This window comes from Mycobacterium sp. (genome assembly GCF_029961025.1).
Lineage (GTDB): Bacteria > Actinomycetota > Actinomycetes > Mycobacteriales > Mycobacteriaceae > Mycobacterium.
Window position 1 is genome coordinate 1 of the sequence record NZ_JASBVP010000013.1, and the last position, 57,671, is coordinate 57,671.

Sequence of the window (57,671 nt, forward strand, 5' to 3'; positions counted from 1 at the left end):
GGTTCAGCCGCAGCGGCATTCCAGCCAGCCCGCGGCGCTGTTCGGACAGAACGTCGGCGATGCTGAGGAGGGCCTTTCCGGCAGCAGAGTCGGGTGCACTCAGCACCATAGGCACGCCGGCATCGCCAGCAGCCACCAGGGCGGGATCCAGCGGAATCTGGCCCAGCAGCGGGACATCGGCACCGACTGCCCGGGAGAGCCGCTCGGCGACCTGTTTACCGCCTCCCTCGCCGAACACCTGCATTTTTGAGCCGTCCGGCAGCACCAGCCATGACATGTTCTCCACGACGCCGACGATGCGTTGACGAGTCTGCAATGCGATACTGCCCGCTCGTTCGGCCACCTCGGCCGCGGCGATCTGCGGTGTGGTTACCACCAGGATTACCGCGTTCGGAATCAGCTGTGCCACCGAGATTGCTACGTCGCCGGTACCTGGCGGTAGATCGAGCAGCAGCACGTCCAGGTCCCCCCAGTAAACGTCGGCGAGGAACTGCTGTAGCGCGCGATGCAGCATTGGTCCTCGCCAGATCACCGGGGTATTGCCCCGGGTGAACTGGGCTATCGAGATGACCTTCACCTCGTGGGCGATAGGCGGCAGGATCATCGATTCGACCTGGGTGGGCCGGTCGGCGGTACCCATCATTCGGGGAATGGAGTGTCCGTGGATATCGGCATCGAGCACCCCGACCGACAGACCGCGCGCCGCCATCGCCGCGGCCAGGTTGACGGTCACAGTGGATTTACCCACGCCGCCCTTTCCGGAGGCGACCGCGTACACCCGAGTCAGCGAGCCGGGCTGCGCAAAGGGGATGACCGGCTCGCGGGTATCGCCGCGTAGTCTTTTGCGCAGCTCGGTGCGTTGCTCTTCGCTCATCACGTCCAGACTGACTTTCACCGCGCGGGCGCCGGGAATATCGGCAACCACGTTGGTGACGCGTTCGCTGATCTCCGTCTTCTTCGGGCAGCCGGCAATGGTGAGGTAAACCTCGACGTGTACATCGCCGCCGGGGCTAACCGTCACACTTTTGACCATGCCGAGTTCGGTGATCGGTCGGCGCAGCTCGGGGTCGATCACCTTGGCCAGGGCGGCATGCACAGCAGCACCCAGGTCCTCAGCGACGGAGGGGATCTCGGGCATCACCACCGAGTGTAGGCGCCCGTGCCGGCGAGCTACTCAGTTGGCCGCCCGGCGTCCCCGTTTCAGGTTGGCTTGCGGGCGACGCGATGGTCACCATGGTCGACGGCGGCCCGTCGCCTCGGCCGTGCCTTAGCCGGGAGTCTGCGAGCCGGGTGATTGCCCGGCGGGCGGGGCGGATGTTGGGGCACGCGGCGCTGTTCCACCGGGCGACATCGACGCCGGCCCGGCGGGAGCCGGCGGCGGTGCGTCTGGCGGAGGGCCGACCGCCGGCGGTGGCCCCTCAGGCGCCGGCGTGGTCGGCGGTTCTTGGGACTCGATGCAGATCAGCGTGCACGACGGTGCCGGAGTGGGCCGCGGTAGCCACGGCCACATCGGTGACTGACTAACGGTCGGGGACGAGCCCAGGTCGATCAGCGGCATCTGTGCTATCGGGTCGGTGGCCGGCAGGCCGTGAACGTTGAGCGGCAAAGCCGGGCCGAGGCCTTCAGGATTTTCCAGGTGCAGGTCGCCGAGCGGCGGTACCGGCCCGACCAGCGGGGGTAGGTTGACGGGAACCACGCCGGTCGCGTACGCAGCGGCCCAGCCCAAAACGTTTTGGGCGTAGGGCATCGAGTTGTTGTAGCGCAAGATCGCGGCCATCACCTGCGACGGGTCCCGCAGGTTCAGCCCGCCGCTGCATAGGTAGCGCGCGGCGGACAGCGTGGAGTCGAACAGGTTTTGCGGGTCGGCGATTCCGTCGCCGTCTCCGTCGGAGGCGTACCGCGCCCAAGTGCCGGGCAGGAACTGCATGGGGCCCATCGCGCGCGCGTAGACCAGTCGACCGCCGATGTTGCCCTGCACGACGATCGCGTTTCCAGGCAGCGTGCCATCCAAGGCGGGTCCGTAGATGGGCCGGATCGCGGTACCGCGGGCGTCGGTGGCGCCGCCGTTAGCGTGCATCGACTCGATTCGCCCTATGCCGGCGAGCAGACTCCAGCCGATTCCGCAAGCGGGATCGGAGGCGGCCATTATCCGCTCAGCATTGCGGTACGCGGCCAGCGCCATCGCCGGAATGCCGAGCGCCCCTGGCGAGTTCACCGCCACCGGCGGGGGAGGAGTGGCGAAGGTGGGCACCGCGGTGTGAAAGCGGCTCAGCGGACGGCTCATGGTAATTACGGCTGGGCCCGATGGGTCACCGGGGGTGAGGGCGATCGCGGCTACCGGAGTGATCGTCGCGCCGCGAACGCCGGGGCCTCTCGGATGGAATCGAGGGGCCGCGGCGCTGACAGCTCCGGCGAACACCAGGGGGATGATCACTGCCACACCGAACATGGGCGTCTGCGTCGCACGCGCCACCCGTCGCCATAACGGGGAAATCACCCGCATAGCGCCAACCGGCATCTGCCGTGCGTGGCATACTCGCTGCCAGATATTGGTCAGGGCCGGGTGTGCACCCCAGCATCCCCCTATGCGCACTCGCCCATCCTTAAGCATCCGACCTGTCGGGAAACCCCCATTTGGGTTTCGTGAACTAGGTCACCATACATAACTCCGGCGGCTGCAGTGGCAACAACGGCGCATCTGCCCGGCGACGATGCCCGCTGCGAAGTGGCGGGTGGCAGCGCCGGGCCATTAAGGCCAGGTTGTTAGGCCGGGTGTTATGCGCCCGCGGCAACCTCTACAGACACCGCCAACAGGTCGGCGACGCGATAAGCGGCGGGCCAGTCAGAAGTTATCACGGCGCCCGCGAGATCCTCCACCAGCGGGCTGTGCACCCCAAGCTCGGCCAGCCATGAAGACACCGTGGCGGCGATTTGATCTCCCGGAACGCAGGCCGTTCGGCCCTCATGCAGGCGATCGGTGATCCGGTAAAGGGTCTGCCCCCGTCGGCGCGCGGCTTTGTCACGGCGTGTGGCGGCCACAACACCTAAATGCTTGCGCCACCGCCCGCGGGCCGAGGTGGCGCCCGCAACGGTGCCCTGCATCGAGGGCCTGACCGCCCTGCGCGCAGGCCGGATCAAGAACACGGCGCCGCCGTCAGCACCGGCGACCGGGTGGGCCTCGACGCTGACCGGTTCACCGCCGGAGAGTTCGAGGTCGAGTCGCCGAACCTGCCCGGGCCGCAGGCCGGACGCGATAGCTCGCAGCTTGGCGTGATCGCTGGAGTCGAGCAGATCGAGTGCGAGTTGGTTACTGAGCTGCATGTCCGGGCCTACGGCCGCAACGGCGACGTCGGGCTCAGGCGGGATGCTCTGAAACGCCTCCATCAGCCGCCGCTGGGAATCCCGGGCACCGGCGATCAGCCGATGCTCGATATCATGGACGGCCCGATTGATGAACGGGACGACCAGCGGGTTCATCTCGGGGGCCTCGACGGTGAGGTCGAGTATTCCTTCGAATCGCCGCGTCACCGGGTGGATGACCGGATGACCGTAACAGCTCAAGCTCTTCAGCTGCTCGGCGTAGTGCTCGGCTCCGTTGACGGTGACGGCATGCCGCACCTCGGCGGGTGTGCCTAATGCGCTGGTGCCTACGGTGCCTTCGCTGAAAAGTGACCCTTGGAGGATGCCGAACCGCTCCATTCGCCGCTGAACTTGCGAGCTGTCAAAGACCCGATGCACCAACCGGCAGTCACGATCGGTGAGGAGCAGGCACACGCCGGTACCGGCGATCTGGTCTCCCATTTCCTCGAGGACCGGGCGGGCGGATCGCAGTAGCCGGGAGTCGCTTTCGACGTCGGCCAGCTGCGGATTCAGCGGCGCGTCCGGTTTAACGCCGCTAAGCATGGAGCGCCGCCACGACATCGCAATCTCGGGACGCAGCTCATCGGCGTTTGAAAGCTCGACCATCGCGAATCGCCACCTTCCCGGCCGCAGGTCGAAGCATTTGCAATTAAATTTTACGCCGAAATCCGCTCCTCGGATTTAGCCGAAAGGGGTGTGGCGCCCGTTAGTTCAACCCTTGACCGTCCGTCGCACCGGTGATCCCGGGCCAGCGACCGGGTGACCCGTGGCCGAGCGGCGGTCGCGGACTGGTCGCTGGTCGGCAAACCCGCTCGTTCCAGCGAGCGGAGCTCCCACGGTAGCGGCGCCGGCGGGCTGTCGTTAAGCGGTCCCAAGGTGATGACGCGCGTAGATTATGTAGACCACAAAGATCACCAGGCTGGCGATGCCCAACACGATGGCGGCCACCGCCAACCCGGAGCCCTCCTGACGGGTCTGCTTGATGTGGTTGAGCGCGACCGCGCCCAGCACGATGCCGGCAACCGAGCCGAGCCCGCAGAACAGGCCGAGGCACGAGGCTACCAACGCGGCGATGGCCAGCTTGTTCGTACCGGTCGCCGACGGCTGCCCGTAGCCGTCTGGATGATCCGGCGCCGGGTAGGGCCGCTCGTAACCGGAGGGATAGGGCGCGCCGTAGCCCGGTGACCCGGGTGGATATGGTGATCCCCGGTAGCCTGGGTAACCTGGCGGCTCCTGATATCCCGGCGGCGGGTAGCCGGTGGGCGGCGGATAGGCCGGGGGGTAAGGCGGCGGATACGATGGCGAATAGCCGCTGGGCGGAGGTTGCATCCCTGAGGGTGCGGAAGAAGCTGAAGCGGTGTCGGGGCCGTCCTGCGTTTGGGTTGGTTCGGCTAGAGGGGCGTTCGCTTCGTTGTGGGTTTCCTCGCCGGAGTCACCGCCGGGAATAGTCATGGGTTCAACCTAGACCGTAGTGTGGTGGGCGCCGTGCGGGGCACCTCGGTGACGACCTGAAGATGAATCGTTGATCGGTGCAGAGCAGAATGGGGAGCTATGACCAGCCCATTTCAGCCCGGACAGGTTCCCGGCGTACGACCCGGCCCCGCAGCCGGGGGTCGGCGCGCCACCCCTGCGTTACCGACCCCACCGCGGGGCTGGCCCGTTGGGTCCTATCCCACTTATGCGGAGGCGCAACGCGCCGTAGATTACCTGTCCGAGCAGCAGTTCCCGGTACAGCAGGTGACCATCGTCGGCGTCGATCTGATGCAGGTTGAACGAGTTACTGGCCGGCTGACCTGGCCCAAAGTGCTTGGCGGCGGTGTGCTCAGCGGAGCCTGGCTGGGTCTTTTCATCGGATTGGTGCTTGGTTTCTTTAGCCCCAACCCGTGGGCCGCGTTGGCGACGGGTCTTATCGCGGGCGTGTTCTTCGGGTTGATTACCTCCGCTGTCCCCTATGCAATGGCCCGTGGCACAAGGGATTTCAGTTCGACAATGCAGTTGGTCGCTGGCCGCTATGACGTGCTTTGCGATCCGCAGACCGCCGAACGGGCCCGGGATTTGCTGGCGCGCCTGGCGATCTAGCCGAGCCGACTTACTGCGCATTTTTCGACTGCGCGGCGCTATCCGGGAGCCGGCAGGAGCGCTCTCATATCGGTGACCGGCGAAGCGAAGGTGTTGCGAATCGCATGGACCTGGCTCTACGGTTCTGGCGCGGGGCAATCGCCGACGGACGAGAGGCGGGTGTTGTGGCGAGTTGTCGCGGGCGCGCACGGCGGCTGGGCGTGGTCGCCCTGGCGGTAATGGCCGCCGCGTCGGCGTCCGCCTGCGAGTCCGCCCGCGGCAGCCGGATCATCAGCTTCTACACCCCGGCGGACGACAGTGGAACCTACGCCGCGATCGCCAAGAGCTGCACCGACCAGTTCGGCGGTCGTTTTGGTATTCAGCAGGTCAGCCTGCCCCGATCGGCCGATGATCAGCGGGTGCAGTTGGCCCGTCGGCTCACCGGTAACGACCGCACCCTCGACGTGATGGGTCTGGACGTGGTGTGGACTGCGGAGTTCGCCGATGCCGGTTGGGCACTGCCACTGTCTGAGGATCCGGCCAAGCTGGCCGAAGCCGACGCTGTTGCCGACACGTTGCCCGGCCCCCTTGCTACCGCTACCTGGCGACACAAGCTTTTCGCCGCACCGATCACCACAAACACCCAATTGCTATGGTACCGACCAGATTTGATCGGAAAGCCGCCGTCAACCTGGGACGCGATGGTGGCCGACGCGACCCGGCTGCATGCCAGCGGCGAACCCAGCTGGATCGCCGTCGAAGCCAAGCGGTACGAAGGTCTGGTGGTGTGGTTCAACACTTTGCTGGTCAGCGCCGGCGGTCAGGTGCTTTCCGAGGACGGCAAGACGGTCACGCTGACGGATACCCCGCAGCATCGAGCGGCGACGGTCAAGGCGCTGCAAATCATGAAGTCGGTGGCGACCGCACCCGGCCACGACCCGTCGATCACCCAGACCGACGAGAGCACGGCACGGTTGGCTTTGGAGGAGGGTAAGGCCGCGCTGGAGGTCAATTGGCCGTTTGTGTTGACGTCCCTGCTGGAGAACGCGGTGAAAGGCGGAGTGCCTTTCCTGCCGCTTGACAAGCGGCCTGACTTGTCCGGCAGCATCGACAGCTTCGGGGGGTTCGCGCCGACCGTGCAGCAATTCCGCGCCGCCTACGAGGCCGGCAAGAAGGTATTCGGTTTTGCCCCGTATCCCGGCGTGCAACCGGGTCGGCCGGCCAAGGTAACGATCGGCGGGCTAAACCTGGCGGTGGCCAAAACTACTCGGCACAAGGCGGAGGCGTTCGAAGCGGTGCGTTGTCTGCGTAATCTGCAAAACCAGAAGTACCTCTCCATCGAGGGTGGTCTGCCCGCGGTCCGCGCTTCACTGTATTCCGACCCGGAATTTCAGGCCAGATATCCGCAATATGAAATCATTCGCCAACAACTCACCGACGCTGCGGTACGCCCGGTAACGCCGGCCTATCAGGCGGTGTCCACCCGGATCTCGGCGACGCTGGCCCCGATCAACCGGATCGACCCCGAGACGACGGCCAGCGAACTCGCCGTGCAAGTGCGGAAGGCTATCGACGGCCGGGGGCTGATTCCGTGACCGGGCCAGCAGCATCGGCGGCGGTGACCGCGCCGGCGACGGCCGGCAGGTCCGATCGGCGATTGGCGCTGCTGCTGATCGCTCCCGCGGTGGCTTTAATGCTGCTGGTGACGGCATACCCGATCGGTTACGCGCTATGGCTGAGCCTGCAGCGCTACAACTTCGCCACCCCTGGTGACACTGCGTTCGTCGGTTTGGGCAATTACCAAACCGTGTTGACCGACCGGTACTGGTGGATGGCGTTCACGGTGACGCTGGTGATCACGGTGATTTCGGTGGCGATCGAGTTCGTACTGGGCTTGGCGTTGGCGTTAGTGATGCACCGCACCCTGTTCGGTAAAGGTCTGGTGCGTACGGCGGTGCTGATCCCCTACGGCGTCGTCACGGTGGCCGCCTCCTACAGCTGGTATTACGCCTGGACACCGGGAACCGGCTATCTTGCCAACCTGCTGCCACCCGGCAGCGCGCCGTTGACCGAGCAGATCCCGTCGCTGGGTGTCATCATCATGGCCGAGGTGTGGAAAACCACGCCCTTCATGGCGCTGCTGCTATTGGCCGGGCTGGTGTTGGTGCCCGAGGACCTGCTAAGGGCAGCGCAAGTCGATGGAGCTGGGCCCTGGCGGCGTCTGACCAAAGTCATCCTGCCGCTCATCAAACCGGCGATCGTGGTCGCGCTGCTCTTTCGAACGCTGGATGCATTTCGGATCTTTGACAACATTTACGTGCTCACCGGAGGCTCCAACAACACCGAATCGGTGTCAATTCTCGGCTATGACAACCTGTTCAAGGGCTTTAACGTGGGCCTCGGCTCGGCCATTTCCGTACTGATCTTCGGCTGTGTCGCCATCATCGCGGTCGTTTTCATCACAGTGTTCGGCGCCTCGGCACCGGGCGGCGAAGGCATCGGGCGTTGAGCTTTTGACAATGAGAGGCCAGGCCATGAGTGAGCGGGTCGGTACCCGGCGTGCGCTCGGTTGGATGGTCATCGACGCCCTGGTGTTGCTCTATGCCGCGGTCCCGGTGTTGTGGATTCTGTCGCTTTCGCTGAAGCCGACTTCAACCGTTAAGGACGGCAAGCTGATTCCCTCGTCGATAACCTTCGATAACTACCGTGCGATATTCCGGGGAAACGTTTTCACCTCAGCGCTGATCAACTCGATCGGAATCGGCGTGATCACCACGGCGATCGCGGTGATTATCGGAGCAATGGCCGGATACGCAGTAGCTCGGCTGAGCTTTCCCGGCAAGAGGTTGCTGATCGGCACCACCCTTTTAATCGCCATGTTTCCCCAAATCTCCCTTGTCACACCGTTGTTCAACATTGAACGGGAGGTCGGCCTGTTCAATACCTGGGCCGGGCTGATCATCCCATACATCACTTTTGCGTTGCCGCTCGCGATCTACACGTTGTCGACATTCTTTCGGGAGATCCCGTGGGATCTGGAGAAGGCGGCGAAGATGGACGGAGCCACGGCGGGCCAGGCCTTCCGCAAGGTGATCGTTCCGCTGGCCGCACCCGGGATTGTGACCGCCGCCGTTTTGGTGTTCATCTCTGCCTGGAACGACTTGCTGCTCGCACTGTCGTTAACCGCCACTAAAGCCTCGATCACCGCTCCGGTGGCGATTGTCAACTTCCCGGGGAGTTCACAATTTGAGGAGCCAACCGGATCGATTGCCGCCGGTGCGATGGTGATCACCGTTCCTATCATTATTTTTGTTTTGATTTTCCATCGGCGGATTGTTGCCGGGTTGACCTCCGGCGCTGTGAAGGGATAGCGCGATGGCTGAAATCGTGTTGGATAGGGTAACGAAGAGATACCCCGACGGCGCGACGGCGGTGAAGGACCTAAGCATCACCATCGCAGACGGCGAGTTCGTCATCCTGGTTGGGCCTTCCGGCTGCGGAAAGACCACGACACTGAATATGATTGCCGGACTTGAGGATATCTCCTCGGGGGAATTGCGCATCGGCGGCGAGCGGATGAACGAAAAGGCACCCAAGGATCGTGATATCGCGATGGTGTTCCAATCATATGCCCTATACCCGCATATGACGGTGCGGCAGAACATCGCGTTTCCGCTGACCCTGGCGAAAATGAAGAAGGCCCAGATTGCGGAGAAGGTCGAAGAGACCGCCCGAATTCTTGACCTGACGGACCTGTTAGATCGCAAGCCGTCACAGTTGTCGGGTGGGCAGCGTCAGCGAGTGGCGATGGGCCGGGCAATCGTGCGCCATCCCAAGGCATTCCTGATGGATGAACCACTGTCAAACCTGGACGCCCAACTGCGCGTGCAGATGCGCAGCGAGATCGCGCGGCTGCAGCGAAGACTGGGCACCACCACCGTCTATGTGACCCATGACCAGACCGAGGCCATGACACTCGGTGACCGGGTGGTTGTGATGCATGCCGGCGTCGCGCAGCAAATCGGCACTCCCGAGGAGCTTTATGAGCGGCCCGCGAACCTTTTTGTCGCCGGCTTCATCGGCTCGCCGGCGATGAATTTCTTTCCGGCCGCGTTGACGCCGACCGGGCTGATCCTGCCATTCGGCGAGGTAACGCTCACCCAACCGGTCCACGACGTGATCGCACAGCATCCGGCGCCGGAGCATGTCATCGTCGGGGTGCGCCCCGAGCACCTTTGTGACGCCGCGCTGATCGACGCCTACCAACGGCTGAAGGCGCTGACGTTCAAGGTGAAAGTCGACATGGTCGAATCGGTTGGCTCCGACAAATACCTGTATTTCACCGTGGCCGGCTGTAATGTGCATGCGGCACAGTTGGACGAGTTGGCCGCTGAATCCGGCTGGGAAGAATGCCAGTTCGTCGCGCGGGTGCCTCCCGAGTCGAAAGCCGCCAGCCACCAGTCGATTGAATTAGCCTGTGACACGCTAAAGCTGGCCGTCTTTGACGCTGATTCGGGTATCAACCTCACCATTCCGCCATCGGCCACGTGAGTGCGGCCCGACCGATCCACGAAGCTCGAATTAGAGCCAATTTCTGTGGCGGAAGTTCCGGTACAAGACCAGACACATGCCGGCCATCACTGCGATGACTGCGGGATACCCCCACCTCCAGCTCAGCTCGGGCATGTAGTCAAAGTTCATGCCGTAGATGGCGGCGATCATGGTGGGCACCGCCAGGATCCCCGCCCAGGCCGCCATCTTGCGCATATCGTTGTTCTGCTGCATGCCGACCCGTGCGAGCGCTGCCTGCACCAGCGAACTGAGCATTTCGTCGTAGCTGGCGATCTGTTCGGCGACCTCCGAGTGGTGGTCGGCGACGTCACGCAGATAACGCCGCACCTCCTTGGAGATCAGGTCCTTGTGCTCGGACTGCATCCGCTGAAACGGCACCGACAGCGGGTTGACGCATCGGCGTAACTCCACTACTTCACGCTTAAGCAGGTAAATCGGTTCGACATCGGTCCGGTGACCGGGAGCAAAGGCCACTTCCTCGATGGCGTCGATGTCGGTCGCCATCAGGTTGGCCACCTCGAGGTAGTGATCCACCACGTGATCGGCGATGGCGTGCATCACGACGTAGGGGCCAAGACGCATATGCTCGGGGTCGGCGTCCATCCGCTTGCGCACCTCGGAGAGCCCCCCATGTTCACCGTGTCGGACGGTGATCACGAATTCTTTGCCGACGAAGATCATGATCTCGCCGGTCTCGACGATCTCCCGGGCCAGTACCACCGAGTCGTGCGGCACATAGTTGACGGTTTTAAGGACCAGGAACAGGGTTTCGTCGTAGCGTTCCAGCTTGGGTCGCTGGTGGGCGTGCACCGCGTCCTCGACGCTCAGCGGATGCAGTCCGAACACCGCGGCCACTTCTTGCATCTGATGCTCGTCGGGCTCGTGCAGGCCGATCCAGACGAACGCGTCCTGGCCGGCCTGGGTAATCTCACGTACTTTGGCCAACGCGTCGGCATGGGTGAACGCGCCGGGAAGCCGGGTGCCGTCGACGTAGACACCGCAATCGACCAGGGCGTGCGTGACGGGGACCCGAACGGCGGGTTTGGGGCTCGGCTGCACCAACTTTGTTCGCACCACCGGCCGAAGCGAAGGGGACAACGCGCGAAACGATGGCATCAGACGATCTCCCGTCGCGTCATAGGTCTGAAACGGGCCGCGCTCAATGCTACGCGTCACACCCTCGCACCGGCGCCGCCCGCCGGGTAGGCCGATTGGCTGCTCAGCGTCCGGACCGGGCGGAGTCGGCCCGGCGCCGGTGCGCTACTTTCGACCCAAACCAACTCTGTGTAAGGAGTAGCTGACGTGAGCACACCTGCCCTCAAGGTCGCTGTCACCGGCGCGGCCGGCCAGATCGGCTACAGCTTGCTGTTCCGTCTCGCCAGCGGTTCGCTGCTCGGCGCCGACCGCCCGATCCAGCTGCGGCTGCTGGAAATAGAACCCGCCCTGAAGGCGCTCGAGGGAACCGTGATGGAACTCGAAGACTGCGCGTTCCCGCTGCTGGCCGGGGTGGAGATCGGAGCGGATCCGGCCAAGATCTTCGACGGGGCGAACCTGGCCCTGCTCGTCGGTGCTCGGCCGCGGGGCCCGGGCATGGAGCGCAGCGATCTGCTCGAGGCCAACGGCGCCATCTTCACCGCCCAGGGCAAGGCACTGAACGAGGTCGCCGCCGCCGACGTGCGCGTCCTGATCACCGGCAACCCTGCCAACACCAACGCGCTGATCGCAATGGCCAACGCCCCCGATATCCCGCGTGAGAGGTTCTCCGCGCTGAGCCGTCTCGACCACAACCGGGCGATCGCTCAGCTGGCCAAAAAGGCCGGCGTCGCGGTGACCGACATCAAAAAAATGACGATCTGGGGCAACCACTCGTCCACCCAATATCCCGATGTGTTTCACGCCGAGATCGGCGGCAAGAATGCCGCCGAAGTGGTCAACGACCAGGCCTGGATCGAGAATTACTTCATCCCGACGGTGGCCAAGCGCGGCGCGGCGATCATCGACGCGCGTGGCGCGTCTTCGGCGGCTTCGGCCGCATCGGCGACCCTTGATGCCGCCCGGGACTGGCTGTTGGGAACCCCTGACGGCGACTGGGTCTCGATGTCGGTCGTCTCTGACGGCTGCTACGGCGTTCCCGAGGGCCTGATCTGTTCGTTTCCAGTGACCACCAAGAACGGCAATTGGTCAATTGTTCAGGGTCTGCAGATCGACGGGTTCTCCCGCGGCCGCATCGACAAGTCGACCGCGGAACTCGCCGACGAGCGCGACGCTGTCAAGAAACTCGGGCTGATCTGAGCCGTGCAGCCGTCCCGGGGCGCCTGACGTACAGCCATTGGGAACGGAAAGCCATTAGGACGGACGCGAGCCGACTTGCCACGACGCCGCCGCTAGCTGCCAGCGACCGTTAGGCACGCGGGGCGCATCGGCAGGTAGGAGCGCGCACCCGCCGAAGCCGTTCAGTACCCTGGGGCGGTGTCCAAGATCGTGCCGCAGCCGAGGGAAGGCTCCGGGCTTGTCATCGAAAATGAGGAGATCTTCGAGGCCCACGTAGGGGGGAAGCTCTCCGTGGAGCTGAAGGCTCCGCTTGATTCCCAGCGCGCCCTCTCGATCGTGTATACCCCTGGCGTGGCGCAAGTCAGCCGGGCAATCGCCGTCGACCAAACCCTGGCCACGCGTTACACGTGGGCGGGCCGGTTGGTGGCTGTCGTCAGCGACGGCAGCGCGGTCCTCGGCCTCGGTGACATCGGCGCGGCGGCAGCGTTGCCGGTGATGGAAGGCAAAAGCGCGTTGTTCAAGGCCTTCGGCGGTTTGGACTCGATCCCCATCGTGCTGGACACCAAGGACCCCGACGAGATCGTAGACACCCTGGTGAGGCTGCGCCCGACGTTCGGTGCGGTCAGCCTGGAGGACATCTCCGCGCCGCGCTGCTTCGAGATTGAACGCCGCGTCGCCGAAGCGCTGGACTGCCCGGTGATGCACGACGACCAGCACGGCACCGCGATAGTGGTGCTCGCGGCGCTGCTGGGTGCCAGCACGCTGCTCGACCGCGACATGGCCTCACTGCGGGTGGTGATCTCCGGCGCCGGGGCCGCGGGTGTCGCATGCGCGAACATTCTTCTCGCAAAAGGTGTTTCAGACATCACTGTGCTTGACTCACGCGGGATACTGCATCCGGGTCGAGGCGACATGAACGCGGTCAAGGCGGAACTCGCCGAACGCACCAACCCGAACGGCCGCACCGGGGGCATGGTGGAGGCGCTCGACGGGGCGGATGTCTTCATCGGGGTGTCGGCGGGGGTAGTGCCCGAGGATCTGATCGCCACGATGGCGCCCGGGGGAATCGTTTTCGCGTTGTCCAACCCCGACCCCGAGATCCACCCCGAGGTAGCGGCCAAATACGCGGCGGTGGTGGCCACCGGGCGCAGCGATTTTCCGAACCAGATCAACAACGTGCTCGCCTTTCCCGGGGTTTTCCGCGGCGCTTTGGACGCGGGTGCACGCAGCATCACCCAGCAGATGAAGCTGGCGGCGGCCCAGGCGATCTTCTCGGTTGTCCGCGACGACCTGACCCCTGACCGGATCGTTCCGAGTCCGCTGGATCCCCGGGTGGGGACGGCGGTCGCCGCCGCGGTGGCGGCCGCATCAGACAACGCGGGGTGACCAGGAGCCGGTTGAGTGCGCTGGTGCTGGCGGCGGCACTGGCGGTGGCCGGCTGTGGCACGGATCATCGCGCCCCTCGCCAGCTGGTCGTTGCATCCCGTTCCGATTACGAGTCGGTGCTGTTGGCTGATATCTATGCGGGAGCGTTGCGCTCCTACGGGTTCCCGGCTCGCGTCGTATCGGCACCGGATCCGTTGTCCGAGCTGGATTCCGGGGCGGCGGACGTGGTGCCCGGTTTGACCGGCCGACTGTTGCAAAGGTTTCAACCTGGTGCCTCGGTGTTATCGGATGCGCAGGTGTACCGCGCGATGGTCGCTGCGCTGCCCGAAGGGATCGCCGCCGGTGACTACGCGACCGCAGCAGAAGACAAACCCGCACTGGCAGTGAGCCAATCCACCGCCAGGGCCTGGGGTGGCAGCGAACTGAGCGAGTTACCACGGCACTGTGACGGGCTGGTCATCGGGTCGATCGCCGGCGTCGAGACACCGGCGGCGGTGAGCGGGTGCCGGCTACCTGTGGCGCACGAATTCCCGAACAGCACAATCATGTTCGCTGCGGTAAAGGCTGGTCAGATTACCGGTGGATGGACCACTACGACCGCTCCCGACGTGCCGGCCGACCTGGTGGTGCTGACGGACGGCAAACCGGCGCTGGTGCAGGCTGAAAACGTGGTGCCGCTGTACCGGCGCAACGAGCTGACCGCGCGACAGGTGCAGGCGGTCAACGAGGTGGCCGGCGTTCTTGACACCGCGGCACTCGTCGAGATGCGTCGCCTAGTGCTCGGCGGTGCGGAACCGCAGGCGGTGGCCGACGGATGGCTGGCCGAACACCCCCTCGGGCGCTAGCCGGTGGCGAGCATCCGATCTCCGGTTGCCTCCTCGGGATGCATCGTGTTCACCGCACTGCTTCGGGCGGCGGACCGGCCGCGGGCAAGTCGGCATCCCCCGACACCTCGGTGGACTGTGTGGCGACATGGCGTGCTTTACCCGGCAGCAGGAACACAGTCAGCACCACCATCAAATAGGCCAGCCACACCGCGAATCGCAGCACGGTCGGCGTCGGCGTGATGCTGAACACACCCCGTACGATCGAGCCGTACCACGACGACCAGTCCAAGGCCGAACTGATGTCGAACGCCGTGTTCGCCGAGCCGGGCAGCCAGCCGATCGACTGCAGGGCACTCACACCGTGGCCCAGGATCCCGGCGGCCACCGCGATCAGGAAAATGCCGGTATAGGTGAAGAACCGGTGCAAATCGATGCGCATGGCGCCGGCGTACATGCCGTAGGCGATACCAGCCGCCGCCAGCACACCGATCGCCAGCCCGGCAAGCGGCCAGGCGGTCTCCGCTTGGGCATAGCCGGCCATGAACAACGCCGTTTCCAGGCCTTCACGACCGACGGCCAGAAAAGCCAACGACAGCACGGCCGGCGCGCCGGTCTGCAGTGCATGGGCCATTTTGGTACGCAGTTCACCGGACAACCCGCCGGCGGCCTTCTTCATCCACAGCACCATCGTTGTGACAATCGCCACCGCGACCAGCGAGGCCACGCCACCGATGGCCTCGGCGTCGCGCTTGGTGACCGTATACGCGCTCAGCTGAATTGCCAGAAAGACCAACAGCGTCACGCCGACAGCTCCGGCCACACCCAGCCACACCCATTTAAGCGCGTCGCGCCGGTCGGACTTCACCAGGAAAGCGACCAAGATCATGACCACGATGCCGGCTTCCAAACCTTCTCGCAGGCCGATCAGCGCGCTCCCGAGCAGTTGGGACGAGGGACTCGAGCCGGCTGCTGAGAAGACCCCCGAGGCGATGGCCGCCGCCGTCAACGAACTGCCCTCGTCACCGGCTGGGGTGGATGGCGCCGCCTTCTCAGCGGCCCGCGGTGGGCGGTCCGCATCGTCACCGGCTGGGGTGGCTGGCGCCGCCTCCTCAGCGGCCCGCGGTGGGCGGTCCGCATCGTCACCGGCGCGGGATCATCCGGCTTAGCACCGGGGTGAACAGCCGTTGATATCCGGAACCCGTCAGCCGAACGACCAGGTCCAGCACTTTGGCATCCGGGCCAACCAGCACTCGTGCCTTGTTCTTGCGCACCGCGCTCAAGATGATCCGGGCGGCTCGCTGGGGGCTGGTGGTGGCCAGCCGCTTGTCGAACAGTTCGGCCAACTTGTCCGCGTCGAGTCCTTCGGCGGCGGTGGCGTTACGCGCGATCGCTGTTTTGACGCCGCCGGGGTGCACGCTGGTCACCTTCACCGGGTGCCCGGCCAGCACCATTTCCTGCCGCAGCGCCTCGGTGAAACCACGAACCGCGAACTTGGCCGAGTTGTAGGCTGCCTGCCCGGGCACTGAAAACAGCCCGAACACGCTGGAGATATTGATGACATGGCCGTCGCCGGAAGCGATCAGATGCGGCAGAAAGGCTTTGGTGCCGTTGACAACGCCCCAGAAATCGACGTCCATTACCCGCTCGAAGTCCTTGAAGTCACTGACCTCGATGTCTCCCGTGAAAGCGATACCGGCGTTGTTGTAGATCTGGTTCACCGTGCCGAAATGCTCGTTGACCGCGTCAGCGTAGGCCAGGAAGGCTTCACGTTCGGTGACGTCGAGCCGGTCCGCTTTGACCGTCGCCCCCATGACCGCCAGCCGTTCCTCGGTCTGCGCCAATCCTTTGGTGTCGACGTCGCTGATCGCCAACCGAGCCCCTGAGCGGGCCAGTTCGACAGCCAGCGCCTGGCCGATGCCTGAGCCGGCACCGGTGATCACGGCGACTTTCCCGGCAAATCCCTCCATCGGAACTCCTTGCTCGTGGGTTCTTCTGAGGCTAGTCGGTACCGATACCGTCCGTTCACACCGGGCGCCGGCACCGGCGTCAACTTGATCCAGCCCTCAGCGGAATGCCCCGTCGATGACTTCCTGCTGCTCGACGGCGTGCACTCTGGTGGAACCCGATGACGGTGCTGACATCGCGCGCCGTGACACGCGTTTGATCCCGGTCAACTTATCAGGCAACAGCTCTGGCAGCTCCAGTCCGAACCGGGGCCACGCGCCCTGATTGGCTGGCTCCTCTTGCACCCAGAAGTACTCGCTAACGTTCGGGTAGCGGTCCAGGGTTTCACCGAGTCGGCGCCGCGGCAGCGGGGCGAGCTGTTCGATGCGCACGATGGCAACGTCGTCGCGCCTGTCTTTGGCCTTGCGGGCGGCCAGCTCGTAATACAGCTTGCCGCTGGTCAGCAGGATCCGGGTGACTTTGGTGCGGTCACCGATACCGTCTTCGTAGATGGGTTCCTCCAAGACCGAACGGAACTTGATTTCGGTGAAATCCCTGATCTCGCTGACCGCGGCCCTGTTGCGGAGCATCGATTTCGGTGTGAACACAATCAATGGCCGCTGGATGCCGTCGAGAGCGTGGCGGCGCAACAAGTGGAAGTAGTTCGACGGTGTCGATGGCATCGCGATCGTCATCGAACCTTCGGCCCACAGCTGCAGGAAACGTTCAATGCGCGCGGACGTGTGATCGGGGCCCTGCCCCTCGTGGCCGTGCGGCAGCAGCAGCACCACATTAGACAGCTGTCCCCACTTGGCCTCACCGGAGCTGATGAACTCGTCGATGATTGGCTGGGCACCGTTGGCGAAATCGCCGAACTGCGCTTCCCACACCACAAATGCGTCTGGGTTACCTACGGTATAGCCGTATTCGAAGCCGAGGGCGGCGAATTCGGACAGCGGCGAGTCATAGACGAGGAACTTGCCCCCGGTGGGGCTGCCGTCGGGATTGGTGGCCAGCAGTTGCAGCGGGGTGAACTCCTCGCCGGTGTTACGGTCGATGATCACCGCATGTCGCTGGGAGAAGGTGCCGCGGCGGGTGTCCTGTCCCGACAGCCGTACCAGTTTGCCCTCGGCCACCAGGGAACCCAGTGCCAGCAGTTCCGCGAACGCCCAGTCAATCTTGCCTTCGTAAGCCATCTCCCGGCGTTTCTCCAGCACCGGCTTGACTCGCGGGTGCACGCTGAACCCCTCCGGCAGGGCCAAATGTGCGTCTCCGATGCGGGCTATCAGCGCCTTATCGATACCGGTGAACAGCCCTCGCGGAACCTGCTGGTAGGACTCGACGGATTCACTCGGCTGCGCGGCGTGCTTCTCCAGCTCGCGAACCTCATTGAACACCCGCTCCAGCTGGCCCTGGTAGTCGCGCAGCGCGTCCTCGGCTTCCTTCATCGAGATGTCGCCCCGGCCGATTAGAGCTTCGGTGTAGCTTTTGCGGACCCCACGCTTAGTTTCGATAGCGTCGTACATCGCCGGATTCGTCATCGACGGGTCGTCGCCCTCGTTGTGCCCGCGGCGGCGATAGCACAACATGTCGATGACGACGTCTTTTTGGAACTGCTGCCGGAAGTCGACGGCCAGCCGAGCCACCCATACGCACGCTTCCGGGTCGTCGCCGTTGACGTGGAAGATCGGCGCCCCGATCATCTTGGCGACATCGGTGCAGTACTCGCTGGACTTCGAATGCTCAGGCGAGGTGGTAAAGCCGATCTGATTGTTGACGACGATGTGGATGGTGCCGCCAACGCGGTAACCGGGCAACAGAGCCAGGTTCAGCGTCTCAGCGACAACCCCCTGGCCGGCGAAAGCGGCATCGCCGTGCACCATCAGCGGCACTACCGAGTAGGCGCGCTCTGTCTTGTCGGCGCTGCGGCCCAGTTCGAGCAAGTCCTGTTTGGCCCGAACTTGCCCTACCAGTACCGGGTCGACGGCTTCCAGATGCGACGGGTTTGCGGTCAGCGACACCTGAATATCGTTGTCGCCGAACATTTGGATGTAGACCCCGGTAGCGCCCAGATGGTACTTGACGTCCCCGGATCCGTGCGCCTGCGCCGGGTTGAGGTTGCCCTCGAACTCGGTGAATATCTGCGAGTAGGGCTTGCCGATGATGTTGGCCAGCACGTTGAGTCGCCCGCGGTGCGGCATGCCGATAACCACTTCGTCAAGGCCGTGTTCCGCACACTGGTCGATCACGGCGTCCATCATCGGGATTACGCTCTCGGCGCCCTCCAGTGAGAATCGCTTCTGGCCGACGTATTTGGTCTGCAGGAAGGTCTCAAACGCTTCCGCGGCGTTGAGCTTGGACAGAATGTATTTCTGTTGGGCCACAGTTGGTTTGACGTGTGTCGTCTCCAGTCGCTGTTGTAGCCACTGCTGCTGCTCGGGCTCAAGGATGTGGGTGTATTCCACGCCGATGTGGCGGCAGTAGGCGTCGCGCAGCAGGCCCAGCACGTCGCGCAGCTTTTTATACTTTGCTCCCGCGAAACCGTCAACCTTAAACTCTCGCTCCAGATCCCACAGGGTCAGCCCGTGGGTGAGCACGTCCAAGTCGGGGTGGCTGCGGAACCGGGTGTTATCCAGTCGCAGCGGGTCGATGTCGGCCATCAAATGACCGCGGCTGCGGTAGGCGGCGATCAGCTCGATGACGCGAGGGTTTTTGTCGGCGATCGAGTCTGGATTGTCGGGGCGCCAGCGCACCGGCTCGTAGGGGATGCCGAGGTCCAGGAAGATCTCGTCCCAGAAACTGTCCGAGAGCACCATTTCGTGGATGGCGCGCAGAAAGTCACCCGACTCGGCGCCCTGGATGATGCGGTGATCATAGGTCGAGGTCAGCGTGATCAGCTTGCCGATGCCGAGTTCGGCGATACGTTCGGGGCTCGCACCCTGAAATTCGGCAGGGTATTCCATCGCGCCCACACCGATGATGGCCCCCTGGCCGGCCATCAGTCGCGGCACCGAGTGTGCGGTACCGATGGTTCCCGGGTTGGTCAGGGAAATCGTCACACCCGCGAAGTCTTCGGCCGTCAGCTTGCCGTCCCGGGCACGACGGACGATATCCTCGTAGGCGGTAACGAACTGCGCGAAACGCATGGTCTCGCAACGCTTGATCCCCGCCACCACCAATGAGCGCTTGCCGTCTTTACCCGGTACGTCGACCGCCAGTCCGAGATTGGTGTGCGCCGGTGTGACCGCACCGGGCTTGCCGTCGACCTCAGCGTAATGGCGGTTCATGTTGGGGTATGCCTTGATCGCCTGAACGACGGCGTAACCGAGGAGGTGGGTGAACGAGATCTTGCCGCCCCGGGTTCGATTGAGGTGGTTGTTGATGACGATCCGGTTGTCAATGAGCAGCTTGGCCGGAATGGCCCGGACACTGGTTGCCGTCGGCACTTCCAGTGAGGCGGACATGTTCTTGACGACAGCCGCGGCGGCTCCGCGCAGCACCTGTACCTGATCACCTTCGGCCGGCGGGGGACCGGACGGCTTCGCCGGTGCACTCGGGGCGCTCGTTGCGCCGTTGCTCACCGCTACGGTCCCGGTGAGCGGTGGCGGTTGTCGTACGACTGGACCCGGCGGTGCCTGCGGGGGCCCGGTCCGTGTGGAAGGTGCCGACTCCCCGTCGGTCGTGGGTCGAGTCTCGACCGTTGACTCGGGGTTGTAGTCGACCAAGAATTCATGCCAACTGGGGTCGACCGAGGAGGGATCGTCGCGGAACTTTCGATACATCTCCTCGACCAGCCATTCGTTCTGCCCAAATGGTGAACTTGCACTGCTCACAGCGGACTAACGCCTCGATTCCTCTGTCCAGCAAACGCGCTCTCGGCGTTTGCGACTTACCGCACCCGGGTGTCCTGCGGCGGTTCTGGTCCCGCCCCCTATTCCAGGCTAACGCTTCGCTAGAGATCCGAGCGACGACCGCCCCAGCCGCACCGCGCGCGGGCCGACCGGCCGGAAGGGGCGACGGGTGATCGATAACCTACCAATGGGCCCGCGGGGCGCTCCGGGTGTCAGCGTTGCTCACGGGGCGACGACCGGGAGTTGTTTGCTGAATTCGACGAATCACCTAGTAGTTTTAGGATAGGAGTTTGCAGTTCTGCTGCGACGAGGTGATCGGCAGTGGCGCCTCGCGCGACTCGACGCCATGCGCCGGTAGCCGATGCCAGGGTAGCCGAAACGAGGTGGGGACATGACGACGGCGATCTTCAGAGCGCGTGAGGGGACGCGACGGAACGATGCCGCGCCAGCGGGAACCCCCACCAGCGCCGGCAACTGCCCAAAACCGTGGAATGCGCTGTGGGCGATGCTGTTCGGCTTCTTCATGATCTTGCTGGACTCCACCATCGTCGCGGTCGCCAATCCCAGCATCATGGTCGCGCTGCGCACCGGCTACGACACGGTGATCTGGGTGACGAGCGGATATCTGCTGGCGTATGCGGTACCACTGTTGGTTTCCGGCCGGCTTGGGGACCGCTTTGGTACCAAGAGCCTCTATCTGATCGGCTTGGCGGTATTTACCGCGGCCTCGCTGGCGTGCGGGCTGTCGGGAACTATCGGGATGCTGATCGTCGCCCGGGTGGTCCAGGGTCTCGGCGCCGGCCTGCTCACCCCGCAAACGCTGTCGACGATCACCCAGACGTTTCCGCCGGAGCGGCGAGGGGCGGCACTGAGCGTCTGGGGGACCACCGCCGGCGTGGCCACGCTGGTCGGGCCCCTGGCGGGGGGCGTCCTGGTGGACAGGCTGGGCTGGGAGTGGATCTTTTTCGTCAATGTGCCCATCGGTGTCGCCGGTTTTGCGCTGGCGGTCTGGTTGATCCCGGTGCTGCCCACCCGCCCGCACCGGTTCGACCTGCTTGGTGTGGCTTTCTCTGGGGCGGGGATATTCCTCATCGTTTTTGCGTTACAAGAGAGCCAGTCCGCCGGTTGGGCGCCGTGGATCTGGGCGCTGATGGTCGCGGGTGCCGGGTTCCTGACGGTGTTCGTCTACTGGCAGTCGATTAATACCCGCGAGCCGCTGATCCCGCTGGTCGTTTTCCGCGACCGCAATTTCAGCCTGTCCAATCTCGCGGTAGCGGTTATCGGGTTCGCGGTGACGGCGATGGTGTTGCCCGTGATGTTCTACGTCCAAGGCGTGTGTGGGCTGTCACCGACCCGCTCGGCGCTGCTGACCGCGCCGATGGCGATCTCGAGCGGACTGCTGGCCCCGGTGGTCGGAAAAATTGTTGACAGGTCGCATCCGCGTCCGGTGATCGGTTTTGGCTTCTCGGTGCTGGCGATCGCGCTGACGTGGCTTTCGATCGAGATGACGCCGACCACAGCCGTTCGGTGGTTGGTGTTGCCGTTTATCGCGATGGGTATCGGAACGGCGTTTATCTGGTCGCCGCTGGTCGCCACCGCCACCCGGAACCTGCCGCGGCACCTCGCCGGAGCCGGCTCTGGTGTGTATAACACGACCACCCAGCTCGGTGCCGTCCTGGGCAGCGCGAGCATGGCCGCTTTCATGACATCGCGGATCAGCGCTGAAATGTCCTCTGTGCCCGGGCGGGTACAGCACCTGCAAGCAGCGGAGCTGCAACTGCCGGAGTTTTTGAGGGAGCCATTCGCGGCGGCCATGTCGCAGTCCATGCTGCTGCCCGCCTTCGTCACCTTGTTTGGCGTAGCCGCAGCGCTGTTCATGGTCGACCGCACCGGGCCGGTGGCGGCCCCCCACTACGGCAGAGTCGACGATCGGACCGAGCGAATCCCGATCACCGGTGATCGCAGCGACTGCGACCACGTCTATGACGATGACGACCACGTCTATGACGATGACGACTACGTTTATGACGATGACGACTACGTCGAGATCACCCTTGCTCGTGATCCCGAGATTGCGGCATTCCCGGACCAGCATGGGGGGGCGGCGCCTGACCACAGCGACACCGAGCCGATTGCCGCCCGTGCGCAGCTGCGAGATGACCATCACCGTGCCGATGCGGACGACTCGGCCGGCTATGGCCGACATTCGTTCCCCAAGCCTTATTGAGCTCGCCTTTTCGACGGCCGGCCCAAGCGTTTGACGTTCGTTTAACTTCGGCGCACACAATGAACTCCGCAAAACAAACAATCAAAACAAACAATAAGGAACAAGGCATCCGGAATTAAGGTGCGTCCCCAGTGCGCTGCAGACAGCCGGATCGGACACCTTGCGATGGTGGTGACGTCACGACCAACACGGTGGCAGCCGGGGATGAGGTGCGAGAGCTATCGGATCGATGGAAGTCGCCGTCAGCTCAGTTACCGGCGTTGCCGATGAGTTCGACCCCGGCGCCGTTCCACCGGAATTTCACCACGCTGACCAGCCCTTTGATACTCCCGGAGTAGGTCAGCGCCACCGTGTCTCCGGTGCACTGGGACGTGTCAATTCCGTTGAAGCCATACGTGTCGGGTACTCCTTGGGGTATGTACTTGCCGAGGTGGAACATCACCGCGCGGGTGTTGGGATTCTCGGCGTTGGTATTGGCCTTGACGATCACCGCCGACAACTGGGCGCACTCGTTATAGTTGCCAGCCAACGGTTCCGGATTCCACGGCTGTTGGCTGCGCGGATCCCGGGGCAGCTCGGAAACCGCCCTGGCGATTGCAGGCGCGGCCAAGTCGATCGCACACGGGTCCGCCGGCGGTGCGCTGCTGGCCGGGGCAGGAGGCGGACTGGGTGCTCGGCGGGTCAGGGGTGAACGCGTTGCCGGCGACGGCGTTTTGGCGACCGTGGAGTCGCCCGGCCCGCAGCCGGTCGGTATGGCAAACAGTGCGGCAACGGCCAGGCCGGTCAACAGGCGATAGCGGAGTTGGCAGACCACAACGCGCACCGTACCGGTATCGGGCTCGCGGCCGTGGTAGGCGCCGCCGCCCAGCCCGCTGCGTCGTCTCGGGGTGTCTTCGGTGGTGACCCGCTGCGCTCGGCTTCGCCGAGCTGGCGATCACCACGGGGTGTCTTCGGTGGTGACCCGCTGCGCTCGGCTTCGCCGAGCTGGCGATCACCACGGGGTGTCTTCGGTGGTGACCCGCTGCGCTCGGCTTCGCCGAGCTGGCGATCACCACTAAACTTCGTTTTCAATGGCTTCTTCCGCTAAACCCGCTCAGTTGCGTGCGACGTCCCGGGTGACGCGTGCCGATCGGCCGGATCACCTCACGGCCTTGCGGCCGGCCGACGACAGCCGATGACGCTGTCCAGGGTCGCCACCGCCCAAGGTGGCCGGGAACCAGTTAGCCGGGAAGACCGAGTCGCGTCACTGACCGGTATCCGCGCGGTCGCCGCCCTGCTCGTGGTAGGTACCCACGCCGCCTACACCACCGGCAAATACACCCATGGCTATTTCGGTTTGGTGTGCTCGCGGATGGAGATCGGCGTGCCGATCTTCTTTGTGCTGTCCGGTTTTCTGCTCTTTCGCCCGTGGGTGAACGCGGCCGTCTGCGGCGGTCCGCCCCCATCGGTCAGCCGTTATGCCCGGCACCGGGTGCGACGTATCGTTCCCGCCTACGCCGTCACCGTGCTGCTGGCCTACCTCATCTACCAGTTCCGCGTCGCCGGGCCGAACCCCGGGCATACCTGGATCGGGCTGCTCCGCAACTTGACGCTGACGCAGATCTACACCGACAACTACTTGGGGTCGTATCTGCATCAGGGCCTCACCCAGATGTGGAGCCTGGCCGTGGAGGTCGCTTTTTACCTGGCACTCCCGCTGCTGGCGTACTTGCTGCTGGATCTGCTGTGCCGGCGGCAATGGCGCCCCGTGCGACTGCTCGGCGCCCTGGCGGGGCTGGCGTCGATCACCCCGGCGTGGTTGCTTGTGGTGCACACCACCAACTGGCTACCCAACGGCGCTCGACTGTGGTTGCCCACCTATCTCGCCTGGTTTCTCGGCGGCATGGCGCTGGCAGTGCTGCAGGCGATGGGAACCCGCTGCTATGCGCTGGCGGCTGTACCCCTGGCCACCGTGTGTTACTTCATCGCCTCCACCCCGATCGCCGGAGCGCCAACGACATCGCCGACCGCGCTGGGGGAGGCGCTGGTCAAGACGGGATTCTATGCCGTCATCGGCACCTTGGCCGTGGCCCCACTGGCCCTGGGTGATCGCGGTTGGTACGCGTGGCTGCTCGCCACCAAGCCGATGGTGTGGCTAGGGGAGATCTCCTACGAAATCTTTCTCATCCATCTAGTGACGATGGAGATCGCGATGGTCGAGGTGGTTCGGTACCCGATCTACACCGGCTCGATGCTCTACCTCTTCGTCGTGACGCTGGCGATTACCCTCCCTCTTGCCTGGCTGCTGCACCGGTTCACCCGGGTGCCCGGCTGACCCGATGAACCCAGGGGGCTGAGCCGTGCCGCCCGCAGTGCTCGCCACCGGCCTGCCTCGCGCCGGGGATCCGATCTCCGGGTCCCGAAAGCCGCGTCATCACTCAAATCGCCGCTCCGGGGTTGAGGATGCCCAGGGGATCCAGCGCCTGCTTGATCCGCCGGTTCAGCGTCATGGCCTCGGGCCCGATCTGCTCGGCCAACCACGGCCGCTTCAGCCGACCGACACCGTGCTCACCGGTGATGGTGCCGCCCAGGCCGATCGCGAGTTCCATGATTTCGCCGAATGCAAGGTGGGCGCGTTGCATCATCGCGGCGTCGCCGGGGTCGTAGACGATCAGCGGATGGGTGTTGCCGTCACCGGCGTGGGCGATCACCGAGATCGTCAGCTGACGCTCCTCCGCCAGGCGTGCAATCCCAGTGACCAGCTTGCCGAGCGCCGGCAGTGGCACCCCGACGTCTTCCAGCAGCAGCGACCCCTTGCCCTCGATCGCCGGGATGCAAAACCGGCGGGCGGCGACGAACGCCTCACCTTCGTCAGGGTCGTTGGTGGTGAACACTTCCTTGGCGCCGTGTTGGTCGAACACCGCAGCCATCAGCTCGCCGTCCTCGGAGGCGGCGGGGCCGCGTTCATCCGAGCCGGCGAGCACCATGGCGGCGGCGTCGCGGTCCAGGCCCATGCGGAAGCTGTCCTCGACGGCGTTGATGGCCACCGAGTCCATGAACTCCAGCATCGCGGGTCTGATGCGCGCGGTGACCCCGAGCACCGCGTCGGCCGCGGCCTGCACCGAGTCGAAGGTGGCCACCACAACACTCGACGCCGGCTGTGCGGGGAGCAGTCGCAGCGTCACCTCGGTGATGACACCCAGCGTGCCCTCGCTGCCAACAAACAGCTTGGTCAGGCTCAGCCCGGCCACGTCTTTGAGCCTCGGTCCGCCCAGCCGTACCGCCGTCCCGTCGGCCAGCACCACCTGTAGGCCCAGCACGTAGTCGGTGGTGACCCCGTATTTCACGCAGCACAGCCCCCCGGCGTTGGTTGCGACATTGCCGCCGATGCTGCAGATCTCATACGACGACGGATCGGGTGGATACCACAGCCCGTGCTCGGCGGCGGCCTTTTTGACCTCGGCGTTGAGCAGTCCGGGTTGCACCACCGCGGTACGGGTCAACGGGTCGACGGTGATGTCGCGCATCTTTTCCGTCGAGAGCACGATACTGCCGTCGAGCCCGGTGGCTCCGCCGGACAATCCGGTCCCGGCGCCCCGGGTGACCACCGCTATCCGGTTGGCACTGGCCCAGCGCAGTACGGTCTGGACGTCTTGAGTGCAGCGGGGCCGCACCACGGCGAGTGGTTTGCCGGCCGAGGGATCAAAGGCACGGTCATGCCGGTAGCCCTCGGTGATGGCGGGATCGGAGACCACCATCCCGTCCGGCAGTTCCGCAATCAGTTCGGCCAGCACATCAGCGCCCACGGCCCGATCCTACGTTTCGCCCGCGCCCGTTTCGGCTTCTTCAGTTAACGGCAAGCGGTTGGGCAGAGCTGCCCGCTTGCCGGGCACCGCCCCGCGAGCACGATCAGGCACGATGGTGAGGTGCTCCCGCATCCGCGCACCGGCCAGGCTTTCGACTCCCCCGTGGCGCCCGGAACCGGCTGGCCGGGGGATCCGGCCACACCGGCGACCCCGGTGGCCGCCGATTCGGCGCAGGTATCGAAGCTGGCAAACGCCGTAGGCTCAATACCGGAACTCGACGCGCTGATCAGCGTGTGCCGGGCCTGCCCACGGCTGGTTGCCTGGCGTGAGGAGGCCGCCGTAGTCAAACGCCGAGCCTTCGCCGACCAGCCGTATTGGGGGCGGCCGCTCCCGGGCTGGGGATCGCATCGCCCGCGGCTATTAATTCTCGGCCTGGCGCCCGCCGCGCACGGCGGCAACCGGACCGGGCGGATCTTCACCGGTGATCGCTCCGGAGATCAGCTGTTCGCCGCCCTGTACCGGGCCGGGCTGGTGAGCGCGCCCGTCAGCGTGGATGCTGGGGACGGGCTGCAGGCCAACCAGATTCGGATCACCGCACCGGTGCGGTGTGCGCCGCCGGCGAACTCCCCGACGCCGACCGAGCGGGCGACGTGCTCGCCGTGGCTGGTCGCCGAATGGCGCCTGGTGTCCGAGCACGTCCGGGTGATTGTCGCGCTGGGCGGTTTCGCCTGGCAGGTCGCGTTGCGGTTGGTCGACACCGGCGGGAAGCGCAAGCCACCGTTCGGTCACGGAGCGGTCGCCCAGCTGCCCTCGGGTCTGCGTTTGCTCGGCTGCTATCACCCCAGTCAGCAGAACATGTTCACCGGCAAGTTGACCCCGGCCATGCTCGACGCCGTCTTCGCCGACGCCAAAAAGGTGGCGGGGATTCGGTGACGGCGATCGGTGGGCCGGTGCCGAACCGCGAGGGCGGGCACCCGCGTCGGCGCCGGGCTAGTGCCGTGGATGCCGGCCTAGCGACGGGTCAGCACGATCACCGGGATCGGTCGTGATGTCCTGCTCTGATACCGGGCGTAGCGGTTGGCGTTGTTCTTGTTGACCAGCTGCCACAGCCGTGCATAGTCAGGGTCACCGGGTAGCACCGGGCGTGCTGTGACACCGAATCGCTTTGGGCCAACATTGATTTCGACGTCAGGGTTGGCTTTGAGATTGTGATACCAGCCTGGCGAGCGGGGATCGCCGCCTTTGGAGGCCACGATGAGGTACGCGTCGCCGTCGCGCGCATAGCTCAAGGATGTGGTGCGGGGCTTGCCGGTCTTGGCGCCGACGGTGTGCAGCAGCAAGCTTGGTGGCAGGCCGGGGATTCGGTGGCCGATCCGGCCGCGGGTGGTTTTGTAGATGGCGTCATGCACCCGCAGCAGCCGCCCACCCACCTCGCGCTCAACCCACCGCGATATCTCCATGGCGTCAGTCTTGCGCGGCAGCGTCCAGCCGTGCCAGGGCCTCCCGCAGAATCCGTCCGGTGGCCTCCCGGTCCGGATCGCGGCGAAGCAGCATCCCTTTGGCGACCGAGAGCTTGTCGCCCCTCCGTCGCGGCAGCACATGCAGATGGACATGAAACACCGTCTGAAAGGCGGCGGGGCCGTCATTGATCGCGATATTGGTGGCGTCGGCCAGATCCGTCGTGCGGGCGGCGCGCGCGATTTGTTGACCGATTTTCACCATGCCGGCCAGCGTCTCGGGCGGGGTGTCGGTGAGGTCGACGGTGTGCAGCTTGGGTAGAACCAGTGTGTGACCGCGGGTGAACGGCCGGATGTCGAGGATCGCAAGGAACTCGGGATCCTCGTAGATCCGGATTGCCGGCGCCTCCCCGGCGACGATCGCGCAGAAGACACAGGGCACAACGCCACCGTAGCGGAGTCGGTCACGGGGACAGGGCCGCCGCCATCGCCTCGATCGCCCGGTCGAGGATCGCGCGTGTGGTGCCGAAATTCAGCCGCGCGAATCCCGAGCCCACCGTGGCGCCGAACGGGACGCCGGGGCTGAGCGCCACCTTGGCCTTCGACAGCAGGTATTCGGCCGGCTCGGCGGGCAGGTTCAGCTCACGGAAATCGACCCACGCCAGGTAGGTGCCCTCCGGAGTGTTGACCTTCACTCCGGGGGCCGATTCCGGCAGCGTTCGGGCCAGGTGGTCGCGGTTCGCCCGCAGATACACCAGCAGCTCGTCCAGCCACGGCGCACCCTGCCGGTAAGCGGCGATGTTGGCCCGGATACCGACGGTGGCGGAGCCCATCCGGTGCAGCCAGTTGATCCGATCCCACTCCTCGGCGTCGCGGGCGTTGGACAGGATCACTTGTGCGCACATGAGACCGGGCAAATTCCAGCCTTTGGACGCCGACATCAGCGTGACCACGGTTTGGGCAGCCACATCCGAGACCGAAGCTGCGGGGACGTGTCGGCGTTCGTAGACCAGCGGACCCCAGATCTCGTCGGCGATGACGCGGGCACCGTGGCGGGCCGCGATGTCCGCGAGCGTGCGCAGCTCCTCCCGGGTGAACGCGGTGCCCAGCGGATTGTTCGGATTGCACAGGATCAGCGATCCCGCACCCCGCGCGAACGCGGCGTCAACAGCGTCCGGGTCGAGGACGTACCTACCCGAATCGTGTTGCGCCATTGGAATTTCCACCCGCTGGCGGCCGGTGACCTGCAGGACGTCGAAAAACGGCATGTATGCCGGCACCGGCAAGACGACCGGGCTCTCCGGTCGGGTGAGGAAGTCGATGACGACTTCCATTCCCTTCAGTACATCCGGAACGGTGCGGACCCATTCGGGCCGGACAGGCCAGTCGTAGCGGCGCCGGCACCAGTCAGCGGCCGCGGTCGGCAGTGTCTCCTCGCCGAACTGCGGATAACCGAACTCCTCGTTGGCGACGCACTCTCGCACCGCGTCGAGCACCGCCGGTGCCGTGGGAAAGTCCATTTCGGCGATCCACAACGGCAGCACGTCCGGCTCGAAATGGTTCCACTTGATCGTCCTGCGCCGGCGGAGCTGATCTTCGGTCAACCGGTTGAAGACGGCATCGCTCATGCCAGTAGTCTGCGCCACCTTCTCGCCACCACGCTCACGGCGGGGGCCATCAGGCGCCGCCGCGACTGGTTGTTGAGTCCCGTACAACTCAAGTTCAAGATCCTGCCACCGTCCAGGAACTATGCCTGTGGGTGATGCGACCACTGTGGTATGACGTGTGCGGACATCACTGCGACGACCATTCACCCAGCGACGACCGGCTATGACGCGGCGCGGCGGCGCTGGCGCATACCTGGCCTGCTGCGCGGTATTGGTCCGGAGTTAGTCTCTGGGGCTTCCGACAACGATCCGACCAATGTGGGGACGGCTATCGCCGTCGGTGCTACCACCGGGTACCAGCTGTCCTGGGTGGCCCTGCTCGTGGCACCCATGCTCGCTGTTGTGCAGAGCATTGCCGCTCAGGTGGGTTCGGTGGCACGTAGCGACTTGCAGACGTTGACTCTCAAGCGCTACGGCCGGGGCGTCGCCGCGCTTCTTTTGGTCTCGGTGGTCGTCGTCAACGTGGTCACCATCGCCGCGGATCTTCATGCCGGCGCGGCCGGGATCGGGCTTTTGGTCGGTGTGCACGCCCGCTGGTTGGTGTTGCCGCTGGGACTGGGCCTCATCGGGCTGCTGGTTGCCGGTGGATACGACGACGTGGTCGGCGTGCTGCGCTATCTGCTGCTGGGCTTCCCGGCTTTCGTGGCGGCGGCAGTTGTCGCCCATCCCGACTGGTGGCACCTGGCCTACGACAGCCTGGTCCCCACGCTGTCGCTGCGCCATGACGTCATCGCCGGGGCGCTGGCCCTGGTCGGCACGACGCTGACCAGTTACGTCTATGTGTGGGAGACCATCCAGCGGGGGGTGGAAGAACCGGCCGATGTCGGCCAGGATCGGGGGCTGGCCCACACCAGGTTGGGCGCGGTGATCAGCGCCGTCTACACCGCCGTGGTGTTTTGGGCGATGCTGGTGGCGTCGGCGGCCACCCTGGGCCGGCAGCACCAGAGCGTCACCTCCACCCGGCAAGCCGCCGAGGCGCTCCGCCCGCTGGCCGGCCCGCTGGCGGCAAACCTGTTCGCCATCGGACTACTGGTCTCGGCGGTGGTGGCCCTGCCGGTGCTGATTGCCAGCACCGCCTATGTGGTCGGCGCGCACTTCGACTGGCGCTACGGCCTGTCCGAGCCGGTGAGGAACGCGTGGGGCTTCTACGGCGTGCTGCTGGCATCGGTCGGCCTTGCTTTCGCGGCGACCCTGGCCAACATCTCCCTGATCGACGTGCTGGTGGCCGCCAGCGTGGTCGCCGGATTGGGCACCCCCCTGGGCCTGGTGCTGCTGGTGCGCTTGGGGCGTGATCGTACGGTGATGGGCACTCAGCCCATCTCGGGTCGAATGGCATTCGCCGGCTGGGCAGTCGCGATCGTGGTCGGCGGGCTCGGGTTGGTGTATGCCATCGGAGCGGCATTGGGCGCATTCTGACCCCGCGATTGCCCACGCCGCCATCGCACGCCGCCATCGCACGCCGCCATCGGGGGCGGTGTGGGCATTAGCTCGCCTCATGCAGCCCCGGAGGGTATACGTTGACGGCGTGGACGACGCGCCCGATCCCGTCGTCGAAGATTTGCTCGACGGTCTGGAGGGCTCCGCGCGCACCGAGCGGGCGGAGCTTATCGATTGGCTGCTCCAGCAGGGTTTTACCGCCGACCAGATCCGCGGTGAGGTGGTTCCCATGCTGCTGGCCACCCGACGGCTGATGGGCGACGACGGCAGCTACGTCTCCGCCCGCGAGATCAGTGAATCAGCCGGCATCGACTTGGACTTGCTGCAGCGCGTACAACGGGCCATCGGGCTGGCCCGGGTCGATGATCCCGACATGGCCGTGCACATGCGGGCCGACGGTGTGGCCGCCGCTCACGCACAGCGGTTCGTCGAGGTTGGGCTGGACCCCGAGCAGGTGCTGCTCGTGGTGCGGGTGCTGGCCGAAGGCCTGTCGCGCGCCGCCGAGGTGATGCGCCACTCCGCGATGGCGGCGATCCTCAAGCCGGGGGCGAGTGAACTGGATATCGCGAAGGGGTCACAGGCGCTGGTGAGCCGAATCGCGCCGCTGCTGGGCCCGATGATTCAGGACATGCTGTTTATGCAGTTGCGGCACATGATGGAAACTGAGGCCGTCAACGCCGGTGAGCGGGCCACGGGCGCCCCGCTGCCCGGCGCCCGCCGCATAACCGTGGCGTTCGCCGACCTTGTCGGCTTCACCCGGCTGGGTGAGGCCCTGCCGCCCGAGGAACTGGGGCAACTCGCGAACAGACTGGCCGAGCGGGCCCGCGACGTGGCCGTGCCACCGGTTCGGTTCATCAAGACCATCGGCGACGCGGTGATGTTTGTGTGCACCGACCCGGCAGCGTTGCTCGACGCCGTCCTGAAGCTCGTCGAGACGACGGACACCGACGACGACTTTCCCCGGTTACGCGCGGGCGTTGCCTGCGGAATGGCGGTAAGTCGTGCCGGCGACTGGTTCGGCAGTCCGGTGAACGTTGCCAGCCGGGTCACCGCGGTAGCGCGGCCCGGCGCGGTGCTGGTCGCCGATTCGGCGCGAGAGTCGGTCGGCGAGCCCGCGGGGTTCAGCTGGTCTTTCGCCGGTGCGCACCGCCTGAAGGGCATCAAAGATGAGGTGAAACTTTTTCGTGTCCGGCGAGGCGCCGGGAGATAGGAACGGGAGATAGGAAATATCACGCAGGCCCGGGGGACACTCGGGGGCGTCTCACTATGTCCAACGCGGCCGGCTCGTCACCCATCTACCGGCTCTTCGGATCAGTCCTCTCCGGGCCTGCTTCGCCCCTAAAGCTACAACGTCGAACGCACCATATCAACGGTTTTTCCGCAGCGCTTGTGCCATCTCGATTGCGACCCATCCCACCGCGGTGACCGGATGAGGTGAATACCGTGGTAGCTCCTGGCTTGTAAATGTGTAATAATGTAATGATGAAATGCCATAGCATGCATGGGCGGGGCTACGGCCGTCCCGGTGGTTGGCAGCAAGCACACCAGCCCGACGCCAGCGACGCGGCGGAGTGGTTCGCCGGACGCCTGCCCGAGGATTGGTTCGACGGCGACCCGACGGTGATTGTGGACCGCGAGGAGATCACGGTCATCGGCAGGCTGCCTGACCCCGAAAGCTCCCAACAGGGTGAAAGCACGGCCCGCGCGTCGGGCCGGGTTTCCCGATTCCGCGAGGAAACCCGGTCCGAGCGGATGGCCATCGCCGCTGAGGCGCAAGAGCGCTACGGCCGCAAGGTTTCCTGGGGTGTTGAGGTCGGTGGCGAGCGAGTGCTGTTCACGCACATTGCGGTACCGGTGATGACCCGGTTGAAGCAGCCCGAGCGTCAAGTGCTCGACACCCTGGTCGACGCGGGCGTGGCTCGATCACGCTCCGACGCACTGGCTTGGGCGGTCAAGCTGGTTGGTGAACACACCCAGGATTGGCTGGCGAAACTCCGCGCGGCGATGGAGAAGGTCGACGACCTGCGCGCGCAGGGCCCGGAGCTGTAGCAGCTGCCGCGGCGCGTCGCTGCTGGGCGGGAGTACGCGTTAAACGCGCGCCATGGCGTAGTACGCGCCTTGCCGAGCCAGCAGCTCGGCATGAGTGCCCTGCTCGACGATCCGACCGGACTGCATCACCAGGATGAGGTCAGCGTCGCGTATAGTCGAAAGACGATGGGCGATAATAAAACTGGTGCGATCGCGGCGCAGTTCATGGGTGGCTTGCGCAATTAACGATTCGGTGCGGGTATCCACTGAACTGGTGGCCTCGTCAAGGATCAGCAGCTGGGGGCGGGCGAGAAACGCCCGCGCGATCGTGATCAGTTGTTTCTCACCGGCGCTGATGTTGCCGCCGTCGTCGCTGACCCGGGTCTGGTAACCCTGCGGAAGGGTGCGCACGAATCGGTCGGCGTGGGCGGCCTTGGCGGCCTGCACCACCTCGTTTTCGCTGGCATCCGGCCGCCCGTAGGCGATGTTCTCCGCGATCGTCCCGTCGAACAACCAGGTGTCCTGCAACACCATCCCGATGCGAGAACGCAGCGAATGCCGGCTCATTGATGCGATATCGACACCGTCGATCAGAATCTGGCCGGAGTCGAGTTCGTAGAATCGCATCAGCAGGTTCACCAGCGTGGTCTTGCCGGCACCTGTCGGTCCGACGATCGCGACCGTGCTGCCTGGCTCGGCGATCAGGGACAGGTCCCGGATCACCGGCGTTCCAGGACGATAGGCGAAGCTCACGTGGCGGAACTCCACCCGGCCGTGCGGCTTTGACTGCCCGGGTCCCGCTCGGGCCACGAGCCGCCCCGAGTCGTCCCCGTGTGGGCGTTCACCGTTGAGCGACGGCAGCGCCAAAGCCCGGTCAGGCGCCTCCTCGGGCTCGTCCAGGAGTTCGAAGACCCGCGCGGCGCTGGCCATCCCGGACTGCAGGGTGTTATACATGGTCGCCAGCTGGGTCAGCGGCTGGTTGAACTGGCGCACATATTGGACGAACGCCTGGATGCTGCCCAGGGTGACCTGGCCGGTTGCCACCTGCAGACCGCCCACTACCGCGACCGCGACATAGCTGAGGTTGGCGATGAACATCGCCGCCGGTGACAACAGACCGGAGACGAACTGAGCGCCGAAACCCGCGTGGTAGACGTCGTCGTTGACGGTGCGGAACTGCTCTTGCGCCTTGGCCCGGTGGCCGAACGTCTTCACCACCGTGAAACCGCTGTAGGTTTCCTCGATGTGGGCGTTCAGCCGGCCGATGCTGGTCCACTGCGCGACGAAAAGCCGTTGCGAACGCCGGGCGATCACCCGGGTCACCACCACCGACAGCGGCACGCTCAGCAGCGTGATCCCGGCCAGCAGCGGCGAGATCGACGTCATCATCGCCAGCACTGCCAGCACCGTCACCACCGCGGTCAGCAGCTGGCTGACCGTGATCGAGATCGACGTCTGGATGTTGTCGATGTCGTTGGCAACCCGGCTCAACAGCTCACCGCGCTGCCGACCGTCGAAGTAGGACAGCGGCAAACGGTGCACCTTATCCTCGACGTCGCTGCGCAGCGCCCTCATCGTCCGTTGCACGGTCACGTTGAGTGTCCGGGCCTGCAGCCAAAGCAACAGTGCTGCAACAAGATATAATGTCAAGGCCAGTGCCAGTGTGCGACCCAGCGCGGCGAAGTCCACGCCGTAGCCGGGTCGCACGTTCATTCGCGCCAGCAAGTCGGCGAAGGTGTCCTCGCCGCGGGCGCGGGCGGCCGCCACGGCTTGCTCTTTGGTCGAGCCGGGCGCCAGCCGCCGGCCGATCACCCCGTTGAACAACAGGTCGGTGGCATGACCCAGCACTCGCGGGACAACCACCCCGATGGCGATTCCGGCCATCGACAGCGCGATCACCGCGGCAGCGGGACCTCGTTGCGGGACAAGTCGTTTCAACAGACGTCGCGCCGATCTGGTGAAGTCGTGAGTATGCTCTGCAGAGGTTGGGCCGAGCCCGCGCACTGGTGCGGTCATGGCCGACCCCCCACCCCGGCGCCCAGCGACTGAGACTCGACGAACTGGGTGTATGTCGGACAATCAGCCAGCAAGGACTCATGGCTACCCGTCCCCACCACCCGTCCGTCGTCGACGACGACCACTTGGTCGGCCTGCATGACAGTCGAGATACGTTGTGCCACGATAATAATTGTCGAATCCGCAGAGATCTCCCGCAGCGAAGCGCGAACCTGTGCGTCGGTGTGCACATCAAGCGCGGAGAACGCATCGTCAAACAGATAGATTGCCGGACGGCGAATCACGGCGCGCGCGATAGCTAGTCGTTGGCGTTGTCCGCCGGATAAGTTGATCCCACCCTGGGCCACCCGCATCTGCAGGCCGTCGTCGTGTGCTCGGACGAACCCGTCGGCGCTCGCCACTCGTAGGGCTTCCCACATCTCCGCCTCGGTGACTGCCTGCCCGGGGGCCGCGCCAAGCCGCAAATTGTCGGCAACCGTCCCGGAGAACAGATAACCGCGCTGGGGCACCAGCCCGATCGCCGCCCACAGTCGCTCGATGTCGTAGTCGCGCACATCGACGCCGTCGATACGAACGGCGCCCGCGGTCACGTCGCGCAGCCGACAGATCAGCGATACTAGCGTCGACTTGCCCGAACCGGTGCCGCCGACGATCGCGGTGGTGGTTCCGGGCCGCGCGGTCAGCGAAACGTTCTGCAGCACAGGCCGATCAGCACCGGAATGGCGGAAGGTGGCCCGGTCCAGCCGCACCTCGCCGGTCACCCCGCGCGGCGGGAACGAGGGCTGCCGCGGGGTCGACACCGAGGGACGGGTGCGAAGCACCTCGCCGATCCGTTCGGCGCACACCGATGCTCGCGGTAGCACCGCCAGCAGCATCGTCGCCATCAGCACCGCCATCAGGATCTGCATGAAGTAGGCCAGAAAGGCGATCAGCGAGCCGATCTGCACCCGGCCGGCGTCGATGCGCAGCCCGCCGAACCAGAGCAGCGCCACACTGGAGCAGTTGATGGTCAGGGTGGTCACCGGCGGCATCAGCGCTTGCCAGTTGCCCGCGCTCAGCGCGGTGTTCGACAGCGCGGCGTTGACGGCGGCGAACCGCTGGCGTTCGAAAGGCTCCCGCGCGAACGCCCTGACCACCCGCACACCGGCCAGTTGGTTGCGGAGCACCCGGTTGACGGCGTCGATCAGCTTCTGCATGCGCCGGAAGAGCGGCAGGGTGCGGGAGATGATGCAGTAGTTGGCCACAATCAGCACCGGAACGCTCACCAGCAGCAACCACGACAACCCGGCGTCCTGGCGGAGGGCCATCAAAATTCCGCCGATACACATGATCGGCGCGGCGACGAACACGGTGCACGACATCTGCACCAGAAATTGGATCTGACGGACATCGTTGGTGGTGCGGGTCAACAGCGACGGCGTGCCGAACCGCGCGGTCTCGTGCTCGGAGAAGGTGAGGACGTGGTGAAACATCGCCGAGCGCAGGTCCCGGCCGAATCCCATTCCGGTTCGGGAGCCGAAATAGACGGCCCCCACCGCGCACAGCACCTGCAGGCCGGTGACGGCGAGCATCACCCCACCGAGTTTCACGATGATGGCGGTGTTGCCCTTGGCGACGCCGTCATCGATGATCGCCGCGTTGACCGTCGGGAGATACAGTGACGCCAACGTGCTGATCAGCTGCAGCACCATCACCACCGCCAGCAACCGCCGGTACGGCCGCACGTACTGGCGCAGCAGTGCCAGGACCATCTGGTAACTGTCGCACACCCGGTTGCGGCCAGTCACTGCCCGCTGGCGCGCCGCAGGCCGGCTGCAGCGGGAAAGCCCAGCCCGGGCGCGCTCGGTGGTTGACCCGCCGGGCTGCCGCTACAGTGCATCCTGTGACGAGCAGAGGGCGAGCGTAGCGGTGCGGCGCGACGTGACGGCGCTGGCGCTGGTGGCGCTGATCGTGATGGTGGCCGCATGCTCCCATTCCGGCTCCCACCAATCCCCGCAACCGCCGTCGTCCACATCGGCGTCGGCGGAAGGCCGCCACGGCCCGATGTTTCCGCCGTGCGGCGGCATCAGTGACCAGACGGTGACGGAACTGACCAAGGTGACCGGGCTGGTTAATACCGCACAGAACACCGTGGGCTGCCAGTGGCTCGCGGGTGGGGGCATCCTCGGCCCGCACTTCTCCTTCTCGTGGTACCGCGGCAGCCCGATCGGGCGGGAGCGCAAAACCGAGGAACTCTCGCGAACCAGTGTGGAGGACATCACCATCGACGGCCACGGGGGTTTCATCGCTATCGGCAGCGAGCCCACCCTGGGCGATTCGCTGTGCGAAATCGGAATCCAGTTCAACGACGACTTCATCGAATGGTCGGTCAGCTTCAATCAGAAACCGTTCCCGGATCCGTGCGACGTCGCCAAGCAACTGACGCGGCAGTCGATTGCGAACGCGAAATGAGGCATTCGGCACGTCGGCGCATGCTTGCCCTCGCGGTGATTGTGATCTGCGCGGTGGCGGCGGGCGGGTGCTCGCGGTCCGTCGCCGGCAATCCGGTCAAGGCGGGCGGGGCGGGTGTTCCGCGCAACCAGAATTCCGAGCAGCAGTATCCCAACTTGCTCAAGGAATGCGAGGTGCTGACCACCGACATCCTGGCTAAGACCGTGGGTGCCGACCCACTTGACATCCAGAGCACCTTCGTCGGCGCGATCTGTCGGTGGCAGGCGGCCAACCCGGCGGGTCTGATCGATATCACCCGGTTCTGGTTCGAGCAGGGCAGCCTGAGTAACGAGCGCAAGGTCGCCGCGTTTTACAAGTACCAGATCGAGAGCCGTTCCATCGCCGGTGTGGACTCGATCGTCATGCGCCCCAATGACCCCAACGGCTCATGCGGTGTCGCCAGCGACGCCGCAGGTGTGGTCGGTTGGTGGATCAATCCGCAGGTGCCCGGCATCGACGCCTGCGGGCAGGCCATCAAGCTCATGGAGCTGACCCTGGCCACGAACTCTTAGCGGGTGCCGCCATCGGCCCTCGGTCGTCGTGGCGGCGACGTGGGTCCGGGCTGCTTAGCGCGGCACGTGGAAGTCGACCAGCGCGGCACCGCCACGATCGAGGTCTTGCCAACGGCCCGGCACCCGTAACACCGCGATCGCTGAGGTCGGAAACTTTGCCGAAACACGTTCGACCACGGCGGTGTCGGTGCCCTCGGCGCCGGCCAGGCGCAGCGCCACTTCGGAGATCGTCGGCTCGTGTCCGATGACCAGCAGGCTGTTCACCGCCTCCTCGACGTGGTGGATCTCGTCGATCACCTCCTCGGCGGTGACGCCGTACAGCCGGTCGACATAGCGCACCGGCGCGTCGACGCCGGCGCGGACCCAGGTCTCCCGGGCGCGGGTCGCCGTCGAGCACAACACCCGGTCGATGCCGGGGAAGTTGGCCCGCAGCCAGTCACCGGCCAGCCCCGCTTCCCGCACACCGCGGGGCGCCAGTGGCCGATCATGGTCGGCGACCCCTTCCGGCCAGGCCGACTTGGCGTGGCGCAGTAACAGCAGGGTGTGACGTCGATCGCCCACCCCGCCCACCTTAGGGGGTGGTGATGTGCGTGTCGCCGGGCAGCCGGTCCGCTGGGGCGCCCCGGTTGTGACGGCACTCAGACCTGCCGGCCGAGATCCCGGGGGTTGTCGGCACCCCGACCTAGACTCGCCTTGCCGTGAAAGCCGGGCGGTGTCGGGAGGTGGGGTATGCGATTCGTGCACACCGCCGACTGGCAGCTGGGCATGACCCGGCACTTCCTCGCCGGCGAGGCCCAGCCGCGGTATTCGGCCGCCCGCCGGGAGGCGGTGGCCGGGCTGGGCCCGCTGGCCGCCGAAGCGGGGGCGGAGTTCATCGTGGTCGCCGGCGACGTCTTCGAACACAACCAGCTCCCCCCGCAGGTGATCAGTCAGTCCCTGGAAGCCATGCGCGCCATCGGTATTCCGGTCTACTTGTTGCCCGGCAACCACGATCCCCTGGACGCGTCGTCGGTGTACACCGGTGCCCTGTTCACCACCGAATGCCCGGACAACGTCGTGGTGCTCGATCGGTCCGGGGTGCATGAGGTACGGCCGGGGCTGCAGCTCGTCGCGGCGCCGTGGCGATCCAAAGCGCCGACCACCGACCTCGTCGCCGAGGTGCTCGACGGCCTGCCGGCCGACGGCGTCACCCGGGTGCTGGTCGCTCACGGCGGCGTTGACATCCTAGACCCCGATCCGGGCAAGGCCGCGCTGATCCGGATGGCAGTCATCGAGGAGGCGCTGGCCCGAGGCGTCGTCCACTATGTCGCGCTGGGTGACAAACACTCGGTCACCAGGGTCGACGGCAGTGGCCGCGTGTGGTACGCCGGTTCTCCGGAAGTAACCAACTTCGACGACGTGGAACCGCGCCCCGGGCATGTCCTGGTCGTCGACATCGACGAAACCGATCCGGGCCGTGCCATCGGTGTCGACGTTCGCCACATCGGTCGCTGGCGGTTTCTGACCCTGCATCGCCAGGTGGACAGCAGCGGCGACATCGCCGAGTTGGAGCGGGCTCTCGACGCGCTGACCGACAAGGAGCGCACCGTGGTCCGCTTGGCCCTGACCGGGTCGCTGACGGTCACCGACCGCGCCGCGCTGGATGCCTGCCTGGACAGGTACGCGCGGGTGTTCGCCTGGCTGGGCATCTGGGAGCGCCGCACCGACCTGGCGGTGATCCCGGCCGACAACGAGTTCAGCGACCTGGGCATCGGTGGGTTCGCCGCCGCGGCCGTTGACGAGTTGGTGGCGATGGCACGTGGCGGGGACGACCAGGCCGCCGACGACGCCCGGGCGGCGCTGGCGTTGTTGTTGCGGCTCGCCGATGGGGGCGCGGCATGAAGTTGCACCGGCTGGTCCTGACGAATTACCGGGGCATCACCCACCGGGAGATCGACTTCCCCGACCATGGGGTGGTGGTGGTATCCGGCGCCAACGAGATCGGCAAATCGTCGATGATCGAGGCGCTGGATCTGCTCCTCGAGTCCAAGGATCGCTCCACGAGAAAGGAAGTCAAGCAGGTCAAGCCCACCCACGCCGATGTTGGGTCCGAAGTTGTGGCGGAAATCAGCAGTGGCCCTTACCGTTTCATTTACCGCAAGCGTTTTCACAAAAAGTGCGAGACGCAGCTGACCGTGCTGGCGCCGCGCCGCGAGCAGCTGACCGGTGACGAAGCGCATGAGCGGGTGCGGGCGATGCTCGCCGAAACGGTCGATATCGAACTCTGGCGCGCCCAGCGGGTACTGCAGGCCGCGTCGACCGCGGCGGTGGACCTGTCGGGCTGCGACGCGCTCTCGCGTGCGCTCGATGTCGCCGCTGGCGACGCCGGCAGGGTCTCGGGAGCGGAGCCGTTGCTGATCGAGCGGATCGACGCCGAGTACGCGCGCTATTTCACGCCGACCGGGCGTCCCAGCGGCGAGTGGGCCGCCGCGATCTCGCGTCTGCAGGTCGCCGAAGAGGACGTGAAGCGGTGGGCCGCTGCGGTTGCCGAGGTCGACGAGCGGGTCCAGCGGCACGCAGTGCTGACCGACGAGCTCGCCGGGCTGTCGCAACAGCAGCGCGCTGCCGACGCCCGGCACGCGGCGGCCCGGGCCGCTGCCAACGAGGTCGCTGCGCTCACCGCAGAACTGCACCAAGCACGGCTGATCGCCACCGCCACGGCGGCGACCAGCGCCGCGGCGACGGCCGCGTACGCCGAGCGGCTGCGCCTGCACACGGAAGTGGACACCCGCACCGCATCGGTCGCCGCGCTGCAGGCCGAAGCGCAACAGGCCGCCCAGTCACAGTCCGTCGCGCGAGAGGCGGCCGCCGCCGCAGACGCCGCGCTCGGGCAGGCTGCCGCGGCGTTGGCGGCCGCCCAACAGCGCCTCGACTCCGCCCGTGGCGTCGTCGACCAGCTCAGGGCTCGCGACGAGGCCCACCGCTTGAGTGGGCGGCTCGACAAGATTGACGCCGTGCAGCGTGACTACGATGACGTTTGCGCCGAGCTGTCCTCGATCACGATCACCGAAGACCTCGCGCACCGAATCGAAGACGCCGCGGTTGCAGTCGATCGCGCTCAAGCACAGCTCGCGGCGGTCTCGGCGACAGTGGAGATCACCGCCGCCGCCGACATCGAACTCACCGCCGAGCACCAACGGGTGTCGTTGCCGGCCGGCAGGGGCTGGTCGACGACGATCACCGCCGCGACCCAGATCGAGATACCCGGCGTGTTGACCGCGCGGGTGATCCCGGGCGCGACAGCGTTGGACATCCAAGCCGAATACGCTGCGGCACAACAGGATCTCACCGATGCCTTGGCGGCCGGTGAGGTCGCCACCCTGGCGGAGGCCAGACATGCCGAGCAGCGCCGCCGCGACCTGCAGAGCCGCCGCGAGCAGGCGGCCGCGACCCTGGCCGGGCTGTGCGGCGACGATCAGGTGGACCAATTGCGCTCGCGGCTGGCACAGTTGCGTGCCGATCTGGCACAACAGCCCGAGATCGGCACAATCGACGCCGCCGCCGCCCGCGCTGAACTCGATGCGGCCGAGGCGGCTCGCGCCGCCGCGGCGGCGGAATGCGAGAGACGCCGTCAGGCCGCAACCGCAGCCGCCCGTAAGCTAGCCGAAGCATCCACGCGTGCAACGCTTTTACAGGACAAGCTGACAAGCCAGCGTGCGGAGTTGGATGCGGCGGCCGACCGGCTGGCCCAGCAGCGCGCGGTCGCCGATGACGCGGAGCTGGCGAGTGCGGCCGACGCCGAGACGCGGGCGGCGCAAACCGCGAAGCAGCGTGTCGCCGAGCTGACCGAGCTGCTGGGAGCCGCAATGCCCGATGCGGTAGCCGCCGAACTGGCTGCGGCCGCCGAGGCGGCCGAGGCGCTGCGCGCCCGCCACGACGAGGTTTCCCGGGCACTGCGGGAACTCGGCGTCGAGCTCGCGGTGCTGGGCAGCGAGGGACGCAAGGGCAAGCTCGACGCCGCGGAAACCGCACGGGAACACGCTGCCGGCGAGTACGCCCGGGTGGGTCGGCGGGCGCGGGCCGCCGAGCTGTTGCGCTCGGTGATGGCGCGCCACCGCGACATCACCCGGCTGCGCTACGTCGAGCCGTTTCGCGCCGAACTGCACCGGCTCGGCCGGCTGGTATTCGGGCCGACCTTCGAGGTCGATATCGACGGTAATCTGCGTATCCTCACCCGAACCCTTGCCGGCCGAACGGTTCCCTACGAATCGTTGTCGGACGGCGCAAAGGAGCAACTGGGCATCCTAGTGCGCCTGGCCGGGGCGGCGTTAATCGCCAAGGAGGATACCGTTCCGGTGCTGATCGACGATGCCCTGGGTTTCGCCGACCCGGATCGGCTGGCCAAGATGGGCGATGTGTTCGACATGATGGGTGCCTACGGACAAGTGATCGTGCTGACGTGCACACCCGCCCGCTACCAGGGCGTGCGGGGCGCGCACCGGATCGCCTTGAGCGCATAGCACCCCGCCGTCAGGACGCGTCAGCCGCCAACTACCCCGAGCACGGTGCGGGGTTGACTTTCCCGGGTCGATCAGCTGCGCATGAACCCGATGGCGGTGTAGTCCACATCGGCCAGCCCGAACGCGCCGTAGTTGGCCAGGTTGCTGCGTACTGCGATATCCCCGGGTGACTGGAACAGCGGCAGGGAAAAGCCTTCCTTCCAGATCATCGTGTCCACCTCGTTGGCGAGCACCCGCGCCGTGTCCGGGTTTAGCTCGGATAGCGTCTGATCGATTTTGGCGTCGATTTTCGGGTTGCCGATTTTGCCGAAGTTGCTCTCACCATCGGAAGTGTAGATCTGGGGTAGCGCAGACAACGGGAAAGCGCCACCTACCCAACCGAATTGGGTGATGTCAAAATCTCCGACGCTCACGTACTGACTGAAGAATCCGGTGCCCGGCTTGACGTCGAGCACCAGTTTGACACCGATCTGCGCCAAGTTGTTCTGGGCGACCAGGGCGATCTGCCGGTTTGACGGCGCATCGTAGAACACATCGCGGATCACCAGTTTTTTGCCGTTTTTCTCCCGGACCGTCCCGTTGAGTTTCCAGCCCAGTGTGTCCAAATCCCGGCGGGCCCGGTCCGGATCGTAGGCGGCGGGCGCGCTGTTGTTCTGGTAGCCCAACTGGCCGACAACGTAGACGTGGTTGTTCAGCGGAGTCGGATGGTCGGTCAGCCCATGCTGGACAACGTCGACGACGGCCTGGCGGTTAATACCCCGGCAGATCGCCAGCCGCAGCTTCTCGTCGGCCAAAACAGATCCAGCCGCGCCGTTGAAGGTGATCTGGTACCAGGTAGGGGTCGGTGCGCGGCGGATCGTGATTCCGGGAGTGCGCTGGGCGGTGACCAAGTCGTCGAGGGTGCCCAGGCTGGCGGCATCGATAGCGTGGTTTTGCAGGGCGGGGATGACCGCGGTGGCATCGAGCACCAAAAACGTGATGGAATCCAGCCGTGGCGTCGCGCCCCACCAGCGGGGATTGCGGGTCAGCACAATGCGCTGCGCGGTCCGGTCGATCGTGGTGACGATAAACGGTCCGGCTGACGGCCCGGGGGCGTTGAGCTGACCCGTGTTGAAGACTTCGGGGTTGGCCGTCATGCTGCGGGGTTGGATACCACCGGCAAACATCCCGCGCCACTCCGAGTACGGCTGCGCGAACGTGACCACCGCCTGGCGATCGTCGACGCCCCTGGTCACCGACCGCACTCGCTCGAAGCCGGCCCTGCTGGCAATCAGGTAGCGCTTGTCGCGGCCGCTGCACGCCTCGACCTCCGATTTGAGGTCCTCCCAGGTGATCGGGGTGCCGTCACTCCAAACCGCTTTGGGGTTGATGGTGTAGGTGACGACCTGGGGATCGGTGCTGGTCAACTCGGCGCCGGTGAAGTAGTCGGTGTTGAGTTTCAGCGACCCGTCGGCCTGGGTGAGAAACGCCCCCGGCAGCGTCGGGGTGACAACCGCAGCGACATCGGCGGTGTTGCCGTCGATGTTCAACTCATTGAAGTTCGACGGGAAGGACGTCAGGGGGAGCCGTAGGTTGCCGCCGTCGCGCAGGGTCGCCGGGTTTTGGGGGTTGATGTCGCTGGTGGTTCCCACGCGCGCGGCATGCGCCTGCGGGAGGTCCCGGTATCCGTCCCCGCAGCCGGTGAGGATCAGCCCTAGCGCCAGTGCCAGCGGCGCAAACCTACGAATCGTCGGCCGGGGCGTCACGGTGAGATGCTAACCCGCCGTCGGGGCGTGCCCGCGGGACCGCGGCCAGCAATCGCCGGGTGTACTCGTGCCGCGGGTCGGTGAACACCTGCTCACTATCACCCTGCTCGACGATCGTCCCCCGGTACATCACCGCTACCCGATGAGCCAGGTGTTTTACCACCGAAAGATCATGCGATACGAAAAGATAGGACAATCCGAAACGCTGTTGCAGGTCCAACAGCAAATTGATGATGCCCGCCTGGATGGACACGTCGAGCGCCGACACCGGCTCGTCGAGCGCAAGGATCTTCGGTTGCAGCGCCAACGCCCGTGCGATCCCGATCCGCTGCTTCTGCCCGCCGGAGAACTCCGCCGGGTAGCGGCTGGCGTCGGCGTGGTCCAGCCCGACGATCTCCAGTAGTTCGGCGACCCGTTGTTCGCAGCGGCGCTTGTCGAATCCGTTGGCCACCAACGGTTCGGCGAGAACGTCGAACACCGGGAGCCGCGGGTCCAGCGACGCCACCGGATCCTGAAACACCACCTGCAATTCGGTGCGCAACCTGCGCCGGCCTGCGGGGTCGAGGGTGGCGACGTCGGCACCGAGAATCTCGATGCGACCCCTCTGGGGCCTGGCGAGCTCGAGAATCTGGCGCAGCGTCGTCGATTTGCCCGATCCGGACTCGCCGACAATGCCCAGGGTACGTCCCCGTTCCAAGGTGAAGCTGACACCGTCGACGGCCCGCACCTCGCCGACTTGCCTGCGCAACACGACACCCTTGGTGAGCGGGAAGGTCTTGGCGAGGTCGGAAACCCGCAGCACCACGGGGAGTTCGCCGCCCGTGGCGTCGGCGGTGGGCGGTTCGGTGGACACACCGTAGATCTCGGCGGCGGTGCGCCCGCCGACGTCGTCGGTGCGGATGCACGCCGCCAGATGTCCCGGTCGCACCGTAACGAGATCCGGCTCCGCCAAGCGGCATTCGTCAATAGCGAGCGGACACCGGGGGGCGAAGGAGCAGGCACCGATCGACAGCGACGACATCGTTGGCGGCGCACCCGGGATTGGAACCAGCCGGGTTCCCTGGCGAGCATCCAGCCGCGGAACCGAACCCAACAACCCCACGGTGTAGGGCATCCGGCGGTCACGGTAGAGCTCATCGACGGCGGCGATCTCGACCGGGCGGCCGGCGTACATGACCACCGCCCGGTCGGCGAACTCGGAGACCACACCCAGGTCGTGGGTAATGATCAGCACTGCGGCGCCGGTGACATCACGTGCGGTTTTAAGCACGTCGAGAATCTGCGCCTGCACGGTGACGTCCAGCGCCGTGGTCGGCTCGTCGCAGATCAGCAGGCCCGGGTCGTTGGCGATCGCGATCGCGATCACCACCCGCTGGCGCTCACCGCCGGAAAGCTCGTGCGGGAAGGCCCGGGCGCGCCGCTGCGGTTGGGCGATGCCGACCAGGTCGAGCAGCTCCACGGCGCGCTTGCGGGCGGCGCGCCGGCTGATGTCACGGTTGTGGACCTCGATGGCCTCGGCTATTTGGTCACCGACGGTGTAGACGGGTGTCAGTGCGGACATCGGGTCTTGGAACACCGTGCCGATCGCCTTGCCGCGGATCCGTGACATGGCGGTATCCGGTAAACCGAGTAGCTCCTCGCCGTGCAACCGCACCGATCCCGTCACGTGCGCGTGCTCGGGCAGCAATCCGACCACGGCCATCGCGGCGGTGGTCTTGCCCGACCCGGATTCTCCGACGATGGCCACTACTTCACCCGCGTCGATGTGGTAACTCATACCACGCACCGCGGTCACGCGGACGTCCCCGTTTTCGAAGGTGACGCTCAGGTTCGTCACCTCCAGCGCGGCTGTCACTTTGGGCGGCGCCTCGTGCGGTGTGACGCTCCGCTGCCCGGGTCCAGCGCGTCCCGCAGGCCGTCGCCGGTGAGGTTGGCGCACAACACGATAAGCACGAGAGCTCCGGCCGGGAACAAAAACACCCAGGGGAAGGTGGTGGCCGACGGCGTGCCGTCCGCGATCAGCGTGCCCAGCGATACGTCGGGCGGCTGGACACCAAACCCCAGGAAGCTCAAACCGGTCTCTGCCAAAATCGCGAACCCCACGTTGAGCGTCGCGTCGATGATAAGGATCGAGGCGACGTTCGGCACGATGTGATGCACGATAATGCGGCGGCTAGACACCCCCATATAGCGTGCCGCGCTGACGAATTCACGCTCTCGCAGGCTCATCGTCAGGCCGCGTATCATCCGCGAGCTGACCATCCAGCCGAACACTGCGAGCAACACGATGAGCCACAGAATGCTGCTCGACTGCTTAGTGCGCGGAGTGACGATGGCGATCAGGATAAAGCTCGGCACCACCAGTAGCAGGTCCACCAGCCACATCAGCGCCCGGTCGCGCCAGCCACCGAAGTATCCCGCCACCGTCCCCACGGTGGCGGCGATGCTAGTGGACACCAGCGCCACGCAAAACCCGATCAACATCGACTTCTGCATGCCGCGCAGCGTCCGGGCCATCAGATCCTGACCAAGCGCGTTAGTGCCGAACCAGTGCTTGAGCGAGGGTGGCTGCAGCAGCGCATCGTAGTCCAAAGTGGTGTAGCGGTAGGGCAGTAGCGGCGGTAGTGCATAGCAGCCGATGAACAACACCACTAAAAGACTCAATGCGATCACCGCGGGAGTGTTGCGGACGAACCGGCGTGCCAGGAGGTTGCGCCGCGACGCGAAGGCGGTGGGATGGATGCCGGGACCGACCGGTGTGGTTTCGGTGATTCCCGGGGTCGCTGACGCGGTCATAAAACTCGCACCCTCGGGTCCAATACCGCGTAGATGACGTCGGATAACAGGCCGGCGAGCAGCACCGCCGCTCCGCTGAAAACCGTGATCGCCGCGACGACGTTGGTGTCCTGGGTTGCGATGCCCTGCACCACCCATTCACCCATGCCATGCCAGCCGAAGATCTTCTCGACGAACACCGCGCCGACAACCAGGCCGCTCACCCCGTAGGCGAACAGCGTGGCCATCGGTATCAGCGCGGTCCGCAGCCCGTGTTTGAACAGGGCGCGCCGGCGGGTCAGCCCTTTGGCGCGAGCCGTTCGGATGAAATCCTCATGCAGCACGTCCAGCATCGCGTTGCGCTGGTAGCGGCTGAAGCTCGCGATCGCCATCAGGGCCAGCGTGAGACTGGGCAATATAATGTGCTGCACGCGGTCGATGAGCTGATGCCACACCCCAGCAGGCGGAATCGGTGAGGTCTCTCCCGTGTAGAGGAAGAGGCGCACCCCGAGCAACGTGTTCACCCGCAGGGCGCCCAGGATGAGCAGACCCGCCAGCACGAACGACGGGATGCTCAGGATGGCCAACGAGACCAGGGTGATTAGGCGGTCGCTCAGCCGGTATTGGCGCACCGCTCCCCACGCCCCCACCACAACGCCGATCATTGTGCCTAACACCGAGCCGATGGCCACCAGCCGCAGGCTGACCCCGATGCGGCGCCATAACTCCTGGGCGACGGGATGGCCGGTGACCGTTGCACCGAAGTCACCGCGAACCGCTCCGGAGAACCACGTCGCGTATCGAATCGGTATGGGTTTGTCCAGGCCGAGCTCAACGGCCTTGGCGTGGATGGCTTCAGGCGGCGGTGGCGGGTGGCGTTGGATGAAACTGTCCAGCGGATGAAATGTCACGGACGTCAGGCAGTACGTCAAAAACGACGCCAGCACCAACAACACGAGGTAGTTCAGCAACCTGCGCGCCAGAAAGCGGATCATGTCGGCCGGCCCCACGGGTGTCGCATGGGCACAGGGTAAGAGATGAATCCCCCGGCCGCCCGCTCGGCAACGGTGTGGGTTGAGCCGTTCACCCCGACTGCGTGTGCCCGATGATTGGCAAGCAAGTCGATCGAATTGATTTTGACGGGTGAAAACGAGGCCGCTAATTGTTAAAAGCCCCCGCTCCGGTGGTCCCTGCAACATCTATGCGGCAAAACGACAATATGCGAAGCACAAGGAGATTGGCGCGCGACGGCTACCGATGAATACCAGCCAATAACGCCGAATATGCGAGCACCTTCAAAGGACCGCCACCCATGCCGCCGAGCAAGCAGGTCGCAATCGCGGCGTGTATGGATGCTCGGCAATCGGCGCGCCGCATCCGAAATAGCCCGTTCGCCACCATGCATGAGTCCCTGCGCGGGTTCATCTTCATTGTGGCGGCCGGCAAACTCAACGAAGTCACCGCATTGATATGTAATTCGTTTTGTCAACCAGGCAGGGGGAAGCAGGCGCCGCGGCCGTGCGCCTGGCAACGGCGGCGCAGATAGTCGACGCGCTCGGCGCCGTGCACGAAGACGACGTGGGGGATCGGGTGCAGGAAGCTCCGAACGTCGGTCACGATGCCGGATTCCACCGCGTATGCCCAAAACTGGCGGGTGACCTGGAATTGCTCATTGACGTGCACGGCTTTGGTGATGTCGATGGAGCCGTCCCGGTCCGGGGTGTAAAACAACTCGCACAGTGCGGAATGCCCGGTCCCGGCGTTGTTCCATGGGTCGGTGCTTTCGGCGGCCGCGGCGTCCAGCCGTTCCACCAGCGTGATCGACCAGTCCGGCTGCAGTCGGCGCAGCAGTGCGCCCAGGGTGGCGCTCATAATGCCCGCACCCACCAGCGCAACATCCGTCTTAGCGGTTCGAGCTGGCTGTGACACCGGATCGCTGGTCCCTTGGGTTGGCGCGGACTCGCTGGGTCGCCGGGGGGCGCTACCCAGGTTATCCCGCGGGGCATGGCGTCGGGCCCGCCAATCCGGCCCGCATCACCCGGCGCGGGAGCCTCGGCGGTCAGGGAACGAGGAGCGGGCCGCGGCCGCTCCCGTCCAGAAGACACCCGCACTCCGGAACCAAAGTTGCCGCAGCGTCACTGTCGTTAAACTACGACTTCGGCAGCTCAACTCCCACCGGCGAGGCGGACACAACATGAGCCCCAACGACATGAGCCCCAACGACATGAGCCCCGACGAGAAGCACGACAGCGGCGACCCCGAGGCCACCACACGCGGCGCGGGCACCGAACACCGGGCGGTTGCCGGCAATCTGGCGGCGACTCAACGGCGTCCCTCGGTTTCCCTTGGCGAACGAACGCGCCGGCACCACGCCCACACGACGGTGGTCGCCGCCGGTCTCATCGGATCGATCGTCGGCGCCGTGGTCACCGCCGCGATGGTGGCACCTGCTTCTGCCGCAGCCGTTTTCACGTCACAGCCGCCGGCCGAAACGCTGCTTATCCTGCCCGATCAGCCATGGCCGGGGCCACCCGGTCCGCCCGGGCCTCCGCCGCCGCCCGACCCCTGGGGACCGCCACCGCCCGGCCCCTGGGGACCGCCACCGCCATAGCGATCGGCGCTCAGGCGGGCTGGCCGGCGGTCGCGCACCGATCACGCTTTGATATGTAATTCGTTTTGTCAACCAGGCAGGGGGAAGCAGGCGCCGCGGCCGTCGCCGGGCGCCTGCTTCCGGTTGACCGAATCGTCCCGGTTGGCGAGCGTGTCGAGGTTGTCGACGCGGGTGTCAAGTCTGATATTCGCGGGTTGGTTACCGCAGGACGGACTGTTCTGCTGGAGTGGATCGCGGATCTAGAGGTCGAGCGTCATCATGTTGTCAGGCAACAGGATTGCTCATAAAGCGTTCGCGGGTCACTCCCAGGCGCTGCCGCCACCAGGCTCGATTCGGGCAGTTGTGGAGGGCGCGGGTTTAGCTGTCGAGGACCGCCAGTGACCAGCACCAGCCCGCCAGTTCGCGGGCGATCGCGGTGTTGGCGACCACCGGGCGCTTGTTACGGGCATCGAAGCGACACCAGCGCTCGTGCAGGCGCCGGTTGGCCTGTTGGCCGCGCGCCCGTGCTGCCGGGCTGGCCGCGTCCCAGCGGCGCCGCATCACCATTCCGGGTCGGTAGGGCTGGCGGTGATGCCAGGCCGCCTCGATGAGCAGTCGGCGGGCGTGGCCGTTGCCGGTCTTGGTGATCGCCCCCTGCGAGCGGGAAGCCCCCGAGCTGTACTCGCATGGCACCAGACCCAGGTAGGCGCCGATCGAGCGGCCGGTCAACCGGTGCCAGTCGCCGATCTCGACGGCCAGCCCAAACGCCGTCAGCGTCGAGACCCCGCGCAGACAACCCAGCCGGGTCACCACCGGGGTGTAGGCGCTGTCGGCGGCCAACTTGGCGATCGCCTCGTCGAGGCGGTTACGGCGATCCACGGTGGCCAGCATCGTGTCCAGTGCCGTGTCGTAGGTGAGCTGCAACGCCGGTGCGTCAAACCGCTGCCGCTGCAGCCACAGTTCGTGCTTGCCGGTCCAAGTTCCTCCACCGGAATAGATAACCCCCTGCCGCAACAGCAGTTTCGACAATCGATGCCGGGCACTCATCAGATCCCCGCGGCAGTCCTCTCGTGCCCGCACCAGATCTCGGGCCGCCTCCTGCTCGGCGCTGGGAACCGTGACCTCCACAATCTGACCCAAATGCAGCAACCGGGCCAGATGCGCCGCATCACGGGCATCGGTCTTGACCCGATCCCCGGTCGGGCGTTGCAGCTTCGACGGAGCGGCCACCAGACACATCACCCCAGCCGCCACCAGAAAGCGCGCCAGACCGAACCCCGTCGGGCCAGCCTCATAGGCCACCGCGACCCGGCCCGGCAACGATCGCAACCACTCCAAAATCTCCTGATAATCCGGGGTCAACCGACGTTCGAATACCTCACCGGTATCTCCGTCCAACGCGCACCCAACCACCGACCGCGCATGCACATCCAAACCAACACTCGTACGCTGAACCTTCACTGGGGCCTCCCACATCTTGTGGCTCTACCGGCCAGGACCCGTTTCCTGTCGGCAACCCACGTTCACATGTGAGCGAGGCCCCAGCCCCCCATACCGTCTAGAGCATAGGAAGGCTCGCGATGGCACCGCTGTGGACTATGTCGCCCGGGGTGACGCCGCTGGATTCCAGGACAGCCGCAGTCGCAGCTGATCGTCACTGAGTACATCGGCGACCAGCAGGGGTACGACACGCTCGCCTCCGGGCTGGCCGGCCCCAGGGTCGCGGCGAAGGAGCATCGACGCGACCGGGATCAGGCGCTTGACAGTAGTGGCAAGGACTGGTTGCGTAGATCCCAATCGGATAAAGGCGGTAATACTAGCCATCGTTACCAGTATTTATTGAGTGGGGGCGATTAGGAGGCCGATGACCAGCCAACAACTGACCGCCGAGCCGGCGGCCGGGAAGTTTGAGTTGAGCCAACTGCGCACGCTGGAGGCCGAGGCCATCCACATCATCCGGGAGGTGGCCGCGGAGTTCGAACGGCCGGTGCTGCTGTTCTCGGGCGGCAAAGACTCCATCGTGATGCTCCACCTGGCGCTTAAAGCGTTCCGGCCGGGGCGGTTACCGTTCCCGGTGATGCACGTCGATACCGGCCACAACTTCGAGGAGGTCATCGCGGCGCGCGATGACCTGATCTCCGCCACCGGGGTGCGGTTGATCGTGGCGTCGGTGCAGGAGGATATCGACGCCGGGCGTGTCGTCGACAACCTCCCCTCGCGAAACTGGCTGCAGACGGCGACGCTGCTGCGCGCGATCCGGGAGAACCGGTTCGACGCCGCTTTTGGCGGCGGGCGGCGCGACGAGGAACGCGCCCGCGCCAAGGAACGGGTGTTCAGCTTCCGTGACGAGTTCGGCCAGTGGGACCCGAAAGCCCAGCGACCGGAGTTGTGGAATCTCTACAACGGGCGCCATCACCCGGGCGAGCACATTCGGGTGTTCCCGCTGTCCAACTGGACCGAGTTCGACGTCTGGTCCTATATCGGCGCCGAGGGGATCACCCTGCCGTCGATTTATTTCGCTCACCGCCGCGCGGTGTTCCGCCGGGACGGGATGTTGCTGGCGGTCCACCGGTACCTGCCACCGCGCCCGGGCGAGGAGGTGTTCGAGGCCTCGGTGCGGTTCCGTACCGTCGGCGACGTCACCTGCACCGGCTGTGTCGAGTCCAGTGCCGCCACGGTCGAGGAGATCCTCGCCGAGACAGCGGTGTCACGTTTGACCGAGCGCGGAGCCACCCGGGCCGACGACCGGATTTCGGAGGCCGGCATGGAAGACCGCAAACGACAGGGGTACTTCTGATGACGGTATCGACATCAACAACCACGATGCTTCGCATCGCAACCGCCGGCTCCGTCGACGACGGTAAGTCGACCCTGATCGGGCGGCTGCTCTACGACTCCAAGGCCCTGATGGAAGATCAATGGGCGTCCATGGAGCGCACCTCCGCCGAACGCGGGCATGACTACATCGACCTGGCACTGGTCACCGACGGCCTGCGCGCAGAACGCGAGCAGGGCATCACCATTGACGTCGCCTACCGCTACTTCGACACCCCTAGGCGAAAGTTCATCATCGCCGACACCCCGGGTCACATCCAGTACACCCGCAACATGGTGACCGGTGCGTCCACCGCACAGCTGGTGATCGTGCTAGTCGATGCCCGCCATGGCCTGCAGGAGCAGTCTCGCCGGCACGCCTTCCTGGCGTCGTTGCTGGGTATTGGCCACATCGTGCTGGCGGTGAACAAGATGGATCTGGTCGACTGGGACCGAAAAACCTTCGAGGCGATTCGTGACGAATTCCGCGCCTTCGTTGCCCGCCTCGACGTGCACGACGTGACGGCCATCCCGATGTCGGCCCTGAACGGCGACAATGTGGTCACCAAGTCGGGCCGTGCGCCGTGGTATGCCGGGCCGGCCCTGCTGCCGCACCTCGAGGAGGTCGACATCGCGGCGGACCGCAACCTCATCGACATGCGGTTTCCGGTTCAGTACGTCATCCGGCCGCACACCCGCGAGCACCAGGACTACCGCAGCTACGCCGGTACGCTGGCCAGCGGAGTGCTGCACCCCGGCGAGGAAGTGATCGTGCTGCCAGCCGGCAGGATCAGTCGCGTCACCACCATCGAGGGGCCAAACGGACCGCTGGGAGAAGCGTTTCCGCCGATGGCAATCGCGGTCAGCCTGGCCGACGATATCGACATCTCGCGTGGTGACATGATCGTTCGCCCCGATAATCGACCGAGGGTCTCGCAGGAGTTTGACGCCACCGTTTGCTGGATGGCGGATGACTCGGCACTGGAGCCCGGCCGTAGCTACATCATCAAGCACACCACTCGCACTACGCGTGCCCAAGTGACTGCGCTGGACTACCGGCTCGACGTCAACACCCTGCATCGGGAGCGAAGCGCAACGGCGTTGAAGCTCAACGAGCTCGGCTGTGTCTCACTGCGCACCCAGATACCGCTCATGCTCGACGAATACACCCACAATCCCAGCACCGGATCGTTTATTCTCATCGACCCCGACACCAACGGAACGGTGGCGGCGGGTATGGTGTTGCGGGACGTTTCGATTCATGCTTCCAGTCCCAACACCGTGCGACACCGCTCGCTGGTTGCCGCCGAGGACCGATTGTCACGCGGGCGCACGGTCTGGTTCACCGGGCTATCGGGTTCGGGTAAGTCCTCGGTGGCCATGCTGGTTGAACAGAAGCTACTTGAAAAAGGCGTTCCCGCTTACGTTCTCGATGGCGACAACCTGCGCCATGGCCTCAACGCCGACCTGGGGTTTTCGATGGCCGACCGTGCGGAGAACCTCCGCCGGTTAGCGCATGTGGCGGTGCTGCTTGCCGATTGCGGCCAAACGGTGTTGGTACCCGCAATCAGTCCGCTGGCTGAGCACCGGGAATTGGCCCGCCGGGTGCACACCGATGCCGGCATCGATTTTTTCGAGGTGTTTTGTGATACTCCACTTCAAGACTGCGAGCGGCGTGATCCGAAGGGGTTGTACGCCAAGGCTCGTGCGGGCCTGATCACTCATTTCACCGGCATCGACAGCCCTTACCAGAGACCGAAGAATCCCGATCTTCGACTCACTCCGGATTATACCAGCGAGGAGCTGGCCCAACAGGTGATCGACCTGCTCGAGTCTCGACCGTAAATGACCACAGCCCCTGGACGGCACCCGTGGATTCGTTGAGCTCGCCCACCAGGGTTGGCGCCACCCGTGGCGTTGCGGGCCTACCGCCCGCATAGCCGCCCGAGCGGGTGGCACAATTCACAGAATGCGCATGTCGGCCAAAGCGGAGTACGCGGTGCGGGCGATGATTCAATTGGCGGCGGCCGAACCGGGTGAGGTGGTCAAGACCGACGACTTAGCCAGGGCGCAGGGTATACCACCGCAGTTCCTCGTCGACATCCTGTCCGATTTGCGCACCGACCGTCTGGTGCGCAGCCACCGTGGCCGCGAGGGGGGATACGAACTCGCCCGGCCGGCAAGCGAGATCAGCATCGCCGACGTGTTGCGCTGCATCGACGGTCCGCTCGCCAGTGTCCGCGACATGGGGCTCGGCGATCTGCCCTATTCGGGGCCGACCGCGGCGCTGCCCGACGTCTGGCGTGCACTGCGCGCGAGCATGCGCTCGGTGCTGGAGAAAACCACCCTGGCCGATGTCGTTGCCGGCACCCTGCCGGAACACGTCACGAAACTCGCCGACGACTACCGCGATCAGGAGCGCGGGCGGCACGGTGCGGGCCGGAGCGACGATTAGCCGCCCGACCCGTAGGGCCGGGTGAGGATCTCCATGTGGTGACCGGCCGGGTCGCGAAAGTAGACCCCGCGGCCCCCGTCCCGGTGGTTGATCTCCCCCGGTCGTTCGCCCGCCGGGTCCGCCCAGTGCCGCAGCCCGCGAGACCGGATCTTGGCGTAGATTGCCTCGAAGTCGTCCTCGGAAACCAGGAAGGCGTAATGCTGCGGGCGAATCTCCTCACCCGCGGGCGTGTCCGCGTAGTCGAGGGTGACCCCGTGCTCAAGCGCCACAGCCAGAAACCGTCCCACCGGCACCGGGTCCGGAAGCCCGAACAGTTCGGTGAGAAATTCCGCCGACTGCCGCTTGTCCCGCGCGGCGACAATAGTGTGGTTAAAACTGATACTCATTGCCCTTGCCAGTCAAGCACCGTTGCGCACCAGGGCGCAATGCCGAGACGGTTTCTCGGACACCCCGGGGCTCGGGGCGGTGTTGCGCTCCCGGGTATCGCCGGTGGCGGCGCCGGGTGCTGCACCGGCCGGTCAAGAGGACACCGAGCTGGGGTTGACGAACGTTCCACCGGTCACCGGGGACCTCGGTTGTGCCACGCCGGGCGAACGGACCGAAAAACCGCTACTGACCAGCCAAAACATGTGTGCCCCCGACAGGATTCGAACCTGCGACCTTCTGCTCCGGAGGCAGACGCTCTATCCCCTGAGCTACGGGGGCGCATGCACGGGGTGCCGCGCCGTCGGCTCCGTCAGCCTAACGCATACCCCCCGGGCGGGCACGCGTATCGCCCCCGGGCGGGCATCTGACGGATTCGGGATGTGACCACGACAGCCCATAGGATGGACATTCGTGACCCCCGCCGATCTGGCTGAGCTGCTAAAGACCACCGCGGCCGCGGTGTTGGCCGAACGTGGCCTCGACTCGGCGGCGTTGCCGGCCACTGTCACCGTCGAACGGCCGCGCAACCCCGAGCACGGCGATTACGCCAGCAACCTGGCCCTGCAGCTCGCCGGAAAGGTCGGCAAAAATCCGCGTGAACTCGCCGGATGGCTTGCCGAGGCGCTGGCAGGTGTTACCGGGATCGCGGCGGCGGAGGTGGCCGGACCGGGCTTTATCAACATGCGCTTGCAAGCGTCGGCGCAGGGCGTCGTCATCGCCAGGGTCATCGAGGCAGGAAAGACCTACGGCAACTCCGACGAGTTGGCCGGGCGACGGATTAACCTGGAATTCGTCTCGGCCAATCCCACCGGACCCATCCACATCGGCGGTACCCGCTGGGCGGCCGTCGGTGACGCGTTAGGTCGGTTGCTGTCGACGCAGGGTGCCGAAGTGGTGCGCGAGTACTACTTCAACGATCACGGCGCGCAGATCGACCGCTTCACCGACTCACTGATCGCCGCCGCCAAGGGTGAGCCCACGCCACCCGACGGCTACGCGGGCAGCTACATCACCGACATCGCCGCGCAGGTGCTGCAGCAGGCGCCCAACGCGCTGCGGCTGCCCGAGGACGAGATGCGGGAGACGTTCCGGGCCATCGGTGTCGAGCTGATGTTCGCCCACATCAAGCGGTCGCTGCACGACTTCGGCACCGATTTCGACGTCTACACTCACGAGCAGTCGATGCACAGCAGTGGCCGTGTCGAGCAGGCCATCCAACGGCTTCGCCAAACCGGAAATATTTACCAGAAGGATAATGCGCTCTGGTTGCGCACCAGTGCTTTTGGCGACGACAAAGATCGCGTCGTCATCAAAAGCGATGGTACCCCCACCTATCTGGCCGCTGACCTGGCCTATTACCTGGACAAGCGACAACGCGGCTTCGACCTGTGTATCTACATGCTCGGCGCCGACCATCACGGGTACACCGCCCGGCTCAAGGCAGCCGCCGCCGCCCTCGGTGACGATCCGGCCACCGTCGAGGTGCTCATCGGCCAGATGGTCAACCTGGTCCGTGACGGCCAACCGGTGCGGATGAGCAAGCGCGCTGGCACCGTGATAACCCTCGACGACCTGGTCGAGGCGATCGGAGTCGACGCCGCCCGCTACAGTTTGATCCGTTCGTCGGTGGACACGCCGATCGACATCGACCTGGAACTATGGTCCTCGGCATCAAACGAAAACCCGGTATATTACGTGCAATACGCACATGCTCGACTCTCGGCACTGGCTCGTAACGCAGACGAACTCGGCCTGGCCCCCGACACCGGGCATCTTGAAATGCTCACCCATGATAAAGAGGGCGCGTTGGTGCGCACCATCGGTGATTTCCCGAGGGTACTGAAAACCGCTGCTTCGCTGCGAGAGCCACATCGTGTGTGCCGCTATCTGGAAGACCTCGCTGGCGATTACCATCGCTTCTACGACTCGTGCCGGGTCTTGCCCCAAGGCGACGAGGAACCAAACCAGCTGCATGCTGCCCGCCTCGCCCTGTGCCAGGCCACGCGTCAGGTCATCGCCAACGGCTTGGCCATTCTCGGAGTTAGCGCACCGGAGCGAATGTGAACGGGCATGTTGCGAGCCATCTCGACCATCTGCGGGATGAGGCGAGTCATTACGGCATCGGTCTACCACGGCCGCGATCAACGCACGAGCTATTGCATCTAGCACCGAATGTCTGGCCACATAATGCTTTTCGCCATGATGATGGCGTAATCGCTATTGCCGGAGTTCCGCTGACCCAGTTGGCACGGGAATTCGGCACACCGCTGTTCGTTGTCGACGAAGATGACTTTCGCTCTCGGTGCAGAGATATCGCGGCGGCGTTCGGCGGACCGCAGAATGTTCACTATGCAGCAAAAGCTTTTCTCTGCACGGAAATCGCACGCTGGATCGACGACGAAGGCCTCTCGCTCGACGTGTGCACGGGTGGGGAACTGGCCGTCGCATTGCGCGCCCATTTCCCCGTGGAGCGGATCGT

General features: G+C 65.5%; 46 protein-coding genes, 1 tRNA gene and 2 pseudogenes (1 of these 49 running past the window's edge). 25 read left to right on the forward strand and 24 right to left on the reverse strand.

The features are described from left to right. From QJR12_RS14780 to QJR12_RS14795, 4 genes are all read right to left on the reverse strand, one after another. Window positions 1-1,138: Mrp/NBP35 family ATP-binding protein (locus tag QJR12_RS14780; protein ID WP_300583798.1), on the reverse strand; the 1,138-nt coding region annotated here is incomplete at its 3' end. Between the two features lie 129 nt (window positions 1,139-1,267). Beyond that, window positions 1,268-2,518 carry a lytic murein transglycosylase gene (locus QJR12_RS14785; protein ID WP_300583799.1) on the reverse strand — a complete coding sequence of 417 codons (1,251 nt, stop codon included), beginning with the start codon at window positions 2,516-2,518 and terminating at the stop codon, window positions 1,268-1,270. 257 nt (window positions 2,519-2,775) lie between these two features. After that, complete coding sequence (locus QJR12_RS14790) at window positions 2,776-3,966, reverse strand: hypothetical protein (protein WP_300583801.1); 1,191 nt, start codon at window positions 3,964-3,966, stop codon at window positions 2,776-2,778. Between the two features lie 255 nt (window positions 3,967-4,221). Continuing rightward, complete coding sequence (locus tag QJR12_RS14795) at window positions 4,222-4,812, reverse strand: DUF4190 domain-containing protein (protein WP_300583803.1); 591 nt, start codon at window positions 4,810-4,812, stop codon at window positions 4,222-4,224. 99 nt (window positions 4,813-4,911) lie between these two features. Between QJR12_RS14795 and QJR12_RS14800 the strand changes: the two genes are divergently transcribed. The 5 genes from QJR12_RS14800 to ugpC all read left to right on the forward strand — a co-directional run bounded on the left by QJR12_RS14800 (window position 4,912) and on the right by ugpC (window position 9,969). Continuing rightward, window positions 4,912-5,439, forward strand: coding sequence for a general stress protein (locus QJR12_RS14800; RefSeq protein ID WP_300583805.1), 528 nt, complete (start codon window positions 4,912-4,914; stop codon window positions 5,437-5,439). 218 nt (window positions 5,440-5,657) lie between these two features. Continuing rightward, window positions 5,658-7,013 (forward strand): extracellular solute-binding protein, encoded by a 1,356-nt coding sequence (locus QJR12_RS14805; protein ID WP_300584003.1) that lies wholly within the window; start codon window positions 5,658-5,660, stop codon window positions 7,011-7,013. Next, window positions 7,010-7,927 (forward strand): sugar ABC transporter permease, encoded by a 918-nt coding sequence (locus QJR12_RS14810; RefSeq protein ID WP_300583807.1) that lies wholly within the window; start codon window positions 7,010-7,012, stop codon window positions 7,925-7,927. The genes QJR12_RS14805 and QJR12_RS14810 overlap by 4 nt, the downstream gene beginning before the upstream one ends. Before the next feature lie 25 nt (window positions 7,928-7,952). Further along, the gene (locus tag QJR12_RS14815) at window positions 7,953-8,789 is read left to right on the forward strand and encodes a carbohydrate ABC transporter permease (protein ID WP_300583809.1); all 837 of its coding nucleotides are present in this window, start codon (window positions 7,953-7,955) and stop codon (window positions 8,787-8,789) included. Window positions 8,790-8,793: 4 nt separating this feature from the next. Further along, a complete protein-coding gene (gene ugpC / locus QJR12_RS14820) occupies window positions 8,794-9,969 on the forward strand; it encodes a sn-glycerol-3-phosphate ABC transporter ATP-binding protein UgpC (RefSeq protein ID WP_300583811.1) in 1,176 nt (391 codons plus the stop codon). A 30-nt stretch (window positions 9,970-9,999) separates the two neighbouring features. On the opposite strand, the gene corA is transcribed toward ugpC, so the two are convergent. Next, the gene (gene corA / locus QJR12_RS14825) at window positions 10,000-11,106 is read right to left on the reverse strand and encodes a magnesium/cobalt transporter CorA (protein WP_300584005.1); all 1,107 of its coding nucleotides are present in this window, start codon (window positions 11,104-11,106) and stop codon (window positions 10,000-10,002) included. Window positions 11,107-11,292: 186 nt separating this feature from the next. On the opposite strand from corA, the gene QJR12_RS14830 reads away from it, so the two are divergent. The 3 genes from QJR12_RS14830 (at window position 11,293) to QJR12_RS14840 (ending at window position 14,492) form a co-directional block, all read left to right on the forward strand. Then, window positions 11,293-12,282 carry a malate dehydrogenase gene (locus QJR12_RS14830; RefSeq protein WP_300583813.1) on the forward strand — a complete coding sequence of 330 codons (990 nt, stop codon included), beginning with the start codon at window positions 11,293-11,295 and terminating at the stop codon, window positions 12,280-12,282. A gap of 177 nt (window positions 12,283-12,459) precedes the next feature. After that, window positions 12,460-13,647 (forward strand): NADP-dependent malic enzyme, encoded by a 1,188-nt coding sequence (locus QJR12_RS14835; RefSeq protein WP_300583815.1) that lies wholly within the window; start codon window positions 12,460-12,462, stop codon window positions 13,645-13,647. After that, on the forward strand, window positions 13,644-14,492 hold the full coding sequence (locus QJR12_RS14840) for a glycine betaine ABC transporter substrate-binding protein (protein ID WP_300583817.1): 849 nt from the start codon (window positions 13,644-13,646) through the stop codon (window positions 14,490-14,492). The genes QJR12_RS14835 and QJR12_RS14840 overlap by 4 nt, the downstream gene beginning before the upstream one ends. Before the next feature lie 49 nt (window positions 14,493-14,541). On the opposite strand, the gene efeU is transcribed toward QJR12_RS14840, so the two are convergent. The 3 genes from efeU to QJR12_RS14855 all read right to left on the reverse strand — a co-directional run bounded on the left by efeU (window position 14,542) and on the right by QJR12_RS14855 (window position 20,251). Next, a complete protein-coding gene (efeU, locus tag QJR12_RS14845; protein ID WP_300583819.1) occupies window positions 14,542-15,480 on the reverse strand; it encodes an iron uptake transporter permease EfeU in 939 nt (312 codons plus the stop codon). Between the two features lie 133 nt (window positions 15,481-15,613). Further along, window positions 15,614-16,441 carry an SDR family oxidoreductase gene (locus tag QJR12_RS14850; protein ID WP_300583821.1) on the reverse strand — a complete coding sequence of 276 codons (828 nt, stop codon included), beginning with the start codon at window positions 16,439-16,441 and terminating at the stop codon, window positions 15,614-15,616. A 96-nt stretch (window positions 16,442-16,537) separates the two neighbouring features. Further along, complete coding sequence (locus QJR12_RS14855) at window positions 16,538-20,251, reverse strand: multifunctional oxoglutarate decarboxylase/oxoglutarate dehydrogenase thiamine pyrophosphate-binding subunit/dihydrolipoyllysine-residue succinyltransferase subunit (protein ID WP_300583823.1); 3,714 nt, start codon at window positions 20,249-20,251, stop codon at window positions 16,538-16,540. Window positions 20,252-20,774: 523 nt separating this feature from the next. Between QJR12_RS14855 and QJR12_RS14860 the strand changes: the two genes are divergently transcribed. Further along, on the forward strand, window positions 20,775-22,496 hold the full coding sequence (locus tag QJR12_RS14860) for an MFS transporter (protein WP_300584007.1): 1,722 nt from the start codon (window positions 20,775-20,777) through the stop codon (window positions 22,494-22,496). 247 nt (window positions 22,497-22,743) lie between these two features. Here the strand turns inward: QJR12_RS14860 and QJR12_RS14865 are convergent, their stop codons facing one another. Then, entirely contained in the window at window positions 22,744-23,286 is a 543-nt protein-coding gene (locus QJR12_RS14865; protein ID WP_300584009.1) for an LppP/LprE family lipoprotein, read from the reverse strand. A 384-nt stretch (window positions 23,287-23,670) separates the two neighbouring features. On the opposite strand from QJR12_RS14865, the gene QJR12_RS14870 reads away from it, so the two are divergent. Next, on the forward strand, window positions 23,671-24,810 hold the full coding sequence (locus QJR12_RS14870; RefSeq protein ID WP_300583825.1) for an acyltransferase: 1,140 nt from the start codon (window positions 23,671-23,673) through the stop codon (window positions 24,808-24,810). Between the two features lie 103 nt (window positions 24,811-24,913). Here QJR12_RS14870 and QJR12_RS14875 read toward each other — a convergent pair whose 3' ends face one another. After that, window positions 24,914-26,281, reverse strand: a complete 1,368-nt coding sequence (locus QJR12_RS14875) for an FAD-linked oxidase C-terminal domain-containing protein (protein WP_300583827.1) — start codon at window positions 26,279-26,281, stop codon at window positions 24,914-24,916. 120 nt (window positions 26,282-26,401) lie between these two features. On the opposite strand from QJR12_RS14875, the gene QJR12_RS14880 reads away from it, so the two are divergent. Then, the gene (locus QJR12_RS14880) at window positions 26,402-27,214 is read left to right on the forward strand and encodes a uracil-DNA glycosylase (protein ID WP_300583829.1); all 813 of its coding nucleotides are present in this window, start codon (window positions 26,402-26,404) and stop codon (window positions 27,212-27,214) included. Window positions 27,215-27,291: 77 nt separating this feature from the next. Here the strand turns inward: QJR12_RS14880 and QJR12_RS14885 are convergent, their stop codons facing one another. Genes QJR12_RS14885 through QJR12_RS14895 form a run of 3 tightly spaced genes read right to left on the reverse strand, consistent with a single transcriptional unit; the run spans window position 27,292 to window position 29,366 of the window. Continuing rightward, window positions 27,292-27,741, reverse strand: coding sequence for a nitroreductase family deazaflavin-dependent oxidoreductase (locus QJR12_RS14885; RefSeq protein ID WP_300583831.1), 450 nt, complete (start codon window positions 27,739-27,741; stop codon window positions 27,292-27,294). A 4-nt stretch (window positions 27,742-27,745) separates the two neighbouring features. Next, window positions 27,746-28,180: an HIT family protein gene (locus tag QJR12_RS14890; RefSeq protein ID WP_300583833.1), complete on the reverse strand. Its 435-nt coding sequence runs from the start codon at window positions 28,178-28,180 to the stop codon at window positions 27,746-27,748. Between the two features lie 22 nt (window positions 28,181-28,202). Beyond that, window positions 28,203-29,366, reverse strand: a complete 1,164-nt coding sequence (locus QJR12_RS14895; protein WP_300583835.1) for a MalY/PatB family protein — start codon at window positions 29,364-29,366, stop codon at window positions 28,203-28,205. A 150-nt stretch (window positions 29,367-29,516) separates the two neighbouring features. On the opposite strand from QJR12_RS14895, the gene QJR12_RS14900 reads away from it, so the two are divergent. The 3 genes from QJR12_RS14900 (at window position 29,517) to QJR12_RS14910 (ending at window position 32,891) form a co-directional block, all read left to right on the forward strand. Continuing rightward, entirely contained in the window at window positions 29,517-30,821 is a 1,305-nt protein-coding gene (locus tag QJR12_RS14900) for a divalent metal cation transporter (protein WP_300583837.1), read from the forward strand. A gap of 79 nt (window positions 30,822-30,900) precedes the next feature. Further along, window positions 30,901-32,052 carry an adenylate/guanylate cyclase domain-containing protein gene (locus QJR12_RS14905; protein WP_300583839.1) on the forward strand — a complete coding sequence of 384 codons (1,152 nt, stop codon included), beginning with the start codon at window positions 30,901-30,903 and terminating at the stop codon, window positions 32,050-32,052. A 272-nt stretch (window positions 32,053-32,324) separates the two neighbouring features. Further along, window positions 32,325-32,891 carry a hypothetical protein gene (locus QJR12_RS14910; protein WP_366526317.1) on the forward strand — a complete coding sequence of 189 codons (567 nt, stop codon included), beginning with the start codon at window positions 32,325-32,327 and terminating at the stop codon, window positions 32,889-32,891. Between the two features lie 39 nt (window positions 32,892-32,930). Here QJR12_RS14910 and QJR12_RS14915 read toward each other — a convergent pair whose 3' ends face one another. Together QJR12_RS14915 and QJR12_RS14920 are read right to left on the reverse strand one after the other, a co-directional pair. Then, a complete protein-coding gene (locus tag QJR12_RS14915; RefSeq protein ID WP_300583843.1) occupies window positions 32,931-34,886 on the reverse strand; it encodes an ABC transporter ATP-binding protein in 1,956 nt (651 codons plus the stop codon). Then, complete coding sequence (locus QJR12_RS14920) at window positions 34,883-36,637, reverse strand: ABC transporter ATP-binding protein (protein WP_300583845.1); 1,755 nt, start codon at window positions 36,635-36,637, stop codon at window positions 34,883-34,885. The genes QJR12_RS14915 and QJR12_RS14920 overlap by 4 nt, the downstream gene beginning before the upstream one ends. Window positions 36,638-36,839: 202 nt before the next feature. Between QJR12_RS14920 and QJR12_RS14925 the strand changes: the two genes are divergently transcribed. Both QJR12_RS14925 and QJR12_RS14930 read left to right on the forward strand, forming a co-directional pair. Beyond that, window positions 36,840-37,337 (forward strand): DUF3558 domain-containing protein, encoded by a 498-nt coding sequence (locus QJR12_RS14925; RefSeq protein WP_300584011.1) that lies wholly within the window; start codon window positions 36,840-36,842, stop codon window positions 37,335-37,337. Window positions 37,338-37,357: 20 nt separating this feature from the next. Beyond that, a complete protein-coding gene (locus tag QJR12_RS14930; protein ID WP_300584013.1) occupies window positions 37,358-37,888 on the forward strand; it encodes a DUF3558 domain-containing protein in 531 nt (176 codons plus the stop codon). 54 nt (window positions 37,889-37,942) lie between these two features. Here the strand turns inward: QJR12_RS14930 and QJR12_RS14935 are convergent, their stop codons facing one another. Next, the gene (locus tag QJR12_RS14935; protein ID WP_300583847.1) at window positions 37,943-38,449 is read right to left on the reverse strand and encodes a histidine phosphatase family protein; all 507 of its coding nucleotides are present in this window, start codon (window positions 38,447-38,449) and stop codon (window positions 37,943-37,945) included. A gap of 168 nt (window positions 38,450-38,617) precedes the next feature. Between QJR12_RS14935 and QJR12_RS14940 the strand changes: the two genes are divergently transcribed. Both QJR12_RS14940 and QJR12_RS14945 read left to right on the forward strand, forming a co-directional pair. After that, window positions 38,618-39,769 carry an exonuclease SbcCD subunit D gene (locus QJR12_RS14940; protein WP_300583849.1) on the forward strand — a complete coding sequence of 384 codons (1,152 nt, stop codon included), beginning with the start codon at window positions 38,618-38,620 and terminating at the stop codon, window positions 39,767-39,769. Next, window positions 39,766-42,387, forward strand: a complete 2,622-nt coding sequence (locus QJR12_RS14945) for an AAA family ATPase (RefSeq protein ID WP_300583851.1) — start codon at window positions 39,766-39,768, stop codon at window positions 42,385-42,387. The genes QJR12_RS14940 and QJR12_RS14945 overlap by 4 nt, the downstream gene beginning before the upstream one ends. A gap of 71 nt (window positions 42,388-42,458) precedes the next feature. On the opposite strand, the gene QJR12_RS14950 is transcribed toward QJR12_RS14945, so the two are convergent. The 4 genes from QJR12_RS14950 to QJR12_RS14965 are packed head-to-tail and all read right to left on the reverse strand — an operon-like array spanning window position 42,459 to window position 47,902. Then, window positions 42,459-44,078 (reverse strand): ABC transporter family substrate-binding protein, encoded by a 1,620-nt coding sequence (locus QJR12_RS14950; RefSeq protein ID WP_300584015.1) that lies wholly within the window; start codon window positions 44,076-44,078, stop codon window positions 42,459-42,461. 28 nt (window positions 44,079-44,106) lie between these two features. Beyond that, window positions 44,107-45,987 (reverse strand): ABC transporter ATP-binding protein, encoded by a 1,881-nt coding sequence (locus tag QJR12_RS14955; RefSeq protein ID WP_300583853.1) that lies wholly within the window; start codon window positions 45,985-45,987, stop codon window positions 44,107-44,109. Next, window positions 45,984-46,928 carry an ABC transporter permease gene (locus tag QJR12_RS14960; RefSeq protein ID WP_300583855.1) on the reverse strand — a complete coding sequence of 315 codons (945 nt, stop codon included), beginning with the start codon at window positions 46,926-46,928 and terminating at the stop codon, window positions 45,984-45,986. The genes QJR12_RS14955 and QJR12_RS14960 overlap by 4 nt, the downstream gene beginning before the upstream one ends. Next, window positions 46,925-47,902: an ABC transporter permease gene (locus QJR12_RS14965; protein WP_300583857.1), complete on the reverse strand. Its 978-nt coding sequence runs from the start codon at window positions 47,900-47,902 to the stop codon at window positions 46,925-46,927. The genes QJR12_RS14960 and QJR12_RS14965 overlap by 4 nt, the downstream gene beginning before the upstream one ends. A 222-nt stretch (window positions 47,903-48,124) precedes the next feature. Here QJR12_RS14965 and QJR12_RS14970 point away from each other — a divergent pair. Continuing rightward, window positions 48,125-48,369: pseudogene (locus tag QJR12_RS14970) on the forward strand (hypothetical protein); the annotation flags it as partial. Between the two features lie 59 nt (window positions 48,370-48,428). Here the strand turns inward: QJR12_RS14970 and QJR12_RS14975 are convergent. Then, a pseudogene (locus QJR12_RS14975) lies at window positions 48,429-48,836 on the reverse strand (malate:quinone oxidoreductase); the annotation flags it as partial. 265 nt (window positions 48,837-49,101) lie between these two features. On the opposite strand from QJR12_RS14975, the gene QJR12_RS14980 reads away from it, so the two are divergent. After that, a complete protein-coding gene (locus QJR12_RS14980; RefSeq protein ID WP_300580825.1) occupies window positions 49,102-49,518 on the forward strand; it encodes a hypothetical protein in 417 nt (138 codons plus the stop codon). 357 nt (window positions 49,519-49,875) lie between these two features. Here the strand turns inward: QJR12_RS14980 and QJR12_RS14985 are convergent, their stop codons facing one another. Beyond that, window positions 49,876-50,973 (reverse strand): IS110 family transposase, encoded by a 1,098-nt coding sequence (locus QJR12_RS14985; RefSeq protein WP_300575550.1) that lies wholly within the window; start codon window positions 50,971-50,973, stop codon window positions 49,876-49,878. A gap of 388 nt (window positions 50,974-51,361) precedes the next feature. Between QJR12_RS14985 and cysD the strand changes: the two genes are divergently transcribed. The 3 genes from cysD (at window position 51,362) to QJR12_RS15000 (ending at window position 54,766) form a co-directional block, all read left to right on the forward strand. Continuing rightward, entirely contained in the window at window positions 51,362-52,294 is a 933-nt protein-coding gene (gene cysD, locus QJR12_RS14990) for a sulfate adenylyltransferase subunit CysD (protein WP_300583859.1), read from the forward strand. Next, complete coding sequence (cysC, locus tag QJR12_RS14995) at window positions 52,294-54,156, forward strand: adenylyl-sulfate kinase (RefSeq protein ID WP_300583861.1); 1,863 nt, start codon at window positions 52,294-52,296, stop codon at window positions 54,154-54,156. The genes cysD and cysC overlap by 1 nt, the downstream gene beginning before the upstream one ends. Before the next feature lie 124 nt (window positions 54,157-54,280). Then, window positions 54,281-54,766 carry an RrF2 family transcriptional regulator gene (locus tag QJR12_RS15000; RefSeq protein WP_300583863.1) on the forward strand — a complete coding sequence of 162 codons (486 nt, stop codon included), beginning with the start codon at window positions 54,281-54,283 and terminating at the stop codon, window positions 54,764-54,766. Here QJR12_RS15000 and QJR12_RS15005 read toward each other — a convergent pair. After that, a complete protein-coding gene (locus QJR12_RS15005; protein WP_300583865.1) occupies window positions 54,763-55,152 on the reverse strand; it encodes a VOC family protein in 390 nt (129 codons plus the stop codon). The two genes, QJR12_RS15000 and QJR12_RS15005, sit on opposite strands and share 4 nt — an antisense overlap. Before the next feature lie 246 nt (window positions 55,153-55,398). Then, a tRNA-Arg gene (locus tag QJR12_RS15010) sits at window positions 55,399-55,471 on the reverse strand. A gap of 132 nt (window positions 55,472-55,603) precedes the next feature. Between QJR12_RS15010 and argS the strand changes: the two genes are divergently transcribed. Beyond that, window positions 55,604-57,256, forward strand: coding sequence for an arginine--tRNA ligase (gene argS / locus QJR12_RS15015; RefSeq protein WP_300583867.1), 1,653 nt, complete (start codon window positions 55,604-55,606; stop codon window positions 57,254-57,256). A gap of 56 nt (window positions 57,257-57,312) precedes the next feature. Next, window positions 57,313-57,671: the 5' end (the start) of a diaminopimelate decarboxylase gene (gene lysA, locus QJR12_RS15020; RefSeq protein ID WP_300584017.1), read on the forward strand. It continues 1,009 nt past the right edge of the window; only the first 359 of its 1,368 coding nucleotides appear in the window; the start codon lies at window positions 57,313-57,315; the stop codon falls past the right edge of the window.

Bases quoted from the DNA above. Each gene is read 5' to 3' on its own strand.
- QJR12_RS14915 (WP_300583843.1), bottom strand. From the start codon at position 34,886: ATGACCGCACCAGTGCGCGGGCTCGGCCCAACCTCTGCAGAGCATACT.
- QJR12_RS14870 (WP_300583825.1), top strand. From the start codon at position 23,671: ATGACGCTGTCCAGGGTCGCCACCGCCCAAGGTGGCCGGGAACCAGTT.
- QJR12_RS14800 (WP_300583805.1), top strand. From the start codon at position 4,912: ATGACCAGCCCATTTCAGCCCGGACAGGTTCCCGGCGTACGACCCGGC.
- QJR12_RS14980 (WP_300580825.1), top strand. From the start codon at position 49,102: ATGAGCCCCAACGACATGAGCCCCAACGACATGAGCCCCGACGAGAAG.
- QJR12_RS14790 (WP_300583801.1), bottom strand. From the start codon at position 3,966: ATGGTCGAGCTTTCAAACGCCGATGAGCTGCGTCCCGAGATTGCGATG.
- QJR12_RS14850 (WP_300583821.1), bottom strand. From the start codon at position 16,441: ATGGAGGGATTTGCCGGGAAAGTCGCCGTGATCACCGGTGCCGGCTCA.
- QJR12_RS14795 (WP_300583803.1), bottom strand. From the start codon at position 4,812: ATGACTATTCCCGGCGGTGACTCCGGCGAGGAAACCCACAACGAAGCG.
- QJR12_RS14910 (WP_366526317.1), top strand. From the start codon at position 32,325: ATGAAATGCCATAGCATGCATGGGCGGGGCTACGGCCGTCCCGGTGGT.
- QJR12_RS14920 (WP_300583845.1), bottom strand. From the start codon at position 36,637: ATGGTCCTGGCACTGCTGCGCCAGTACGTGCGGCCGTACCGGCGGTTG.
- QJR12_RS14925 (WP_300584011.1), top strand. From the start codon at position 36,840: ATGGTGGCCGCATGCTCCCATTCCGGCTCCCACCAATCCCCGCAACCG.
- corA (WP_300584005.1), bottom strand. From the start codon at position 11,106: ATGCCATCGTTTCGCGCGTTGTCCCCTTCGCTTCGGCCGGTGGTGCGA.
- QJR12_RS14960 (WP_300583855.1), bottom strand. From the start codon at position 46,928: ATGACCGCGTCAGCGACCCCGGGAATCACCGAAACCACACCGGTCGGT.
- QJR12_RS14900 (WP_300583837.1), top strand. From the start codon at position 29,517: ATGACGTGTGCGGACATCACTGCGACGACCATTCACCCAGCGACGACC.
- QJR12_RS14905 (WP_300583839.1), top strand. From the start codon at position 30,901: ATGCAGCCCCGGAGGGTATACGTTGACGGCGTGGACGACGCGCCCGAT.
- QJR12_RS14895 (WP_300583835.1), bottom strand. From the start codon at position 29,366: ATGAGCGATGCCGTCTTCAACCGGTTGACCGAAGATCAGCTCCGCCGG.
- QJR12_RS14985 (WP_300575550.1), bottom strand. From the start codon at position 50,973: ATGTGGGAGGCCCCAGTGAAGGTTCAGCGTACGAGTGTTGGTTTGGAT.
- QJR12_RS14785 (WP_300583799.1), bottom strand. From the start codon at position 2,518: ATGCCGGTTGGCGCTATGCGGGTGATTTCCCCGTTATGGCGACGGGTG.
- QJR12_RS15005 (WP_300583865.1), bottom strand. From the start codon at position 55,152: ATGAGTATCAGTTTTAACCACACTATTGTCGCCGCGCGGGACAAGCGG.
- QJR12_RS14965 (WP_300583857.1), bottom strand. From the start codon at position 47,902: ATGATCCGCTTTCTGGCGCGCAGGTTGCTGAACTACCTCGTGTTGTTG.
- QJR12_RS14940 (WP_300583849.1), top strand. From the start codon at position 38,618: ATGCGATTCGTGCACACCGCCGACTGGCAGCTGGGCATGACCCGGCAC.
- cysD (WP_300583859.1), top strand. From the start codon at position 51,362: ATGACCAGCCAACAACTGACCGCCGAGCCGGCGGCCGGGAAGTTTGAG.
- QJR12_RS15000 (WP_300583863.1), top strand. From the start codon at position 54,281: ATGCGCATGTCGGCCAAAGCGGAGTACGCGGTGCGGGCGATGATTCAA.
- QJR12_RS14805 (WP_300584003.1), top strand. From the start codon at position 5,658: ATGGCCGCCGCGTCGGCGTCCGCCTGCGAGTCCGCCCGCGGCAGCCGG.
- QJR12_RS14930 (WP_300584013.1), top strand. From the start codon at position 37,358: ATGCTTGCCCTCGCGGTGATTGTGATCTGCGCGGTGGCGGCGGGCGGG.
- QJR12_RS14860 (WP_300584007.1), top strand. From the start codon at position 20,775: ATGCTGTTCGGCTTCTTCATGATCTTGCTGGACTCCACCATCGTCGCG.
- QJR12_RS14885 (WP_300583831.1), bottom strand. From the start codon at position 27,741: ATGGAGATATCGCGGTGGGTTGAGCGCGAGGTGGGTGGGCGGCTGCTG.
- QJR12_RS14815 (WP_300583809.1), top strand. From the start codon at position 7,953: ATGAGTGAGCGGGTCGGTACCCGGCGTGCGCTCGGTTGGATGGTCATC.
- ugpC (WP_300583811.1), top strand. From the start codon at position 8,794: ATGGCTGAAATCGTGTTGGATAGGGTAACGAAGAGATACCCCGACGGC.
- cysC (WP_300583861.1), top strand. From the start codon at position 52,294: ATGACGGTATCGACATCAACAACCACGATGCTTCGCATCGCAACCGCC.
- QJR12_RS14945 (WP_300583851.1), top strand. From the start codon at position 39,766: ATGAAGTTGCACCGGCTGGTCCTGACGAATTACCGGGGCATCACCCAC.